General features: G+C 55.5%; 55 protein-coding genes, 2 tRNA genes and 1 pseudogene (1 of these 58 only partly in view). 24 read left to right on the plus strand and 34 right to left on the minus strand.

Annotation, left to right across the window (positions count from 1 at the left end; translation table 11 throughout):
* Positions 1 to 534: 534 nt before the first annotated feature.
* The 6 genes from GOW60_RS16090 to GOW60_RS16115 form a co-directional block, all read right to left on the minus strand.
* Positions 535 to 1,053: a GNAT family N-acetyltransferase gene (locus GOW60_RS16090; RefSeq protein WP_217355598.1), complete on the minus strand. Its 519-nt coding sequence runs from the start codon at positions 1,051 to 1,053 to the stop codon at positions 535 to 537.
* A gap of 14 nt (positions 1,054 to 1,067) precedes the next feature.
* Positions 1,068 to 2,189 carry a hypothetical protein gene (locus tag GOW60_RS16095; protein WP_171230062.1) on the minus strand — a complete coding sequence of 374 codons (1,122 nt, stop codon included), beginning with the start codon at positions 2,187 to 2,189 and terminating at the stop codon, positions 1,068 to 1,070.
* Between the two features lie 161 nt (positions 2,190 to 2,350).
* The gene (locus GOW60_RS16100) at positions 2,351 to 2,890 is read right to left on the minus strand and encodes an AAA family ATPase (protein WP_171230063.1); all 540 of its coding nucleotides are present in this window, start codon (positions 2,888 to 2,890) and stop codon (positions 2,351 to 2,353) included.
* Complete coding sequence (locus GOW60_RS16105; protein ID WP_171230064.1) at positions 2,887 to 4,431, minus strand: GNAT family N-acetyltransferase; 1,545 nt, start codon at positions 4,429 to 4,431, stop codon at positions 2,887 to 2,889. The genes GOW60_RS16100 and GOW60_RS16105 overlap by 4 nt, the downstream gene beginning before the upstream one ends.
* Positions 4,406 to 5,197: a helix-turn-helix domain-containing protein gene (locus GOW60_RS16110; RefSeq protein ID WP_171230065.1), complete on the minus strand. Its 792-nt coding sequence runs from the start codon at positions 5,195 to 5,197 to the stop codon at positions 4,406 to 4,408. The genes GOW60_RS16105 and GOW60_RS16110 overlap by 26 nt, the downstream gene beginning before the upstream one ends.
* Before the next feature lie 52 nt (positions 5,198 to 5,249).
* A complete protein-coding gene (locus GOW60_RS16115; RefSeq protein WP_171230066.1) occupies positions 5,250 to 6,425 on the minus strand; it encodes a site-specific integrase in 1,176 nt (391 codons plus the stop codon).
* A gap of 163 nt (positions 6,426 to 6,588) precedes the next feature.
* Here GOW60_RS16115 and GOW60_RS16120 point away from each other — a divergent pair.
* The 6 genes from GOW60_RS16120 to GOW60_RS16145 all read left to right on the plus strand — a co-directional run bounded on the left by GOW60_RS16120 (position 6,589) and on the right by GOW60_RS16145 (position 11,166).
* Positions 6,589 to 6,648 (plus strand) — tRNA-OTHER (locus tag GOW60_RS16120).
* A gap of 150 nt (positions 6,649 to 6,798) precedes the next feature.
* A complete protein-coding gene (locus GOW60_RS16125; protein WP_371813370.1) occupies positions 6,799 to 7,362 on the plus strand; it encodes a Panacea domain-containing protein in 564 nt (187 codons plus the stop codon).
* Positions 7,355 to 8,083, plus strand: coding sequence for a hypothetical protein (locus GOW60_RS16130; protein WP_217355599.1), 729 nt, complete (start codon positions 7,355 to 7,357; stop codon positions 8,081 to 8,083). Before GOW60_RS16125 ends, GOW60_RS16130 begins: the two co-directional genes overlap by 8 nt.
* Before the next feature lie 130 nt (positions 8,084 to 8,213).
* Entirely contained in the window at positions 8,214 to 9,482 is a 1,269-nt protein-coding gene (locus GOW60_RS16135) for a hypothetical protein (RefSeq protein WP_171230068.1), read from the plus strand.
* On the plus strand, positions 9,482 to 10,648 hold the full coding sequence (locus GOW60_RS16140; protein WP_171230069.1) for a hypothetical protein: 1,167 nt from the start codon (positions 9,482 to 9,484) through the stop codon (positions 10,646 to 10,648). The genes GOW60_RS16135 and GOW60_RS16140 overlap by 1 nt, the downstream gene beginning before the upstream one ends.
* Before the next feature lie 83 nt (positions 10,649 to 10,731).
* Positions 10,732 to 11,166 carry a hypothetical protein gene (locus GOW60_RS16145; protein WP_171230070.1) on the plus strand — a complete coding sequence of 145 codons (435 nt, stop codon included), beginning with the start codon at positions 10,732 to 10,734 and terminating at the stop codon, positions 11,164 to 11,166.
* Between the two features lies 1 nt (position 11,167).
* Here GOW60_RS16145 and GOW60_RS16150 read toward each other — a convergent pair whose 3' ends face one another.
* From GOW60_RS16150 to GOW60_RS16175, 6 genes are all read right to left on the minus strand, one after another.
* On the minus strand, positions 11,168 to 11,899 hold the full coding sequence (locus tag GOW60_RS16150) for a hypothetical protein (RefSeq protein ID WP_171230071.1): 732 nt from the start codon (positions 11,897 to 11,899) through the stop codon (positions 11,168 to 11,170).
* Positions 11,884 to 12,666 carry a terminase large subunit domain-containing protein gene (locus tag GOW60_RS16155; RefSeq protein WP_171230072.1) on the minus strand — a complete coding sequence of 261 codons (783 nt, stop codon included), beginning with the start codon at positions 12,664 to 12,666 and terminating at the stop codon, positions 11,884 to 11,886. The genes GOW60_RS16150 and GOW60_RS16155 overlap by 16 nt, the downstream gene beginning before the upstream one ends.
* Positions 12,656 to 13,246, minus strand: coding sequence for a helix-turn-helix domain-containing protein (locus tag GOW60_RS16160; RefSeq protein ID WP_171230073.1), 591 nt, complete (start codon positions 13,244 to 13,246; stop codon positions 12,656 to 12,658). The genes GOW60_RS16155 and GOW60_RS16160 overlap by 11 nt, the downstream gene beginning before the upstream one ends.
* 1 nt (position 13,247) lies before the next feature.
* The gene (locus GOW60_RS16165; protein WP_171230074.1) at positions 13,248 to 13,628 is read right to left on the minus strand and encodes a hypothetical protein; all 381 of its coding nucleotides are present in this window, start codon (positions 13,626 to 13,628) and stop codon (positions 13,248 to 13,250) included.
* Complete coding sequence (locus GOW60_RS16170; RefSeq protein WP_171230075.1) at positions 13,615 to 14,217, minus strand: hypothetical protein; 603 nt, start codon at positions 14,215 to 14,217, stop codon at positions 13,615 to 13,617. The genes GOW60_RS16165 and GOW60_RS16170 overlap by 14 nt, the downstream gene beginning before the upstream one ends.
* A gap of 519 nt (positions 14,218 to 14,736) precedes the next feature.
* The gene (locus GOW60_RS16175) at positions 14,737 to 15,018 is read right to left on the minus strand and encodes a hypothetical protein (RefSeq protein ID WP_171230076.1); all 282 of its coding nucleotides are present in this window, start codon (positions 15,016 to 15,018) and stop codon (positions 14,737 to 14,739) included.
* An 865-nt stretch (positions 15,019 to 15,883) separates the two neighbouring features.
* Here GOW60_RS16175 and GOW60_RS16180 point away from each other — a divergent pair.
* The 3 genes from GOW60_RS16180 (at position 15,884) to GOW60_RS16190 (ending at position 17,396) form a co-directional block, all read left to right on the plus strand.
* Complete coding sequence (locus GOW60_RS16180) at positions 15,884 to 16,159, plus strand: HU family DNA-binding protein (protein WP_171230223.1); 276 nt, start codon at positions 15,884 to 15,886, stop codon at positions 16,157 to 16,159.
* Between the two features lie 107 nt (positions 16,160 to 16,266).
* Entirely contained in the window at positions 16,267 to 16,554 is a 288-nt protein-coding gene (locus tag GOW60_RS16185; RefSeq protein WP_171127984.1) for a transposase, read from the plus strand.
* Positions 16,555 to 16,580: 26 nt separating this feature from the next.
* Positions 16,581 to 17,396: an IS3 family transposase gene (locus GOW60_RS16190; protein ID WP_371813374.1), complete on the plus strand. Its 816-nt coding sequence runs from the start codon at positions 16,581 to 16,583 to the stop codon at positions 17,394 to 17,396.
* A gap of 246 nt (positions 17,397 to 17,642) precedes the next feature.
* Here GOW60_RS16190 and GOW60_RS16195 read toward each other — a convergent pair whose 3' ends face one another.
* Positions 17,643 to 19,556, minus strand: a complete 1,914-nt coding sequence (locus GOW60_RS16195; RefSeq protein WP_171230077.1) for a DUF3604 domain-containing protein — start codon at positions 19,554 to 19,556, stop codon at positions 17,643 to 17,645.
* Positions 19,557 to 19,828: 272 nt separating this feature from the next.
* Here GOW60_RS16195 and GOW60_RS16200 point away from each other — a divergent pair, with 272 nt between their 5' ends.
* The gene (locus GOW60_RS16200) at positions 19,829 to 20,728 is read left to right on the plus strand and encodes a hypothetical protein (protein ID WP_254443993.1); all 900 of its coding nucleotides are present in this window, start codon (positions 19,829 to 19,831) and stop codon (positions 20,726 to 20,728) included.
* 199 nt (positions 20,729 to 20,927) lie between these two features.
* Here the strand turns inward: GOW60_RS16200 and GOW60_RS16205 are convergent, their stop codons facing one another.
* From GOW60_RS16205 to gntH, 3 genes are read right to left on the minus strand one after another with little or no spacing between them, the layout of a single operon-like run.
* Entirely contained in the window at positions 20,928 to 22,211 is a 1,284-nt protein-coding gene (locus GOW60_RS16205) for a HupE/UreJ family protein (RefSeq protein ID WP_171230078.1), read from the minus strand.
* Positions 22,204 to 23,970, minus strand: a complete 1,767-nt coding sequence (locus tag GOW60_RS16210) for a hypothetical protein (RefSeq protein ID WP_171230079.1) — start codon at positions 23,968 to 23,970, stop codon at positions 22,204 to 22,206. The genes GOW60_RS16205 and GOW60_RS16210 overlap by 8 nt, the downstream gene beginning before the upstream one ends.
* 54 nt (positions 23,971 to 24,024) lie before the next feature.
* The gene (gntH, locus tag GOW60_RS16215) at positions 24,025 to 25,218 is read right to left on the minus strand and encodes a guanitoxin biosynthesis MBL fold metallo-hydrolase GntH (protein WP_171230080.1); all 1,194 of its coding nucleotides are present in this window, start codon (positions 25,216 to 25,218) and stop codon (positions 24,025 to 24,027) included.
* Positions 25,219 to 25,402: 184 nt separating this feature from the next.
* Here gntH and GOW60_RS16220 point away from each other — a divergent pair, with 184 nt between their 5' ends.
* Positions 25,403 to 25,912 carry a TetR/AcrR family transcriptional regulator gene (locus GOW60_RS16220; RefSeq protein WP_171230081.1) on the plus strand — a complete coding sequence of 170 codons (510 nt, stop codon included), beginning with the start codon at positions 25,403 to 25,405 and terminating at the stop codon, positions 25,910 to 25,912.
* Positions 25,913 to 26,037: 125 nt separating this feature from the next.
* Positions 26,038 to 26,835, plus strand: a pseudogene (locus GOW60_RS16225) (IS5 family transposase).
* A 331-nt stretch (positions 26,836 to 27,166) separates the two neighbouring features.
* Here GOW60_RS16225 and GOW60_RS16230 read toward each other — a convergent pair.
* A tRNA-Arg gene (locus tag GOW60_RS16230) sits at positions 27,167 to 27,243 on the minus strand.
* A gap of 115 nt (positions 27,244 to 27,358) precedes the next feature.
* Here GOW60_RS16230 and GOW60_RS16235 point away from each other — a divergent pair.
* Complete coding sequence (locus GOW60_RS16235) at positions 27,359 to 28,384, plus strand: LacI family DNA-binding transcriptional regulator (protein WP_152459531.1); 1,026 nt, start codon at positions 27,359 to 27,361, stop codon at positions 28,382 to 28,384.
* Positions 28,381 to 29,601, plus strand: coding sequence for a winged helix-turn-helix domain-containing protein (locus GOW60_RS16240; RefSeq protein WP_171230082.1), 1,221 nt, complete (start codon positions 28,381 to 28,383; stop codon positions 29,599 to 29,601). Before GOW60_RS16235 ends, GOW60_RS16240 begins: the two co-directional genes overlap by 4 nt.
* A gap of 3 nt (positions 29,602 to 29,604) precedes the next feature.
* Here GOW60_RS16240 and GOW60_RS16245 read toward each other — a convergent pair whose 3' ends face one another.
* On the minus strand, positions 29,605 to 30,303 hold the full coding sequence (locus GOW60_RS16245) for a fumarylacetoacetate hydrolase family protein (RefSeq protein WP_171230225.1): 699 nt from the start codon (positions 30,301 to 30,303) through the stop codon (positions 29,605 to 29,607).
* A gap of 610 nt (positions 30,304 to 30,913) precedes the next feature.
* Entirely contained in the window at positions 30,914 to 31,348 is a 435-nt protein-coding gene (gene hpaR / locus GOW60_RS16250; RefSeq protein ID WP_170345758.1) for a homoprotocatechuate degradation operon regulator HpaR, read from the minus strand.
* Between the two features lie 232 nt (positions 31,349 to 31,580).
* Here hpaR and GOW60_RS16255 point away from each other — a divergent pair, with 232 nt between their 5' ends.
* Positions 31,581 to 32,351, plus strand: coding sequence for an aldolase/citrate lyase family protein (locus GOW60_RS16255; protein ID WP_171230083.1), 771 nt, complete (start codon positions 31,581 to 31,583; stop codon positions 32,349 to 32,351).
* 4 nt (positions 32,352 to 32,355) lie between these two features.
* Here GOW60_RS16255 and GOW60_RS16260 read toward each other — a convergent pair whose 3' ends face one another.
* Positions 32,356 to 33,498 (minus strand): DUF3095 domain-containing protein, encoded by a 1,143-nt coding sequence (locus GOW60_RS16260; RefSeq protein ID WP_171230084.1) that lies wholly within the window; start codon positions 33,496 to 33,498, stop codon positions 32,356 to 32,358.
* 141 nt (positions 33,499 to 33,639) lie between these two features.
* Here GOW60_RS16260 and GOW60_RS16265 point away from each other — a divergent pair, with 141 nt between their 5' ends.
* The 5 genes from GOW60_RS16265 (at position 33,640) to GOW60_RS16285 (ending at position 39,262) form a co-directional block, all read left to right on the plus strand.
* Positions 33,640 to 34,812 carry an MFS transporter gene (locus GOW60_RS16265; protein WP_171230085.1) on the plus strand — a complete coding sequence of 391 codons (1,173 nt, stop codon included), beginning with the start codon at positions 33,640 to 33,642 and terminating at the stop codon, positions 34,810 to 34,812.
* A complete protein-coding gene (locus GOW60_RS16270; protein ID WP_217355600.1) occupies positions 34,802 to 35,887 on the plus strand; it encodes a glycosyltransferase family 4 protein in 1,086 nt (361 codons plus the stop codon). The genes GOW60_RS16265 and GOW60_RS16270 overlap by 11 nt, the downstream gene beginning before the upstream one ends.
* A gap of 95 nt (positions 35,888 to 35,982) precedes the next feature.
* Positions 35,983 to 37,005 carry an aspartate-semialdehyde dehydrogenase gene (locus GOW60_RS16275; RefSeq protein ID WP_152459539.1) on the plus strand — a complete coding sequence of 341 codons (1,023 nt, stop codon included), beginning with the start codon at positions 35,983 to 35,985 and terminating at the stop codon, positions 37,003 to 37,005.
* Between the two features lie 148 nt (positions 37,006 to 37,153).
* Positions 37,154 to 38,080, plus strand: coding sequence for a DMT family transporter (locus GOW60_RS16280; protein WP_152459540.1), 927 nt, complete (start codon positions 37,154 to 37,156; stop codon positions 38,078 to 38,080).
* A 264-nt stretch (positions 38,081 to 38,344) separates the two neighbouring features.
* On the plus strand, positions 38,345 to 39,262 hold the full coding sequence (locus GOW60_RS16285) for an endonuclease/exonuclease/phosphatase family protein (RefSeq protein ID WP_171230086.1): 918 nt from the start codon (positions 38,345 to 38,347) through the stop codon (positions 39,260 to 39,262).
* Between the two features lie 47 nt (positions 39,263 to 39,309).
* Here GOW60_RS16285 and GOW60_RS16290 read toward each other — a convergent pair whose 3' ends face one another.
* Positions 39,310 to 39,846, minus strand: coding sequence for an SRPBCC family protein (locus GOW60_RS16290; RefSeq protein WP_171230087.1), 537 nt, complete (start codon positions 39,844 to 39,846; stop codon positions 39,310 to 39,312).
* Between the two features lie 98 nt (positions 39,847 to 39,944).
* Positions 39,945 to 40,595 carry a carbonic anhydrase gene (locus tag GOW60_RS16295; RefSeq protein ID WP_152459543.1) on the minus strand — a complete coding sequence of 217 codons (651 nt, stop codon included), beginning with the start codon at positions 40,593 to 40,595 and terminating at the stop codon, positions 39,945 to 39,947.
* A 144-nt stretch (positions 40,596 to 40,739) separates the two neighbouring features.
* Between GOW60_RS16295 and GOW60_RS16300 the strand changes: the two genes are divergently transcribed.
* From GOW60_RS16300 to GOW60_RS16310, 3 genes are all read left to right on the plus strand, one after another.
* The gene (locus tag GOW60_RS16300; RefSeq protein ID WP_171230088.1) at positions 40,740 to 41,129 is read left to right on the plus strand and encodes a hypothetical protein; all 390 of its coding nucleotides are present in this window, start codon (positions 40,740 to 40,742) and stop codon (positions 41,127 to 41,129) included.
* 63 nt (positions 41,130 to 41,192) lie between these two features.
* Positions 41,193 to 42,575: a M17 family metallopeptidase gene (locus tag GOW60_RS16305; RefSeq protein ID WP_171230089.1), complete on the plus strand. Its 1,383-nt coding sequence runs from the start codon at positions 41,193 to 41,195 to the stop codon at positions 42,573 to 42,575.
* Positions 42,572 to 43,309, plus strand: a complete 738-nt coding sequence (locus GOW60_RS16310) for an NlpC/P60 family protein (protein ID WP_171230090.1) — start codon at positions 42,572 to 42,574, stop codon at positions 43,307 to 43,309. The genes GOW60_RS16305 and GOW60_RS16310 overlap by 4 nt, the downstream gene beginning before the upstream one ends.
* Here GOW60_RS16310 and GOW60_RS16315 read toward each other — a convergent pair.
* The 10 genes from GOW60_RS16315 to GOW60_RS16360 all read right to left on the minus strand — a co-directional run bounded on the left by GOW60_RS16315 (position 43,306) and on the right by GOW60_RS16360 (position 54,252).
* Complete coding sequence (locus tag GOW60_RS16315; protein ID WP_117871396.1) at positions 43,306 to 43,656, minus strand: DUF2794 domain-containing protein; 351 nt, start codon at positions 43,654 to 43,656, stop codon at positions 43,306 to 43,308. The two genes, GOW60_RS16310 and GOW60_RS16315, sit on opposite strands and share 4 nt — an antisense overlap.
* 73 nt (positions 43,657 to 43,729) lie before the next feature.
* A complete protein-coding gene (locus GOW60_RS16320) occupies positions 43,730 to 45,394 on the minus strand; it encodes an iron ABC transporter permease (RefSeq protein WP_171230091.1) in 1,665 nt (554 codons plus the stop codon).
* Between the two features lie 122 nt (positions 45,395 to 45,516).
* Complete coding sequence (locus GOW60_RS16325) at positions 45,517 to 46,734, minus strand: phenylacetate--CoA ligase family protein (protein ID WP_171230092.1); 1,218 nt, start codon at positions 46,732 to 46,734, stop codon at positions 45,517 to 45,519.
* 19 nt (positions 46,735 to 46,753) lie between these two features.
* A complete protein-coding gene (locus tag GOW60_RS16330) occupies positions 46,754 to 47,587 on the minus strand; it encodes an ABC transporter ATP-binding protein (RefSeq protein WP_171171432.1) in 834 nt (277 codons plus the stop codon).
* A 109-nt stretch (positions 47,588 to 47,696) separates the two neighbouring features.
* Positions 47,697 to 48,980, minus strand: a complete 1,284-nt coding sequence (locus tag GOW60_RS16335) for an ABC transporter substrate-binding protein (RefSeq protein WP_171230093.1) — start codon at positions 48,978 to 48,980, stop codon at positions 47,697 to 47,699.
* Positions 48,981 to 49,054: 74 nt separating this feature from the next.
* On the minus strand, positions 49,055 to 50,131 hold the full coding sequence (locus GOW60_RS16340) for a branched-chain amino acid ABC transporter permease (RefSeq protein WP_171230094.1): 1,077 nt from the start codon (positions 50,129 to 50,131) through the stop codon (positions 49,055 to 49,057).
* A gap of 3 nt (positions 50,132 to 50,134) precedes the next feature.
* The gene (locus GOW60_RS16345) at positions 50,135 to 50,392 is read right to left on the minus strand and encodes a hypothetical protein (protein WP_171230095.1); all 258 of its coding nucleotides are present in this window, start codon (positions 50,390 to 50,392) and stop codon (positions 50,135 to 50,137) included.
* A gap of 3 nt (positions 50,393 to 50,395) precedes the next feature.
* A complete protein-coding gene (locus tag GOW60_RS16350) occupies positions 50,396 to 51,382 on the minus strand; it encodes a branched-chain amino acid ABC transporter permease (protein ID WP_152459553.1) in 987 nt (328 codons plus the stop codon).
* Between the two features lie 29 nt (positions 51,383 to 51,411).
* Entirely contained in the window at positions 51,412 to 52,230 is an 819-nt protein-coding gene (locus tag GOW60_RS16355) for an ABC transporter ATP-binding protein (RefSeq protein WP_171116793.1), read from the minus strand.
* Between the two features lie 78 nt (positions 52,231 to 52,308).
* Positions 52,309 to 54,252, minus strand: a complete 1,944-nt coding sequence (locus GOW60_RS16360) for an AMP-binding protein (RefSeq protein WP_171230227.1) — start codon at positions 54,250 to 54,252, stop codon at positions 52,309 to 52,311.
* A gap of 313 nt (positions 54,253 to 54,565) precedes the next feature.
* On the opposite strand from GOW60_RS16360, the gene GOW60_RS16365 reads away from it, so the two are divergent.
* A complete protein-coding gene (locus tag GOW60_RS16365; RefSeq protein ID WP_171230096.1) occupies positions 54,566 to 54,994 on the plus strand; it encodes a GFA family protein in 429 nt (142 codons plus the stop codon).
* A 24-nt stretch (positions 54,995 to 55,018) separates the two neighbouring features.
* On the opposite strand, the gene mutT is transcribed toward GOW60_RS16365, so the two are convergent.
* Positions 55,019 to 55,417 carry an 8-oxo-dGTP diphosphatase MutT gene (gene mutT, locus GOW60_RS16370; RefSeq protein ID WP_171230097.1) on the minus strand — a complete coding sequence of 133 codons (399 nt, stop codon included), beginning with the start codon at positions 55,415 to 55,417 and terminating at the stop codon, positions 55,019 to 55,021.
* Positions 55,414 to 56,532, minus strand: partial view of a bifunctional glutamate N-acetyltransferase/amino-acid acetyltransferase ArgJ gene (argJ, locus tag GOW60_RS16375; protein WP_171230098.1) — the 3' portion only. 108 nt of this gene lie beyond the right edge of the window; only the last 1,119 of its 1,227 coding nucleotides appear in the window; the start codon falls outside the window, past its right edge; it ends in the stop codon at positions 55,414 to 55,416. The genes mutT and argJ overlap by 4 nt, the downstream gene beginning before the upstream one ends.

Here is a 56,532-nt window from a genome sequence, read left to right on the forward strand (position 1 = left end):
TACCGCCCGCCAGCGCCCGAAACCATCATCCCGATGGATCACAGGCCGATGATGCACTAACAATCAACTTGGACCAGTCAGTTGAGGCTGCTCAAGAGCGCTTTGCGGACCTCCGCAAGCAAGATTGATTTTGCCAGCGCAGCACGTCGAGATCCGCAGAAACCGGACGCTGGATTTTCTAGGCAGGTAAGACCAAACCCCTCAGAGGAGTTCAGCGGCAGCTTCTCGTAGGGTGGCGTGCGCGGCTTCGCAAAGTCTGTTGCATGTGGAAGCGGCTGTGCTGAGCAACGCTCCAACGCGCACAGCATGGCTATTCCGCTATATTGTGTATGTTGGCGGCACTGACGCGTGGACTACGCGTCAGTGCTGTACTCTTCTTGCGCTAGGTACGATTTGTTAGCAGCGGATCAACGAGAGTGACTTGGGTAACGTTCCGCACTTAACAACGTCTAAGTTGCGTAAAGGAGCGATCAATCATTCGACGTAATTGTGTGCGGCAATCATGTAGAGAAAAGCTAATAATGCTCAGCCAGCTCAGGCTTGAAAGTGGGGTTGCTGCTCATTGAATCCTAGCTCAGAAACCCCTTTTCTATAAAGATCAGGTGTCACAGAAGTTTGCACAAATCCGTAGTGGTCAAACAGGCGTTGGAACAGCAACAGCTTTTTTTCGCTCACCGTCAACAAAGGTCTATCCACTTGCAACCAATTCAAAAGGTGATCAAAGACTCTCACACCTAAGCCGCGACCAAAGTATTCCGGGTGGACGCGAACGGTGCATATCTTTTTTTCACCATCTTCATCTTTGGCGATGCCCAGCGCTGCAAGGCGGCCGTCACGTTCAAATCGCACAATATGTCTAGTTCCCAAGAATTCACCTAGTACCACTTTGTCGGTGAACCAGCGTTCAATGTTTGGATAATCTTCTGACAAAGGCAGAAGGAAAGCGAGCGTCTTATGATGCTCCGCCGAGAAGTTCGAAGCCTCACCAAACATCGTCCTTGACGTTAGGGCTGACGATACATTGTCAAAAAAATCCTGAGAAATCATGGTCATTTTCTATGCTCCGCCTAATTTTCTTCCGCTTGGGGCGTTATTTCTTCTAACTCAGTGTCTTCGTCTTGGGAACTTAAATGAACCGAGCGTTGCGTTTCGATCCAACTAGCTGTCAGGTTCCCGAGTATACCAAACGCAAACGCGATTATCAGGTAAATTGTGACAGTACCGAGACCAGCGCGCCGTTGTTTTAGCTTCACAAATGCTGAAAAGTCGTTGATCGGCTTTTCACTTTCTTCAAGTTTTTTGGACTTTTTCCAATGATAGACAGCTACATCATCTGGAAGACCATTTTTGACATATTTATCCCAGATTTCACGTTCAAGAGTACGGCTCTTGTGCGAAGGTGTGCTCGATGAGGTCATGTCCGAAATTGCCGGCACGGCCGCGAGAAAGGCGATAAGACGAACTTTAGCGTTTGCCGGATTGCCAGTGCTTCTCAAAAAATTCTGCACAGCACTCGGCAATGTCCGCATTTCATTCAGTCTAAAGTTTATCAGCTCGATTCCCTCAAACCCACTTTGCAGCGCCCAGTCTGATGGTCTTATGCGTTGAACGAAAGGACTCTCAGATCTTTCTGGTAACCTCACACGTAGTCGGAAGTAGGTCTTTCCCTTATCTGAGATACCGTTCGCTGGCGCATCCACCGCGATTTGATTAATCTTCAGAAGTGTGCCGTGCTCTATATCCTTCAAGTCCAGATGATTTTCTGAGATAATCTCGCGAGACTTTTCAAACTCGTGTACTCGACAAAACGTGCTACCGTTTGTTTTCAGTTCAACATAAGCGCCGTTTTGCGCCGAAGGAATTTCAACAGAAATCTGTTCGTTAAAAATACCCTCGGCGATACTATCGTTCCTAAAGAGCGCCCCGCAATCTTCAATGTCCCGTCTTTCGATGGGAAAGGGAAGAAACATGCAGATCTCCCTCACCTGATGGGGGTGATCGAGAAGAATCCCGACCTCAATAAAATCTCTCTCATCTTTCCAACGACGGTCTTGGAACTTTCGCCGCCATCTTCGTTTTGGTAAGCGCCACAAGTTAAAATGAAGCTCGACCGACACTTCTTGTTGACCTGCCTTTGTGGGGCACCAGACGGCCACGCTGCGATTTTGGTGCAAGTACTGTCCTTCCAATCTTTTTTGGAGTTTGCGACAAGGTTGGGCGAGCGCCCTAAATGTATGATCCGTATAAGATAACTGCGCCCCGGAGAGGTCGCTTGCACAAGTCTTTAGATTTGTTCCGACCGTCAGGTTGTTGCACGAGCTTTAGCTTAATTCAAGATGCTCGAAACTCCTTAAAGTTGCACTATTTTAAAAAATGCTCTCGTTTGGTCGTGGGTCACCAGATGCATCGGAATGGCCAAGCTGAGCGCTATATCTGCCGCGGTCAAAATCGCTACCTGCTGGTGGTTTGCGATTTCTTGAATCGTTCTTTCGGGGCGAATCCGCGAAGTGTCATTGGCCCGTCGAGAAAGGATCGATCCGGGATCGTCCTGAAGGAAAAATATCGACTTCACTTCCATTTCATCAAAAACTGACGCAGGCAGTCTCTGTAGCCCTGATCCAGTGTCTACAACCGTGTGGCCATCCAGCACGACTAATTCTTCCTGTCCGGCGACATTTCGGTGGAAGGCCCTGAGGAGGAGTTCTTGGTTGTCCAAAACTGCGCCAGTTCGCAAATCTTCAGAAGATTGATTCTGAAATAGTCTCAATTTGAGCTCTTCCTTGATGAGCTTACTGGCTTCAAGATGCAGGAATGACGTTTTGCCCATTGCCGCCTTCAAAAAGGTTGATTTACCGACGCCGGAAAGTCCTACAAATGCTATAGTCTTCATAGTAGCTCAAACCCAAGATTCAGCTGCCGAAGGAGAGCCTCCATGGCGGCTCGGTTGATTTGAAATATCGCCTGACTTGGGTGCTTTTGCATCACGCCAAATCTCTGAAGGTCAACAAGTTTGACCGGTTCGTCGAAATATCCAGTAAGTAGGAAGTTGATGACCTTGACAGGTCTGTCATCTGTCGCTTCCCATTTTTGAATTTGCGCCTCACTGTAAACAGACCGCCTTTGGGCAAGCTGCATCAATTCTGTAGTGGAATGCGCAATTTCCATGTGCTCGAAAACTCCGACCGCTGTGATGGCTTGGGTTGGAGGGTTCTTGGACTTACCTTTGTAGAAGAAAAGCAGTGCTCCGGGCTGTTTCAAATTAAGTGCAGAACGACTGAGGTAAACTTTTCTGATTGTGTTTCCCGGTCGGCTGGGACCACCAGAGAGACCGACTTGCTCGAACATGTCTGCCTGCCTGACGTCCTTCAAGTCTGGAAATAATTCGTCATGATAATCTTCTTTTATTGGAACGCCGTACCCTCTCACAAACGGCTCCGCGGAAAACCTCGGATAGTTCGCTCTTTGAAACTCAAAAATTGCTTCGCCATTAGGGATGACCAGCTTGTCTGGCGAAAAGGCTTTCTCGTAGACCAGTTCGCCATCGGTGCGCTCGACCGTTTGCTTAAATCCATAGTATTCGAGTAGTTCGATTAGTGCGCCCTGTTTCGGATAGGTCGTCAAATATGCGACGTCGTAACTGTTGCTCTGAGCAAACCAGAGCACCTGCCTTAGCAGCAATTCACCAAGTTTGATGCCTCGATGTTCCGGTCGAACTTTAAAAGTGCAGATCTTGAGAACCTTGTCGCCACGCAGGGTCGCATCTGTATCTGGGCGGGTTTCATTTTTTCTTACCAGGATACCTGCGATGCTATCGCCTCCAGGTTTGGTTACGATCCAGCACCTCCGCAATTGCTCTACGCATTTTTTCCACCATGTATCAAATAATGGATAGTCCAGGCGCAGACTCTCGAATATCGGATCTTCTAATGGGATGGTGTGTGCCTCAACCTCCTCGATATATCGAATCGGCACATCGACCGGTTCGAAAGTTGATTTCAAAAGCGAGGTCGCGTCGGCTACAAATAGCAAGCGGTCAGACAGCTCAGAGGCATGTTTTCGCGCCCGTTCGTGAAGCTTTCGGTCTTCTGTCACCAAAAAATCTGTAACATTCAGACTGAGGGCATGTAGTAGCGTTGCGTCGACGACATCATTGGGCTTGCGCAATTCGCCAAATTTCGCTGAAAGATCAGCCGCTGTTAACCCACGTACTTTCGAAAGGGCTGTAAATTTCTCAAATTTGCTGAGGGAAACACGTCTGCGGGTCTCATCTGTGTCTCGGCTAATGTCATCTTTTGCAGCTTCGTGCACGAAGACTTTGGCACCGTGTTTCGAAGCAAGTTTTAGGAATTGCGAGAAATTCGGGTCAATTTCGCGATCATCTTCGAGGCCAATGAATACGTTGGTGTCAATTAGGTAGCGAGGATGACTCATGCTTTAAGGCTTCTCGCAACAATGGGTTTGCATATACAAATGACTGCGGAGGAGTGAATTCAAATCGGTTGCGTAACTCGTCTAGCCCGATAGCACGCGGCAGCTGGCGGACATGTTCGAGTTGAATAGCAATACCTTGATCTAAGCCCGAAAAATAGTCGTCGAAATCGCTACGTTTAATGCAAGCGACTGAAGAATATTTAGTCCACATTTCCTCTAGTGAAATTTTTTCGACCCCTGAAATATACGCTGTTCCAGTCAACGCGCGTGTCGGGCTGGTCGAGTAAATGTAAGCAAGCGTCCCTTTAGGTACTTTGACAGGAAAGCGGCGCCGCAATTCTACGGTTTTCACACCTTCCAATATTGGGGTCGAATACTGAGGTTTGATGCTTAAGACGACGTCGCGTCTAGTCCTAAAAGGCTCTTCTTCAAAAATTGGGAACAGTAGTTGATCGTCATCGGTTTGCTCAACGTCGAAGGCTTCACGAATTCTGAGCATTACGGGTGACGAGGCATCGAAACTTGCGTCGATCCGTAGCTTAGCGCCCATCCCACCGACTAACGCTTTGAGCATCGCAACACTAACGTCATCATGATTTTCTACACGTGATATCGCAGAACGACTGGTGCCGATCTGTCCCGCCAATTCGCTTTGCGTCATTCCCGCAAGCTCTCTCAGTTGCCGCAGTCTGCGCCCAAGCGAAACTTCAATTTCTCCCTCAGAAAAGGCTTTAGTTTCAATAATTTTCCCGGAAAGTTTTTTCACCACTCGCCTCTTTTCGTCAAGGGTAGCACCCCCAAGATGCAGCGAGCAAGCTTTATTCGATGCAGTCTGCTACACCGTTTCCGATAGCGTTTGCAGCTGCGAGTGCAGGCTGGTTGTCAACGTGCGCATACCGCGCAGTAGTTTGTGTTTGTGTATGGCCAAGAAGGCGTCCGATGACTGGGAGGGCGACACCCTTGCCCACTGCGATACTGGCTGCGGTGTGGCGTAGATCGTGTATCCTAACGTCGTTTAGTTCCGCGAACTCGCAGATCCTTTTCCAAGGCTTAGACAAGTTGACCAGTGGGTAGTTCTGCTTCTTGCCAGGGAACACATAAGTTGAAGCCGGGTCCCGCGTAGTCACCTTTTGTCTTTGCAAGACCTCGATCGCACTGTCTCCCAAGAATAGAGGTTTCGCTCCGGTTTTGCTGTCGGGCAGCATGATGACTTGCCGTTCCCAATCGATCCAACCCCATTCACAAGTGGCGATTTCATTTCTTCGGGCGCCCGTCAGCAACAGGAGCTTGATTAGGTTGGCAACGTCTGGCCAAATTGCGCCCTCGTCTACCAAATCGCGTAACGCTTTCCCGAGCCGTTCCAGTTCCGGGCTAGACAAGTACCGTTCTCGGGGTTGCTCTTCAAATTTCTTAACAAAGCGGCACGGATTGGTTCCTTGCTCTCGCCATTCCCATGCTTCGCATCTGTTCATCAACGATGACAGCAAGGCTAGCATTCGATTTGCCAGATATGGTGTATTACTCAGCGACTGATGTAAGCGGCTAACGTCTGATCGCGAAACATCTACAGCTTTGGTGCTGCCCAACCTTGGGGCAATGTGCCGCTCCCAACACGAGGTATAATCGCGGATGGTCGCGGGCTTCTTGTTGGCCAGCTCCTCGCGCTCGAATTTCTCCCATGCATCCACAAGTTTTGGCGCGTCTCGTATGGCCAGTTTTTCACCTTGGGGATCTTCACCGCGTTTCACGGCCGCCAAAATCTGCCGCGCATCCTCCTTTGCTTGCTCAAACGGGATTTGCCCATGTGTGCCAATCGTGAACCAACGTTGTTTCGCGCGGCGACCTCCGCCATAAGAGCGGTATTTGACGAAGTATCGTTTCGCACCTGAAGGCAACAGCTTGACGCCGAACCCAGTTAAATTGTCATCCCAAAGACAACGCGCTTTGTTCTCATCACATGCGGCATTGTCGATTTGTCGTTTGGTCAGTTTCATTAGTTCTGTTTCCTCAAAAACAGCCACGGCAACCACCTAGCGACCACCGGGCGTAGCACTTTGTGACAAACAGTATGAGGAGAGCGTGGGTGAATCTCAATAAAAACGCAGGTATTTCAAATGGTTATGAACCAATGTAGCGCAGCGTAGAAGCCCGTAGAAAAGCCGTTTGAACTAACTTTTAATCAGTGGGTCGCAGGTTCGAATCCTGCACGGCTCACCACTGAACCTCCAGAAAATAAAGAGAAAAATTTTGGAGACTCAATCGTAGAGTTGAGTTTTTGCAACGATTTTGCAACGCAGTTTTGGCCAGCTTGCCAGAGGCGAATAATTCTGCGATTCTGGAACAAAAAACGAACAAGAATACAGACGGGTGGCCAAGCAAATGACAGCGGGTTCATATGACGCCAGAGCGATTGCGAACCTCATGCTGGACGAGGCAGATCGAGAAGGTATCAAGGTAACAAATCTTGCGCTTCAGAAGTTGCTATATTTTGCACACGGCATTCGTTTAAGGCAGACAAAAACTCCCCTAGTCTCAGGTTATTTTGAAGCTTGGCAATATGGGCCGGTTCATCCGGCAGCGTACCGCGCGTTTAAATCCTGTGGTGCTACTCCGATTTCATTTCGGGCCGCTGGTAAGGACCCGTTGACTGGTCGGCCTCGCGAGTTGAAAACACCCGACGATGGATTGGTCGTGCAATTAGTTCGAGATGTAGTCCGATCATATGGGCGGCTCTCCCCGGGACGGCTTGTGGACCTATCGCACGCCAAAAACTCACCTTGGCACTACATAGTGGACAAAGCGAGAACAGATGTTGCTTTGGGTATGCGGATACCAGATAATGTAATCCAAGAACGATTCCATCATCATAAGGTGTCCGCGGGAGAGGCACCACGAGCAGGAGAACCTGAAGATGACACGCCTTTTGCCTGATATTGATCTGGCACGCATCGCACCGCTGCCCGATGCTGAAAAGCGCCATGAGCTTGAAAAGTTCAAATTGGGGAACCCAAGCATCAACTATAAGCCGCTGCGTTCCAATTTCTCAGATATCCTTAACGTTCGCCCCGAAATGTTCGACCGTATCGATCCGACAGAGCTTTCGGTGATCGAACGTAAAGTCAAACGTCAAGCCCGCTGGGACAAAGAAGAATTGGCGAATTTGCGTGTTGTACGCGGATTGCACGCATTGGCTCAGGAAAAGAAAGTCATCGGGCGTAGACAAGAATTCTACCCGTTTCAGATGCGTATGGGTTGGAAGGTGAGCTTGTGGTTGCCCACAATTCTGGCGATTGATGAAGCACCTTACGCCACGTTCATTGATCCCCGTGGAAACCGTGGACTGAACGACATCGCGCGACAATTTGCTTTCTCAATGATGCACGAGCGCATTCGTGTGGAAGATCCTGACTTCGAAGAGGTTCGTCTGAGCATTGTCAAGTTTGGACAACCGACTGAACGCCACGCAGGCGACAAGAAAAAGGGCTTTCGGCCCGCCCGGTTTTTTACTGACGAGGGTGTTGATCTGATCCCGCTAGATGAGCTTGAACGAATGGTCGCAACGACTTACGAAATTTGGCGAGAAGTCTCTGAAGGGCGGGAACAAGAGGCGCGTCGTCGCGCTGCCGGCGCAGGCCCGTTGTTCGGAGACTAATTGGCACTCGTCGCTCATTTTAGCTGTTGGTGTTACCCTGTTCGGTCGATGGGAGCGATTGCGGACTGATCTATTCAAGTTTAAGTGGAGTCAAATTACATAGGCTCCCGCTAAGGATTTCAAAAGGCACATGACAGGCAGCGCAGATAAAGAAACCAAAGGGGCATGGATTGTACACCACGCCCGAAAAATCTCGATGGATGTTGCGGCTCCCGCCGAGTATTCCATTTTGGACGAGTCGGGAAAAGCTGCCGAATTGCTTATGCGGCTTGGCGCAGCAGATGAAGACAATCTGACTAAAGCCGAGGTTGATGCAATCGCTAGGTCGGCAAACTTAAACGTCAGAACCGAGTTGCCTCACTACTTGAACTTGCTAAAGGGTCGCAGGTTAATCGACACTTCCGCGAATGAAGTGCAGGTCTTGGGTATCAATACCAGGAGCGTCCTCGGTCACGCGTCCGACATTTTCGATGATGCATCTCCGACGTCACGTGAAGTTGCGGCTGTGGAGATAGGTGAATTAGCATCTCAGTCTCCATTATTGCTCACCGAAGCTCAGGAGTACGTTGGCGACAAGTTCAAAATGAAATCAGCGGATGCTGCAGATTTCCTTACTAGAGCAAGTGAAATTGGCTTCGTGGATATCGAAGGAGACGATCCAACCAACACCCTGCTCTTCAACGGAAACCTTTTTAAACGCGATAGCGTCGCAAAATCAGCGACCGTACTTGGTTCTTTGAGCAGTGCTGAACAAGCAAAATTGGCGGAAGTTACGGAATCGCTAACATCATCCGGTTGCCTCCTAGCGTCCACGATTGAAGTTCGCCTCGGAACACCTCTTTTTGAGAAACTAAAGGCGGCCGGGGTTCTAGAAGTAAACACCGTTTCTAATGAAAACGGGGAACATGCTTTCGTAACGCTACCGGGAGCTTTTCATAAATTCGTAAACCCCCTCATCGACGATAGTTTTGACATGGCAAAGGCATTGGTCTCTGCGCTTTCCTACGGAATGAACCTTCGCCCATCGTCTCAGGGTCGAATTCTGAGTGTTGATTGGATACTTGGTGCCTTGATTTCCGGAAGAACAATCGGTCCCGCCACAGCTATTGGAAACGACTACAGAGTACTTGAACAAAACCGAGTGGTGAAATTGACACCTAGCGGTGGTGGGATGTACCGAATGAAATTGTTGAAGACCGAGATTGGGCAACTTGCCTTGGAGGTGCTGCAACGGGGCGATGCAAATGCAGAGACAATAAATGTTCCGCCAAGCGCGCCGATGTCTGGGTACGCGGCTCCAGAAAAAGCGCGGGAAGCGCTGCGTAGGCGTCAGTCTAAACCGAGTAAGCGGCAGACACAGGATATCCTCAGTGCGCTGCGCGGCGGGAGGGGTCTTTGATGAATGCAAAGAAAGGGCAAAAGGGCTACGAACTCGAAGAGCTGCTTAGGGCCTATTTCATTCGGGCGGGGGTATATGCAGTTCGAGGTGTGCCCCTAAGACTAGATGGCGACGACCTGACTGACGTCGACATTTGGCTTTATGAACGACCTACCGGATCATCTCGACGTCGGCAGATTGTCGACGCCAAGTCCAAGACTAAGCCAAAGGCAGTAGAGCGCCTTTTCTGGACAAAGGGTCTCTATGAACTGCTTGCGGTTGATGGGGCTTACATTGCCACTACTGACACGCGCCCGCTGTTAAAGGAAATGTCAAGACGCCTTGGGCTATCAGTCTTGGACGGTGCCGATATAAAAAGGATGGCCGATAGTGACAAAGTACTCCTGCCAAATAGAATATCTGAGGAGGACTTGCAGACCAAGATCAAAGCTCTCGACAGATCTAGGCGAAACAAAGAAGTGCAGAATTCATATGCTGATTTGAAAGCTGCATTAATCGATAACTTCGGTGGCGGAACTGTAAATCGCGCCCTTGAACATGTCGCAGATTTCTCTGATGCCCTGGTTTCATGCCACCCGCAGTCAAGCAGCGCGGAAATCAACTTGCGCCTGCTTTATATCGCCGCTTCATTTTCTGCAATTGCCCTTGATTACGCGCTGACAAAGGTCTCATTCAAGTCGTATGACGAGCGTAGAAAGACCATTTTAAACGTAATTCGGTATGGAGAGGAAGACGAAGACCGAGGCCTCGAAAAGGTGCGGATCGCCACCGCACTTATAGAACGTTATGCAACAAACGGACGAGCCGTTGCGCAGTCAGTCGCTCAGTCTATCAAGTCCGACTACTCTAAAATACCAGCTGAAATTGTCGCAGACCACATCCTCAAAAACCTAAAGTCCGACGGCTTGTTCCGTCTGGCTCGGTCGCTAGAGTTGCGTGCGTTCAGCCAAGAGCTTTTGGGCTTCGATGATCTTCCCAACGAGGAAAAATCCTTTATGGGTGTGCTCTTGGATTTCTCAGCAATTGATCGTTCAAGTGTCGCTGAGAGCTGGATCTCTTCGACGGCGGCGAAGCGCGCCACGGAAAAGATGGAAGATTCCGTCATAGAAGATATTGGCCCCTTGTTTGATCAACCAAAACCGGATGAGGATAAGGCGACAGAATAATTTCTTAAATTGCCCTGAACCAAACAGCAAAAAGTTCGCGCAGTATCTTCCCTCTTTAGTAGAGGTCTACCTAGCTAACCAATATGAATGATTGGCGAAAAGAACTAACCCCCGACGAGCAACGCGAGATTGAGCTTGAGGATCAGCAACTTTCCAAGCTGAGCAGCGCCCAAAGAAAACGGGCACAGGATGCGATGCGAATGGCGAGCAAGCGGGCAGGGAAAGCCATGCCCGAATGGCTGACGAAAGAGCAAAAAGCAGAAATGCTGTCCTTCTATCTGGCCGCTCAGAAGCTCAGCGAAGTTCGTGGCGAGAGATTTCAGGTTGATCACATTGTCCCACTACATTGTTGCCATTTGGACGAGGAGACCGGGGCAAACGTCCATTACCGTTGTGGCCTACATGTGCCCAAAAACCTTAGGGTGATTGCAGCGCGTCACAATCGCAGGCGCAGTGACGAACTGTTCACTGCTGACCCTCTCATTGTGCCCGACGACATTGATGAAATCCCCTTCTGACTTAAAACCAACCTTGCAGCGTCGAGACGACGATATGCTGACGATGCAGGTAGTGCGAAGCAAACGCGCCGACGATCAGCGAAATGCCTAGGTCACCGTGCCCCGCAGTCGACCTTGATTGCGTGATGATCTGATTGCCCGCAGCCGTTGTCGCGGTAGTGAATGATCCAAGGTCTTCTTCAATCTCCTGACGAAGCGGCAAGTCTTGGGCAAACTTGATGTCGCCCGAGGCGAACAGCACAGCGGTTGTCTCGACCATCAGAGTTTTGCCTGCATTGACATAGCGACCTTTCCGAGACCAATCCTGCCCTCCCGTCATCTGGATCGCATGGTGGTTCACATTCTGCTCCCAAAGCATGTCCGAGACCACTCGGCCAATGGACGTGCCGTCGATGCACAAGGCTGTCTTGCCGCCAAACGGCGGTGCGTTTTTCAATTGGATCAAGTGATCAACAACATCGACATAGGACACGCCGCGAAAGCGATCAGCGTAGACAACCGTTCTTTCGCGCGGACCCACAATGCAGTTGCCGTTGTCGATGATCGGCAATGCCTCGTCCTTGAGGACAACAACCGCCGAATAGTCGTTCGCCTGCCCAAGATCGGCGGCGAGCCAGTATCGCGAAAAACCAGTAACGCGTGGAATGGCGGGATCATTGCCCGTCTCGTTCATGACGCGCCCGTCTGGGTGGTAAACGAGGTTTAGTTTGGGTTCGGTTACAGTCGTGGACATATCGCCCTCTCCGTCTTGCTTGTAGCTTGTTCAATGATTGAAAGGTCGAAATACGCCTGCCCGTCAGCCAGCATTTCGACCAAGATTTCCTGTCGAAACTTCGTCGCGGATAGCGTGCGGCGCATCCGTTCGACCTTCTCGGCCAGCCTTGGAATGTCCGTCCCGCGCACGACGATGCGGTGGATGCCGTCGCCGGGTTTTGCGTCGAGGAACAGCCGCGCGAAGTAGTTGTTCTTACCTGCGGGTGTGCTGCTGAAATACACCTGCCCATCCTGCGTCAGCATCGGCAGCACAGACGAGATCAGGTCTTCGCCGCCGCCTTCACCTTGCAGGAAGGCGCATTCGTCAATGATCAGCAGCGACACCGACGGATACCCACGGATCGTATCTGACGTGGACGGCAGCGCGACAACGCGCGCGCCGTTCGACATCTCGAGTTCAGTCAGGGTCGATCTCGTGATGACCAAATCCGTGCGCCGAAGCTGCTGCCCTATTTCACGGGCGATGATCTTTGCCTGCCGCTCAGCCGGGGCAACGCAGATGGTTAGTGACTCAGGGACGTGCAATTCCTCGACGGCGCGCGCGGCCAGTACGGACGTCTTGCCCGCCTGCCGACCAACGCGCAGCGCAATCTCGGACGACTGCGTTGTGAATGCCTCGATCTGCCACGGGTCGGGGTCATGCCCGATCCAATGGGCGAGGCGCGCCGACGGGTTCAGATCGCGTTCGAGGCCAACGCACCAGTCATGTAGCGCGTCAAATGGCATCGCCGCTCTCCTGACTGACAGACAGAACATGGTGCCGCATTCGGCGTAGAAACGGTTCGCGTGCCTCGGGCACCTCGTCGCAGACATCTCGGATGATTTGCTTGAGCGTGACCCACTCAGGCGACTCCGAAAGCGTGACCGACACAGAAAGATCAGTTGCCATCTTGCCGTGCATGGTGGCGATGTCCCGCAGCACCTTGCGCAAACCTTCCATCGCGGCGAGCGCAAACCCGTCATCCTCGTTGTCTTCGGCCTTAGTGATGAGCCGTTCGACCCGCCGCGCCAGTGACTCGTAGGTTCGGGCAACGTCCATCCGTTCGTCATTCAGGATTTCGGTGTCGGCTTCGACCTTCTCGATCCGCGCATCGGCCAAGATCGCCCTCACCATTTCTTCGGTGATATGATCCTTTCGGTATCGGGTGATCGTTTCAGGCGACAAACCGATCCGACGCGCAACTGCCGCCTTCGACATGCCTCCGGGCATACCGTGTTCCCCGAGAACGATCTGCTTGATGATCGTCTTCTTCTCGGGGTGGATATTGATTGTGTTGGGGCGACCGCTGCCCTTGTTGCCAGCCATTTCAGGACTCACCTTGAACTTCGGTTGAGGCGGGCAACGGTTCGCCCGTATCGTCGCCATACCAACGGATGCGGGCGCGGAGCGCCGCCCATTCTTCAACGGAGACATCGACCAGATGATCATGAACGCGATTTGCGAACTGTTCCCGAACGCCCGACCGCAGGAGGTCGTTGCGCAACTCTCCAAACCCGACGCCCTCAAGGTGGAGTTTCATCATCTGGGCAAGCGTCGTGATAACGGCATCAAGCGGGTTGCTTGACGGGTCGAACCGGTCAATGGAATCCACCATGACGCACGCGCCATCCGGTGTGACGTAGGCATGATCCAAGCCGAGCGCGACATGGACCGCGTATTGCAGGCAGGCGCGATCAGTTGGCGTCATGAGATTTCTCCATCAGCGCAAACTTCGTCTGCATGTGCTGGGGCAATTCGTCCGGCTGATCCCATGAGACAGGCGTAAAACCGTCTTCACGCAGTTTCCGATACTGCGCCCCAAACTCGGATGACCCCATCACATCGCGGCGCACATAAGCGCGGCGCGTATCCTCGTCTTTGATAACCGTGGTGCGTGATGTTGCGGTGTCGGGGCGGCCACGGCGATGCGCATCTTCGGGCGTATCCGGGTCGATGATTTGCAGGGTCGCTCCCGCTTTCTCGGCAGCGGCCTTTGCCTCGCGGTACTTGTGCGGATCACGCGCCTCTGCGCGCGTCAGACTGTGGGTCGGGCGTGTTCCCTTGGGATACCAATTGCCGTCCGAACCCCGCTCTAAACCGAGCTTTTCCATCTCAGCGTCGGTCTTGCCATCAGGTCTGGTCGCGAGCTTGCGCTGAAGGTCTTTCTTTTCGTCTAAGATGCGGGTGTTGAAGTCGCGCAGGCCGTCGAGGCGTTTCGCCTGATCCGTCACCGTGGTGGTGAGAGTTTCGACCTGCTTGATGAGGGCTTGCAATGCAGCCGTGGTTTCGTCCGTCACGATCCCGTCCTTTCCAATAAATGAACGCGACGCTTTGGTGGGCGTCGCGCTCATCCGAATTGGATTAGACAGGAACGTCGCACACCGTTGCGTTCACGTTCGAATTTAATGGGGCTGCCTCAGATCGCCGACCGGCAGAATTAGGTGGAGCGGGTTGTTTGGGCGGGTTTTTTAGGTACCGCCAACGCGCGCGAATGTTCTCGACGGCCTGTGCGCCACGCTTGTGGGCAGCGGGCGTCCTATCAGTCGGCATTGGGAAGTCATCGCCCTCCATCATTGCACGAATCCGCTCCGCCAGTACGTCGCCATCCCAGCCAATGAGGCTGCATAGGTGGTTGCGATGCCGCGCGAGTGTACCTGTCCGATCCGTTAGGAATGACATGGCCTGATCTTGGTCGGCGCGTGCTGTAAAGGATGCGGTGGCACCTGTCCGAACGGTCATGAACAGGTCACGGTATGCCTGCATGATGATTGCCGTCACAAGGGCCGCTTCGGGCGTCTGTGGGCGGTCGCCAAGTATCATGCCCGGAGTTGTGCAACCACGTCGGTGATGCGCTGCCAGGGGATCATAAATGTCCCGTCTCCGACCTTCACGACGCAGCCGCGATCATTGGTCAGCACGGCGTAGGTGTCGCGGTAAACGTTGCCCTGTCCGACGTTCAGTGTCGCGGCGATGTCGTCAGCCAGATCGATGCCTTTGGGTACCTTGAGATCGAAGGTCGATGCGTTGTTGGTGCCTTCAATTGTAACGGTGTCGTATTTGTCGATTGTCGCGCGCAGTGTCAGGTAATGGGCAGGCATTCGGAACCTCTCTGTGTTGAGCGCGCACCCGGCAGGCAAGGCCGAAAGGAGGCAGCCCACTGGGTCACCGAGTGCGCGCGAGTGCGGCGCATTTTCATCGGCACGCCGCAAACCCAGCGATGATTGAATAACATCCGCTGTCGGGGCGATGTTCCGAAGAAAAAGGTGGAGGGCTGGGAGATTTAGGTGATGCTGGTTTCGGAGGTAAAAAGCCTCAATGCCATTTATTTGTCAAAACTGAATTTTTCTTGCTTTTCCGAAAATTTTTAAGCTTCCTATCTGGTATTACGCTTTGGAGAGAGTGATTTGTCATCTAAGCCTATTAAGGTCCCAGTGCGGCACACGGAGATAGTTGACCTTGACAAGGCTATGTATCACGTCTCCGATGCCGACTTCGATCGACTAATAAAGAACTTGTCGAAGGACCCCTATTTGGGTTCGAGCACCGATGGTACCAACCATGAGTACCTTTTCAGTTCACTAAGTGTTCACTACATTGTCTATCATGACCATGATGGAGTTAGCGTGTTGATCTCTGGCATACGGCCGCATGAAGCAGTATCTTGGAAGGGAAAAGCGCTAAAGGTTGGTCGAAAAACGATCGATTTAGTAAAGGAAATCAAAGGGCTATTCGACATTTTCGGTGGCGGGAAATGAGATGAAACGAAACTCCTTGACCTTAGAAAAGTACAAGCAACTGACCGATGAGGAACGTGAAGTACTACGGCAAGAAAAAGCAAATGCCTTTTTGCAACAACGCCTAGACGCTCTGAAAGAAAAAAAGAGCAAGCCTAAGTTGGTGCAGTCTGCTTCTACGCCAGCACGACGCTTCGTTAAAGGTCGTGTTCGCTCGTCTGCGAAACCAATGACCAAGACACAGCTTATTGCTGCCCTCGCTGAGGAAATGGGTACTGACACAAAATCCGCAGTTGTCGCACTGAATGCGATCACTGGTCTTATTACTAGGGAAGTCTCCGGTGGCGGCGCAGTAACTTTGCCCGGCGTTGGAAAAATTTATTGCCGCGAGCGTCCTGAACGCCAGGTTCGCAACCCTGCAACCGGGGAGCAATTTAAAAAAGAGGCCGAAAAGGTGGTCAAAATGACCATCGCAAAAGCATTGAAAGACGCTGTTGAAGGGTAATCCATTTTGCAACTTTGGACGGCTTAGTAAGTTGAACTATATGCATGACGCTTGTCTTTGCCCCGTAAAATTGGGCCACTACTTTGGCCGAGAGGGGGGAACAAGGGATGGCTCGGAAGCGATACTCGGACGAAGACATTCTGAAGCTGCTGCGTGAGATTGAACTGAAGCTGGCAGATGGCGATGATGTTCGGACAGCCTGTCGTGGTGTCGGTGTCAGCGATGCGACCTACTACAATTGGCGGCGTCGGTTCGGTGGCATGGGCAAGTCGCAACTGTCGGAGTTGCGCAGCCTGGAGAAAGAAAATGCTCGGCTGAAGAAGATCGTGGCCGAACTGGAACTGGACAAGCTGATCCTCAAAGAAAGTCTGAACTACCTAAAACCGAGGGCCTGACGACGAGCCAACTTCGTCAGGCCGTCATTCATGCTCGCCAGAAGCTCGGCACATCAGAGCGTCGCACCTGCAAGGTGGTCGGCCTTGCACGCAGCTCCATGCAATACCAGGCCGTAGAGAAGAACGATGATGCTCTTCGACTGGCCATGATCCGTCTGGCCAAGAGCTATGGCCGGTATGGCTACCGTAAGGTGGCGCAGCTACTTCGGGTCGAGGGCTGGCGTGTCAATCACAAGAAGGTAGAACGGCTGTGGCGGGAGGAAGGTCTGCAACTCCCGCAGCGGCACAAGAAGAAGCGTCGCCTGTACCACAAGGACAGCTCGATCATTCGACTCCGACCGACGCATCCCAACCATGTCTGGAGCGTCGATTTCGTTCACGACAAGCTGAGCAATGGGCGGAGCTACAAGATGCTCACGGTTTTGGATGAATACACCCGCCAGGCGCTTGCAGTGGAAGTTCGGACCCGCATGGGTTCTAAAGATGTGCTGGAGGTTCTCTACGGGCTGTTCCTGCGCCACGGAAAGCCTGATTTCGTTCGAAGCGATAACGGCCCAGAGTTCTCTTCACGAGCGACCCAGAGTTGGCTCGAGAAGGTCGGTGTGAACCCGATCCGGATCTACCCGGGCTCTCCCTGGGAGAACGGATACAACGAGAGGTTCAATGGAACGCTCCGCCGCGAGGTTCTCAATTCCGAATGGTTCACAACGACCAAGCAGGCACAGATCGTGATCAACTGCTGGCTCAGGCAATACAACCACACCCGACCGCATCAGGCCCTCAACATGCGCCCACCAGTCCCCGAAACTCTAGTCCGAAATGGCCCAGAACACGGGGGCTAGACACTGCGCTCCGCACAAACGACGGCAACGCGCAAAAAGTTGATTTTGCAAAGAACAGCGTGCGGCGACTGCCGGCGTTACCGGCGAGCAGGCGCGGTGGCATCAGAACGGGTTTAATTTGTACTGCAACAGAGCCAGAAGGCGTCCTCACGCTTTGGAGATTTTCGAGCCATTGGAACTGGTTGCCAACGTGTTCCGTGGGAATCGAAATTGATCAAGACCAGCTTTGTCGAAATACTAGCCTCACTATTCAGCGCTGAACCAGATCGGCGATGTGTAAGCACGGTCTTGGACTTCTGCGGGAACCGCCTCGGGCAGCGGTATATCGTAGAAAGCTGCGTCTATGGTCGTCCATCGCGGCTTTGGAATTTCGATCACTCTCACATAGTAAAACGCGTTGTTGTTCGGGTCAAAATCTGGGTCTTGCCAATAACCGGCGAGTTCCACGGAACCGATTGAGTTGCTGTATGTCGCGTTTTCAATGTCTACCGTCGAGCCTACTGGTTCGCGTGCACGACCATCCTCTCCAATCTCTCGGCCATCGGAGACGGCCACGTCGAAGATCCGCTCATGGGTTTCGCCACTCTCGTCGATCCAGCCTTTGATAATTTGGACTCGGTCGAGGTTCGCGCCATCTGGGTCGCGCAGCGCCCGGATCAGGAAGCTGGGAGAAACCCCATCCGGCGCGTTCCTAAGGTCTCCGCCCATCGGCACGCCGTTCTTATACCCGTTGGAAACAAAATCCGAGGCGTACAGATCATCGGCATCAAAATTCCAACCGCCAAAGACCCGGACTCGCATTCGCGGCCCGGTCGTAGCGTAGGCCTCTTTGCGCTTGATTGCTCCGTGGACTTCCTCGCGGGTGTTTTTGCGCGCCCAAACAGCGGTGAGGCCTGCAGCCGATTCTTGCGCCGTAATGATGCGCAATGCCGGGTCTTCGGCCGGGATTACATCAAAGTTGTGACGGTTCGCTGAAGGCTCTGTGTGTTGGTACTTACCAAAGTAGTTGTCTTCCCGCGTGGTCGGGAGCGCGGTGTGCGTGTCCGTCGTGCCGTAGAAGCCGAACTTGAATGGGTTAACGCCTGTCTCCCGCTGAACTTCGAGCCCGACCTTCAAGGCAGAGCGCCCATACTCGTAGCGCAACATTTCAGGGGTCTTTGCGACGGTGCCCGAGATATTCGCAACGTCCCAGGTTTCGAAATCCGCAAACTCATCATCAGGTGACAGGAATGGGTGCGTTTCCTCGTCCCCCTTGATCTGAGTTACCTCATGCATCGGCTCCCAACGAATGCGTTTGGCGGCGTATTCCGCGTCCATAGGTGTGCCGTCGAATTTCGTAGGCGCGAACATTATTCCATTGGATATATTTCCGTTATGGGGAACAGATACTGCGCTTCCACCCGTCTCTTCTTCGTACGCAGCCAGATAGTCCCACAACGGCTCAGGGTCTTCGCTTTCAAAATAGGTAAATGGGCGGGTTCGACCGGTCTTATCGGCGCCGTCTCCGAAGATCACCACCCGGTGGAGATTGTTACCTCTCGGAGTTGATGTCCACTCGTACCCAGCCAATGATGTGAAGACGCCGGGTTCGTAGTATTCGTCGACCGTTTCCACGATTTGTTGCCAAAGGTCACCGTCCAAATCCAATCCAGCGGTCGGGTCTCGCCCTTCGATTGATGCGATTTCGATGATATCAGCGAACGCCTCCATCCGACCTTCTTGCCCGGAATTGAACCTTTCGTAGGTCAAACGACCCCACTCGTCAGCCAAAAGCCGAGGGTCAGCTGCTCGAACGGCGGTCGCAAGTCCCAACATTTCCGCGTGTTCAGTAATCGCGAGGAAATCGAGGGGCCTAATGAGTTGAACAGGTTGTCCGGTGTTTGAGGTTATCCTCTCACCGCGGGCCACGCGGAAGGCGTCGTGGATGTTCAGAGAAGTCCCAACAAGCCCTGCGTCGAATGAGATTTCAGTATGGAAGTGAAGATCACCGAATAGAACCTGATCAGGATAAGATCGGTCAACAAACGGAGAGTAGGTCTGTGCAGGAACCACCTTATCTGGAGGTACTTCGCCTTCAAAGCCAACTGCTTGCGTTCCTAATGAAAGCGCCAAGGCGGTTGCAGCATGCAACATAATCGTGGGTTCAAAATGAGTTTTCATGACTGCCCCCCAGACAAAAAAACCAAAGCAAAAGTGTACGACAAAGCATGCATAAAATCAAATATTCAAGTTAGTGGGGTCCGCCGGCCCCCATCCGCGCGCGTGGACCTGTCCAAGACTCGATTTTATAGGTTTGCTTTAGGCTGATTGCGGCCCTGAGGAGCAAGAATGCAAATGGATGCAAAGTCCGCATAACAGACTTGAAAGCACTTGAACCGCTGGTCCAGGAGTGGCACCCCGAAAGGGAACCAGCGTCACTTAGGAAACGTCATATGAAAAACCTTATTCTAACGTGCTGCTTTGGAACTATTTCCCTATGTTTCACAGCGTTTCCGTTGACTGCACAGCCGCGGCTAGGTTGGGCGTATCAAGTTGATGGGCTTGCCGCTTTTCAAGGGGATGCGGATTTGAGCGGCGGTGGCGAATTCTCTGCAAGTCGAACATTTCTTCGTGCGACCGCACTATACAATCTGGACGGAGGAAATTCAGTTGGGCTTTCCACCAGCTTTGGCAAGCTGGATTATCGCTTCAGCCAATCGAACAACCAGCCATGGGAAAACATCCGTGACCTCCGCGTCGCTGTTCCTGTGCGGCTTCGAGTGAGTGATACAGCAACAGTTTTTGTGTCGCCACAGATCAGATGGGACTATCAAAGCGGGGCCTCCTCATCTGAAGGAAGAACCCATGGTATTTTTGCAGGAATTGCTTGGCAACTGAGCGAGCGCTTGACGATAGGTCCGGCCTTTGGCGCGTTTTCTCAATTTGACGAAAGCGGTACAGATTTTTTTCCAGCCCTGCTGATCGACTGGGACATAAACGATCGCTGGAACTTGAATACTGGCTCTGGTGTAGGAGCGACGCAAGGTCCTGGACTGACACTGAGTTACGCGTTGAATGACACCTTGGACATTTCGTTGACCGCGCGATCGGAAAGGATTCGATTCAGGTTGGATGGGGACGGCCTTGCCCCGAATGGTGTGGGTGAGGATAAAAGTATCCCTGTAGTCCTATCTGTTGGGTACAACCCGAACCCTGGGGTTTCATTAAGTGTCTTTGCTGGCGCAGAATTTGACGGCCGCCTGACGCTAGATGATGCGAATGGATTGGAAATTAATCGTCAGAGCTATGAAACAGCGCCATTGGTTGGGCTGGCGTTCAGAGTCAGGTTCTGACCACAGCATTGAGCCAGTTTGCCAGTTGTGTGCGGAGTTTTTCTCGCGGCTGAGTTCACGCGTCTAATTTGTCCACATAGGGGGCGTTCATCCCAAGTGCAGCGAACGACTGCAACGAGCCTAATCTGTCTTATGCTTCGGAACAGCCGAAGTCCGCATGTCTTAGGAGACCATCACGGCACGCGCCTTCGCAATGACCCTAAGCCAACGTGGAATAAACCTCGGCAACTCGCTGAACGGTCCAAAAGCAGGCGATAGCCGCACACCCACCGGCTAAGCCCACTCGTACGGACATCCACAAACTGGAGTTCACGCGCCGACACATTATCAAGGCGGGCCAGAGTGCAAGAATAATGGCAACTTGGCCAAGCTCGACGCCAAGATTGAAAGCAAGCAGGCTTTGCCAGATGTTTGGAGATGTGACCTGCAAGATCTTGTGCAACACAAAGCTAAACCCAAGCCCGTGCAAGAGGCCAATCAGCGTTGTCAGAAGCACCATCGTGACCTCAGAGCGCGCGCTGTCCTTAAAACTCATAAACGCTGCGACGGCTGCAAATATGATGGAAAGCGCGATCCCGGTTTCGACGGCAGGAACAAACCACGCGCCCGATGGCACAAACCCGAAGAACCCCAGCGACAAAGTTACGCTATGTCCAACGGTAAAACCGGTTGCACGCAGCAATAGTGCCCTGAGTGTCTGCGCTCCGATGACCAAACACACAACAAATAAGACATGATCCAACCCTTCGAGGATATGTCGTATGCCTTCCCAGACGAAACTGAGGAATCCTCCATACCCCTTCTTCTGAACCACCAATGGTTCAGTCATCAGGCCCCGAGATCGGAATATCTGAGGCGTGTCAGACGCGTAGTCGAGAATGAGGTTGGCCGTTTGGTGCTGATCCGGCAAGCCGGGGTCTAGCACGTTAGAAATGCTGTACGATTGGATCGGGCCGTCAGTCTCATAATACAGGACGAGATCGACAATCGTATCACCAACAAAAAGCGGTGGCGTTAAGGCCGTTTCGGTGTCCACCGCCTGTTGAGCTTCGGCCAAAGTTGCAAATCCGGGCTCATTTCCAACGCGATGCAAGCGAACGGACTTAACTGTTCCTCTCAAGCGCTGATTGTCGCCCAACAGATGCAACCCACCTTCCGCGAATTGCCCCAGCCCATTGGGATCGCTCATGACAGCCGGCAAGTCGACGAAGTGGACCACCTGACCATCGCTCATGGCATTGGTAGTGAATGGTGCAGCTTCCGGCAAGGCATCTCCATTCTGATCACCGACCTTGTCTGCAACCAGATAAGGCATGGGCGTACGCATGTAGACACGCAGACCGCCCTCGGAATGCTCGACATGCGAAATTCGAACGTTGAGGTTAAGCAAAAAATGCGCAGAGGCTGACAGCGTCAGTGATAAAAGCACACCGACAAACAGAGCGCCGAAAGTAAAAACCTTTGATCTTAAATACTTATGCATTTGGATCGCGAGCCTCGATTACAGTTAATCCATCCAGCTTCCATTGCCCTGACTCAGCTACGACCTCGGCTAGCACCCGAAACGTAACCGCGCGTATATGGGCGTGTCCCCAATGACCGCCTTGGGCTTTCACTGTCCATTTTGCCAGAGTGCTAAATCCACCCGGTTTGAGGGTCGGGTCAACGCGCTCTAATTTCAGGTCTCTAATATCAGTAACCGTGGCAAGACTGCCTCCTGGCGTTCGGATCACGAGACCACGCTCTACCTCTGTTGCGATGTCGCCCAGAGATGCCGCCGTTACAATGTGGGCCAGCTCTGCCTTTCTTGCTGCCGGCGAAGTTTCCAGGGTCACCGTGTTCAAGTTTTTGACCATCGAGCGCAGTATGTCTTCCGCAACCTGCTGCTCAGGGGGCTCGGGCTTGTTCCAAAGTAATTCCGGCAAATATCCCGAAAATACAAACGTTGCCGAAGCAGCGGCAATCATAGTCACGCAACTGGCACGCTTTGCGACTTTGTCCCTGGTTAGCAGGAGAAAACCGAGTGAAACGGCGCTGATAATCCCGGCGATCAACGCCATAGCCGGGTTCTGCCGTTTCTGCTGCTCAAATGGAATCTGAGTAACAGATGCTCTTTGGTATTGGAGCAGGTGGTTCTGCCAGTGAAACTGAGGGTCCGCAGGTGTCACAGCTCCAAAGAATGGCCCAGCGATATCGTTTGAAATGGTCGCAACGCGGGAAATTTCCTCGTTAAACATATCCCATGTGACTGTCACCTGATCGGGAAGTTCTACCGATGAGAAGGACAGGATAGCTCCGATAAACGCATTGTTCACGGACACATCCTTTCCAGGCTCGACAACCTGATAACCCTGCGATGTCAGTTCCAAGAGCTTTGCTGTAGCGTTCGACGGTTGCACTAATTTGCCATCAATTGTCACCGGGTTACGAGAAGCAAGGAAGGACGCCGCTTGGTTTACGATCATGGCGCTACGCTGTGGCGAAAGTGTTTGACCGACTTCGGTAGTTTCACCAATCCAAGGCGCCAGTTCACGCAAGCGGATCAGCGTCTCATGCCGAACTTCACGAGGTTCGATGTAGAGAAAGGTGGATGTCCCGTCCTGCGCTTTTCGATTTAGGCTTTCAGCAGAAAAACGGCTATCCCACGGATCAGGCCAGTGAATCTTTAACTCTGCCGGCTTTGACAAGAAGCTAAAATCGGTGACCGGAACCTCACGGTCAAAAACCTGCATCCCGATAGTCGCCAGTGGTTCACCATCCCGCGATGGAGGCATTATAGTCAGCTCGTTGGGAACTGTGTTTTGAAACGGAAAGAACACTCTGATGAACAGAACACGCGGATCTTTTGGCGGGCTGGGAACAATTTGACCCGAGAATGGATTCCGCTGACCTGCAAGTGGCGAGGCCCGGTCGATGCGTGTTCGGTATTCTAAATTTCTGATTTCAGCGTTTAGGGGCTGATTGTCTCTTCCAACAATCGATAGCGCCCGACTTTCGGCTTGGGCAAAACCTTGATTGGTCTCTTGTTTAGCCTCCGGCTTACTCTCGACGAAATCCGATGACCAACCGATTGGCAACATATCAGTAAACAACGGAATATCTTCGATATAGATCTCAAGGTCGACGTAGACCCCATCGTCTTTGATATGAAGGACAGCGATGTTGGGGGCGACTTCTGATCCGTTAGTCAGAACGACATCCGCCGAAACGGCGCGTGCACCTGAGGCCATCAGGCTCAGCATCAGACATAGTCGGCACAGATACTGCCAAATCGGAATTTTGTTCACCCCTGAACTTTAATTTTCCGGCATTGGCGGTGGCGTGTAACCATCCCATTTGCCCGCTTTGACTTTGTCGGACGGCTCTTTTTCTTTTGAACGCGGGGCATTGATATACTCGTCGCTCACAGCTGGTGGCAGTGCATAGTCATCAACACTCGCTTCCCGAACAACGATCTGGTCCTTGGTTACGTTGATCACCTGAAGATCTCGTGCGAGTGTGAGTGGACCATCGTAAGTCGAACGTACACCTTCCAAAATCGCCTGAAAATTCTCGGGTGAAAGAACAGAATGATACCCCAGCGCCATACGCGGTTCGACCGCAGACATCACTTTGCCAAACGCCGCAGGTTCGGTATGAACGCGCGTGGCTACATAGGTTGCCTGTTTCATGTCCCAGCCAAAGTATGGGGCCAAAGCGTCAGGTGGCAGAAAAGCCTCGTGAGAAGCGATATCCGCCCCTTTGGCATATTCTACGTACCATTTGTTTGGGTAAGTATCTCCGCCAAAGACGTATTTCAGCCCATTCCATTCCAGAGAATAACTCACCGAGCCATCTAAGCTGTGGATAGCAGGCCAGGACCGGATAGTTACGTCGTTCTCCTGATAAACGATCTCGTTTTCCTGCATGTAATCGAATTCGGTAACTTCAAGCTTGGCACCATCATCCGGCAGCGCCCCCGTACGTGTGGCCAGATCCCAAGCATAGGCTTTTGACATGCCTTCTACATAGGCTTTGGTGCCCAGTTCATCCTCTGATCCGGACGGGCCGAAGACGCGGAGCGGAGTATATCTGCCCGAAAGCCAACCCCCAACATGAAGACCCATGAAGTCTCCAACGTGGTCGACATGCAAATGACTGAAAAAGACCTTATCGACCTTCGCAAAATCCGGTCTCAATGAAAACAAGTTTCCAGTTGCACCCGTGCCCACGTCAAACAGGAAAACGTCTCCATTTCCTAGTTCAACATAAAATGAAATCGAAACGGCAGCTTTGGTTTGGTTTGGCATCCCTGTCCCCAATGCCGTGATACGCATCTCATCCGCGCCAAGGATTTCAGTGTTGGGAAAGTATGACGCGGGATAAACACCGTTTTCAATTGCAGAAGCAGTTCGACCAGTCGGCAGCGCGTTTTGCGCTGAAGCGGTGCCAGCCAACGACAAACCCAATGCCAATAGTGCGCCAGTCGTGGAATTCATAATGCTATTCATTGATCCCCCCTTTTCTGCATGGCGTTTGGGAGAGCACGATGTCGTGAACTCCCAGTCAACCATAGACTTCTCTACGGTAAGTCCATAGACTACTCTATGTCAAACAAAGAATGCTGTAATCTGAATGTCAGAAACTATCACCCGAGCCTCACCCAAAAACGCCGCGACCAAAGAAGACTGGATATTGCTGGCCTACAAAGTCCTGAACGAGGGCGGCGTTTCCGCGATAAAAGTCGTACCAATGGCAAAGCGACTGAACCTGACAAGCGGTAGCTTTTATTGGCATTTCAAAAACGTCCGTGAGCTTTTGGATGAGGTTCTCAGATATTGGGAGCAGGAACTGACTGACAAAGTGATCGCACAGGCAAAGACATTTGGCGGCCCCCCGGAAGACCGAATTCTTCTTCTTATGAAAAAGGTCATTGAAGAGGACGCCGCATTGCCAGATCACGCTGTCTCAGTCTGGGCGAATACCGATGAGAAGGTGAAAGAATCGTATCAAAGAACCATCGGCAAACGCTTCCAATTTGCCGCCTGGATGTTTGAACAGGCCGGTTTCTCGAATGAGGAAGCGAAAGCGCGTGGAAGACTCATGGTCACGTCGCTAATGGGAGACTCTTCGACTGGTCTGAAGGCGCAAGGCGATTGGGAAAAGGTCATCGAACGGGAACACGCAATTCTTGTCGGAAAGTAGAAAAAAGTCAGGATAATAGCCAGATTAGGATGCTTGCTGGAAACGGAACACTAGTTTTACCAGCCTCATGACCCATTGGGTTAAGTTATGCGGCGTGATTCACGGTTCGAAAACGAGCGATTAACATGTCTGATCACTTCTGACTAACGGACACGCAGATGGCGCGTCTTGAGCCTTTCTTCTCGCAGTCCCACGGGAAACCTCGCGTCGATGACAAGCGTGTTTTGAGTGGGATTATATTCATTAATCGTAACGGGTTAAGATGGCGTGATGCACCCAAGGAATACGAGCCACACAAGACCTTGTACAACTGTTGGAAGCGGTGGAGTGATAAGGGCATCTTCGCGGAAATGATGATGGGCCTGTCCGCCGATCACGGCGAAGAAAAGACCGTGGTGATTGATGCGACCTATCTGAAGGCGCACCGCATGGCATCCAGCCTCGGGGTCAAAAAAGGGGGCGATGACGACTGATACACTGCCTGGCAGGCGCATCTAAAGGATGCTGCCGAGAGGGGACGCACCAAAGGCGGCATGAACACGAAGCTAGATGCCATCTGTGACAGCCAGGGGCACCCGTTGAACTTCTTTATGACCGCCGGTCAGGTCAGTGATGATACCGGTGCAAAGGCCCTGCTAAACGGTCTGCCGGACGTGGATTGGCTGCCTGGAGATCGTGGATATGATGCCGATTGGTTCAGAGAAGCGTTACAAGACAAAGGGATAAAGGCCTGCACACCTGGTCGAAGACAGCGAAAGAAGCCCATCCGATACGACAAGCGACGCTACAAACGTCGCAACCGTATTGAGATCATGTTCGGCTGGTTGAGAGATTGGCGGTGAGTTGCAACACGATACGACCGCTTCCCGAAGGCTTTCCCGTTAGCAATCGCACTCGCGGCTATCGTCATATACTGCTTATGAGCCCTGAGCCTAGCGCTTGTAATTCCAACTCTCGAACCTTGCTAAGTTCCACGTCGCGCAACTTACGTGCCGTTGCTTTGTGCTAAACACCTCCAAGGCTTCTTGTGATGCTTCGACCAAAAAGTTTGCCCATCTCTGGATCAGTGGTGCCCATTAAAAATTTGGGCGTAGACATCCTAACCCGCCAAGCCGTACCGGGTCCGCTTGGTTGCTCAAGGTTCCTATCATTACTCATGGCCTGCTTTTCGTGTTTTAAATTCGTCGTTTAAGTCCACCACCCCCGTGACACCAGGCACGCCAAATGATCACTAAAATAAAGACTTACAAAAACTGGCGACCCCGGCAGGATTCGAACCTGCAACCTGCCCCTTAGGAGGGGGCTGCTCTATCCAGTTGAGCCACGGGGCCGCGCCCTGCCTTCTGTAACCGGGAATTTCCGTGTTGTCATCGCCTTTGCACAATTGTTGTACACACCGACCTGTTCGCGCTAGCATCGGACAAAACAACTACGCAGGTGCCTCCCGTGAACAGTGAAACTAAACGCCCGCTTACCCTTCGTGATGTGTCCGAGGCTTCCGGTGTCTCAGAGATGACGGTGAGCCGGGTTCTGCGTAACAGGGGGGATGTGTCCGACGCCACCCGCACCCGCGTTCTGGCGGCCGCGAAAGAGCTGGGATATGTCCCCAACAAGATCGCGGGCGCGCTGGCATCCAGCCGGGTCAACCTGGTCGCGGTAATCATCCCCTCGCTTTCGAACATGGTATTTCCCGAGGTGATGACCGGCATCAATCAGGTGCTGGAAGATACCGAACTGCAACCCGTGGTTGGCGTGACGGATTATCTGCCCGAGAAAGAGGAAAAAGTGCTGTACGAGATGCTCTCGTGGCGACCCTCGGGCGTGATCATTGCCGGGCTGGAACACACCGACGCGGCCCGCGCCATGCTGGATTCGGCGGGCATTCCGGTGGTCGAGATCATGGATACCGACGGCAAACCTGTCGACGCGATGGTGGGCATCTCGCATCGCCGCGCCGGGCGCGAGATGGCGCAGGCGATTCTGAAGGCCGGGTATCAACATATCGGCTTCATGGGCACCAAGATGCCATTGGATCACCGTGCCCGAAAACGCTTTGAAGGGTTTACCGAAGTGCTGGGCAAACACGGGATCGAGATCGAAGATCGCGAGTTCTATTCCGGTGGCTCTGCCCTGGCCAAGGGGCGCGAGATGACACAGGCCATGCTTGACCGGTCGCCCGATCTGGATTTCCTGTATTATTCCAACGACATGATCGGCGCCGGTGGTCTGTTGTACCTGCTGGAACAAGGCGTAGATATTCCGGGGCAGATCGGTCTGGCCGGGTTCAACAACGTGGAACTTTTGCAGGGTCTTCCGCGCAAATTGGCGACGATGGATGCCTGTCGTCTGGACATAGGACGTCAGGCCGCGCAGATCATCGCTGAACGCCTGAAGGACCCGGATTCCGAAATCGAGACACGGGTCACGCTGACCCCCAAGATCAGCTATGGCGATACCCTGAAACGACGATGAACGCCCCCCTGAAGCGGCTCGACAACCGGACGGCCCGCGCCATTTTTCTGGATCGCCATGCTTTGGCCGAACAGCCCGCGGGTGCGGCCAAGGGCGCCGGGCTTCTGGACCTTGTCCAGCGGTTGGGGTTCGTGCAGCTCGACAGCATCAACACGGTTGCCCGCGCTCATGACATGATCCTGTTTTCCCGACGGCCTGCCTATCGCAGCGCCAACCTGAAAAGGCTCTATGAAAGGGAAAAAGCGCTGTTCGAACACTGGACACATGATGCGGCCGTGATCCCGATGTCGTTCTATCGGCACTGGCATCTGCGCTTTCAGCGTGATGCGGATCTGTTGAAGGCCCGTTGGAAGAACTGGCGGCGGGATGGGTTCGAGCAACAATTCGAGACTGTCTTGCAACACATCCGCGACCACGGGCCCGTGTGTTCGTCAGACGTTGGCAAGGATGAAAAGAAAGGCTCGGGCGGTTGGTGGGACTGGCACCCGTCAAAAACCGCATTGGAGTTTCTGTGGCGCTCCGGGGCCCTGACCGTTGTGGGCCGCGACGGGTTTCAGAAACGGTATGATCTGACCGAACGTGTGATCGAAACCCACCTGTGCCCCGGGAACATGGCCTGTGATGCGACGGCGACCGTGGATTGGCTGTGCAACGCCGCGCTGGACCGGTTGGGGTTTGCCACTTCCGGAGAGCTGGCCGCGTTCTGGGGCACGGTCAGCGCCGCCGAAGCCAAAGACTGGTGTGCCACGGCGTTGGCTCAAGGAAATATCGAAGAAATAGAAATCACCTGCGCCGATGGACGCCTGCGCAAAACCTTTGCCCGCCCCGAGTTGAAGGATCGGGCAACCGACTTGCCGCAACCGCCCGGTCGGATCCGTGTGCTCAGCCCGTTTGATCCCATGCTTCGGGACAGAAACCGGGCCGAGCGGCTGTTTGGCTTTCACTATCGCATCGAAGTTTTCGTGCCCGAAGCCAGGCGCATATATGGGTATTACGTCTTCCCCTTGCTTGAAGGCGATCGATTGATCGGCCGGATCGACATGAAGGCGCATCGCGATCGCGACCTGCTGCATGTCAAAGCGCTCTGGCCCGAACGCTGGGTGCGCTGGTCTGACGCCCGCAGCCGACGCCTGAACGCCGAGCTGGACCGGGTGCGCCGACTGGCAGGCGTCACCCAAGTGGAATTTGCAAGGGGCTGGCTGAAAGACCCTAAATAGGGCCTATTCCCCGTCCGTCAGGGTCAGTTTGATCGGTTCCAGCCCGTCAATCTCTCCTGTTATGATGTCGCCGGCCACAACCGGGCCTACGCCGGCCGGGGTACCTGTCAGGATCAGATCGCATGGGCGCAGATGGTAGAAACCGGACAGATGGCTGACGATTTCATCGATCTTCCAGATGAGCTCTTCCAGGGTAGCGTCCTGCCGCAATTCGCCGTTCACGCTCAGCCGGATATGTTTGCCATCGTCCGGCGACCAGTCCGCGGCAGGGGTCAGCGGCGCGAAGACTGCTCCGTTTTCGACGTCCTTACCCAGATCCCAAGGCCGCTGTTTGTCCCGCTCGCGGAGTTGCAGATCGCGGCGTGTCATGTCGAGCGCACAGCCATAGGCATAAACCGCATCCCAGGCCTGCGCGCCGGAGGCACGAAACACCGGTTTTCCGATTGCCAGCGCCAGCTCCATCTCGTGATGGTAATTATTCGTCCCCGTCGGGTACGGAACCGTCGCGCCGGACAGGATCGCGTTTGGCGCGGATTTTGTGAAATAGAAGGGCGCTTCGCGATCCACCTCATTCCCCATCTCTGCTGCGTGCGCGGCATAGTTTCGCCCGACGCAGAAAATGCGTCCGACGGGATACCCGGCCGTCTCGCCAACAACAGGAATGGTTATGGGATCGGGAAGGGAAAACCGGTTGTCTGACATCGTGGTTCCTGAATTTTTCATCGCTGCCATCTTACGCCTGCCAGAGCCGCCAGCAAGCCGGGAATGCACGCTGGATTTCGCCAATATCCAAGAGTTGTTTCAGCGCGAACCTGCTCAATTCTGACCTGAACGCCCAGTGCCGTTCCAATGCTGTTTCACATCCGTCTTTATTGATGCACCGGAACTTGGGCAGATCGGAATTTAACTTGGCTCTGGCGCAAGTCGGGCTAGGTCTTAAATAGGAATTGCGGGGCGCATCTATCTTGAGGTGTGCGATGGCAGCAAATCACCGCACATGCGGGAACATTCGGCCAGAATGACGCCAAGTCATGCCTTGCGGACCAGGTTTTACTTCGGCAATTGCCCAAGACTGTTTCGGAGAGCAAAGGAGCACGGCCTTTCCCCCAAAAAGGCCAAAAGGCCCTAATCAGAGCCACATTTCCGGCTCGCCATATACTCCGATGCGCAGGCCGGACCGTCAGGCAAGGCGTGACGCAACCGGCCTCAGGCCAGGCCAAACCCAAATCCAAGTCTGGCCACCCCGTCGGAGATCGCCCCTAAAATCTCCGGCGGGGTCCTTGCAGATGACACCCATGTTCTGCCCCCGGCATCAGGTATCCAGGTCGTTCAACTCGTTAAGAAGATCCAGCAACAATTCGTGTTTTTCCGGCCCCAGGCGGGAACGAATGCGTTCCGCCTGCGCCATGCTGGCGGGCTGATTGGCGTGAATGATCTGAACGCCACGCTCGCCGATCTCGACAATCTGGCGACGCCGGTCAGCCGGGTGGCATCGTCGGGAGATCAGGCCGCGATGCTCCAGTTTTTGCAGTATCCGTGTCAGGCTTGGCAACAACAGACAGGCGCGTTCGGCAATATGCGTCGGTTCCTGCGGGCCTTCTTCGTTCAACACGCGCAACACGCGCCACTGCTGTTCGGTGACACCGGCGTCGGCCAGCATTGCTCGGATGGGTCCCATAACCTTTTCCCGCGCCCGCAAAAGCGCAATGGGCAAAGATCGCGACGTCAGTGGGAGGTCGTCGGTCATGCCAAAATTATCGCCGAAATCCGCGATTTACGCAAGGGAACCCTCGGTCTTCGGTTTGAAGCACAAGAACCGCCGGGACGCCGCCGCCCTTGCGTGACGCGCCTTTGCCGCCGTCAATCCGATGACGCCAAATTGCATTAAAACTGGACAATTTCGCGCCACGGAAGAAGATGTGGAAACGGCCGCTTTCGCGACCACGTGGCGCCGAAGGTTTTGCAACAAAGGAAACAGTATGGCTGCGCAGCAGAACGCGTTCAAACAGGCTCTGAAAAGGGGAGATATGCGGATCGGGTGCTGGATGAGCTTTGCGGAGCCCATAGCGGCCGAGATGATGGGAACCGCCGGTTTTGATTGGCTGGTAATCGATGGAGAGCATGCCGCAAACGATATCCGGTCGATCCGGGACCAGCTTCTGGCGCTTGCGGCAAGCGACTCTCATGCGGTTGTGCGGGTTCCCGTGGGTGAGACTTGGCTGATCAAGATGGTTCTGGATGCGGGTGCTCAGACCGTTCTGGTTCCGATCGTGGAAAGCGCCGAGCAGGCGCAAGAGCTGGTTCGGGCCTGCCGTTATCCCCCTGCCGGTGTCCGTGGCGTGGGCGCGATGGCATCGCGGGCGACGATGTACGGATCGGTCGGAGATTATATTCAGACCGCAGATCAGGAGATTTGCCTGTTGTTGCAGGTGGAAACCCGCGCCGGAATTGCTGCTCTGGACGACATTCTGGATGTTGAAGGCGTGGATGGCGTATTCATTGGCCCTGCCGATCTGTCGACCGATATGGGCCATCAGGGCAACAGCGCGGCACCCGAGGTGCGAGCGGTTATCCGGGATGCACTGGCCCGGATCAAGGCCGCAGGCAAAGCGCCGGGCATTCTGGCCACAAATGATGAGGCCCGTCAGGCATATCTGGATATGGGCGCACAGTTCTTGGCGGTTGGCATTGATGTAATGCTGTTGACGCAAACGGCACGTGATCTCGCCGCACGATGGAAAGCCGACTGAACGTTCAACGGGCCATGGCCGCTGCGGCCTGGGCGTATCCGCCCGAGGCACCGTCGACGAAATGCACATGATCGTCCCGTGTGGCCGACGGGACGAAACAGGTCATCATCGCCTCGTCCTGCACGTGCAGACCGTATCGGATTTTGCCGCGCCCGCGCGCTTCTTTAAGCAAGTGTTCGATCTGTCGCAAAGTGGCCGGGTCACAATCCAACGTCATCTTCAGGCCGTCATCGAACTTGCGAAAATCGGCATTGCTGCTGACCATCGTCCTGTAATGTTCGGGTTCGAACTGTCCCAGCTTCTTGCTTGTTTTGAACAATATCGCGATCAGCAGGTTCTGAAACAGAAGAACGAGCTTGTGCAGAAACAAATTTCGCCCGTCGCGCGAAACATGCGCATCAATGTCGAGGCCGGGGGGCGGCCAACTCATGGGCGGACCACTCATCGGCACCGGATGACCTGCGCGCTCCAGCTCTTCTGACGCGGACAGAACCGATTGCGCAAGGTCGGCAAAGTCGCGTTCAGTTGCCGACGCAGTGGGTTCAACGACCAGTGACACGATCTGACCGTGCCGCGCCGGGCTGTTGGACCATCTGCATGACAGGCCTGTCAGGTCTGGTTGCGCACCCGGTTCGGCAGGCGCGATCATATGATGACCCGCTTTCATCTCTGCCTCGGCCCAGGCCAAGCCTCCGCCAGAGAACATGGCATAATCCACCCCGGAAGAAGGCGCAAAACGAGCGACGCGCAAGTCCCTGCCGGCTTTTCGGATATCCGCCACCGACACCAGCGCCGCACGCAACGGCATGGAAAACTCTTCTTCCGCCCAGCGCCGCATGGCTGACAGAGTATCCCGCGCTGCTTCAACTTCGCTGGGGGGGATCGCAAACGCCGCCCCGTCGCCGCCAAAGACATAGGGAAACAACTTGCCGTCCATCGCGTTTATCATCGCCGAGATAACGGCAGCCCCCACGGTGTTGACGGTTTTGTATCGTCCCCGCGCGATCTCGCCGGTTGAATCGACAATGTCGGCGACCCCCAGAAACCAGTCGTCGGGCATCGGCGAAAACTGTGCCGGGTCCGCCAGACGGGTGAAATCCCTCAACAGGGGCAGGTTTTCGTAAAATGCGGAATGGAGGTCTTTCATTTTCCCCCTCGAAATCAAACTTCTGGCAATGATAGCCGGAATGCGGCCCGAGTCCTCGTTTTGAAACATAGTACACATGCTTGTGCGTTGCATCATTGCGTGCCAAGCATTCCTTTCGGATGAGCGGAAAAGAGGCGGGATATGCAGGCGGGTTTGGTGGTTTTGTGCCTGGGCTATGTGCTCAGCCAGTTTTTCCGTGCATTTCTGGCTGTGCTCAGCCTGGATCTTGAACGCGATATCGGTGCTACACCCGAAGATCTGGCTTTTGCATCCGGCCTTTGGTTTCTGGTGTTCGCTGCAATGCAAATCCCGGTCGGCTGGGCGCTGGACAAGGTTGGGCCCAGGCTGACCGCAGCCGCGCTTCTTCTGGTTGGCGGTGCAGGAGGATCCGCAATTTTTGCGGTCGCGACCTCACCGTTGCATGTCAGTGTTGCCATGGGCCTGATCGGGGTTGGGTGCTCTCCGGTTCTGATGGCTTCCTATTTCATCTTTGCCCGCGAATACCCGCCTGCGAAATTCGCGACGCTGGCCGCCGTCATGCTGGGTGTTGGGTCAGTGGGCAATCTCGTCGCCTCTTATCCGACTGCGCTTGCGGTCGAATGGATGGGATGGCGCGCCACCATGGTTGGGCTGGCCGTGATATCTGCTGCGATTGCTTTGGGTATTTGGCTGAGCCTGCGCGATCCAGCGAAGGTTGATACGGAACACAAGGGTTCACTTCTGGACCTGCTGAAAGAGCCTGCACTGTGGCTGATCATGCCTTTGATGCTGGTGGCCTATGCGCCTTCTGCCGCGCTGCGCGGGCTATGGGCCGGGCCGTATCTGAACGATGTCTTCGGGCTCAACACCACCCAGATCGGCACCGCGACTCTGGTCATGGGGTCTGCGATGATCGTCGGCACCTTTGTCTACGGACCGCTGGATCGCGTCTTCGGCACTCGGAAATGGGTTATCTTCACGGGCAACGCGCTGGGTGTCGTGGCACTGACCCTGCTTTGCGTTTGGATCGACCATGCCACATGGCTGTCCGTTCTGCTGTTGGCCATCATAGGGTTCACCGGGGCCAGTTTTCCGGTCATCATGGCCCATGGTCGGGCCTTCGTTCCCGCCCATCTGGTGGGCCGAGGCGTAACCCTGTTGAACCTTTTCGGAATCGGAGGGGTCGGCATCGCCCAATTCGTCACCGGGCGCATTCATGCCGCCACTACCCAGGCCGGAACGACCGCGCCCTACACCGCGATTTTCGGGTTTTTTGCCGTAACCCTTGCCTTCGGTTGCGTGATATATCTATTCAGCCGGGATAATGTGGATTGAAGCAATTGCGGAGCAAGCCGTGCAGGATATCGAGGTTATAGCGCCGAACCTGAAACACAGCCTCTCCGGCGTCACCACAACCGTCATCCGCCTGTTGCCGATTCAAAAGCATATGATCAGGATCGTCGCCACAGGACCCGGCTTGCCGGGCGATCTGCCCCATATCCGGTTGATCAAAATTCCGTTCCTTTCGAACAGAACGCTCCGGGTGTGGCATGCGCGGCGCAACACCGAAATGCTGATGGGTTTGTTTCTGAAACATGTGCTGCGACGCAATCTGAAACTTCTGTTCACCTCGGCTGCGCAACGAAATCATTCGGGGTTCACCAAATGGCTGATTTCCAAGATGGATGCGCTGATCGCCACAACGCCGCAAGCGGCGTCGTTTCTGGACCATCCCGCAACCGTCATCATGCACGGTGTGAACACCGAACTGTTTCACCCGGCAGAAAACAAAACCGCCCTGCGGCAGAAACTGGGGCTGCCAGAAGGGACCTTGATCGGGTGTTTCGGGCGCATTCGACCTCAGAAAGGTGTCGATCTTCTGGTGGATGCGGCGATCGAGGTTCTGCCGAACCATCCCGACGCCAGCATCGTGTTCACCGGGCGCGCCACCAAAGAATTTGAAGCGTTCCAACAGGAACAGGAGGCCAAGCTCAAAGCTGCCGGGCTGTCGGAACGGGTGCACTTCCTGGGCGAGCGTCCCTGGGAGGAAATCGTTGAAACCTACCGCGCTCTGGACCTGTTCGTGGCCCCGGCCCGTCACGAAGGGTTCGGCCTTACACCGCTTGAGGCGATGGCCTCCGGCGTGCCTGCAATCGCCTGCCACGGGGTCGGAGCCTTCAGCGCCCAGATCGAGGACGGGAAAACCGGCCGCTTGATCGAAAAGGACAACGCCGGGGCGCTGGCCGAAGCACTGGAACAGATGTTGAGCGATCCGGACAAGCTGGTGCAATCCGGTCAGGCCGCAAGACAGCGTGTCGAGCAGCATTTTCGAATCGAAGGTGAGGCCGAGGCCATCGTGCAGGTCTATCGGTCTTTGCTGAACACGGGTGAAAACGCGCATTCGGGTTAAAATCGACGTCAATTCGGCCAAATCACCCGTGATAGCCCTTTTTTCTTTGCTGCAACGCGGCTATGAACGCGCGTCCTTAACTTTGGAGACATGAAATGGGCTATCGCGTCGTTGTCGCCGGCGCCACGGGTAACGTGGGCCGCGAAATGCTGAACATTCTGGCGGAACGCCAGTTCCCCGTCGACGAACTTGCCGTGCTGGCAAGCCGTCGTTCGCTGGGTACGGAAGTAAGCTTTGGCGACAAGACACTGACCACCCAGGACATCGACACCTTCGATTTCACCGGCTGGGACATGGCCCTGTTTGCCATCGGCTCGGACGCAACCAAGACCTATGCCCCCAAAGCGGCTGCGGCTGGCTGTGTGGTGATCGACAACTCGTCGCTGTATCGCTATGACCCCGACATCCCTCTAATCGTGCCGGAATGTAATCCGCAGGCGATCCACGACTACAAGAACAAGAACATCATCGCCAACCCGAACTGTTCGACCGCGCAGATGGTGGTGGCACTTAAGCCGCTGCATGATCGCGCCAAGATCAAGCGCGTCGTGGTGTCGACCTATCAGTCGGTGTCGGGCGCGGGCAAGGAAGGCATGGATGAACTTTGGGATCAGACCAAGGCGGTTTACAACCCCACCACGGACGTGCCGCCGAAGAAATTCCAGAAGCAGATCGCCTTCAACGTCATCCCTCAGATCGACGTCTTCATGGATGACGGCTCGACCAAGGAAGAATGGAAGATGGTTGTCGAGACCAAGAAGATCGTCGACCCGTCGATCAAGGTCACCGCGACCTGTGTCCGCGTGCCGGTTTTCGTCGGCCATTCCGAGGCTGTGAACATCGAGTTCGAGGAATTCCTGGACGAAGACGAAGCCCGCGACATCCTGCGCGAAGCACCTGGCATCATGGTGATCGACAAGCGCGAAGCGGGTGGCTACGTCTCGCCGGTCGAATGCGCGGGTGATTTCGCCACGTTCATCAGCCGTATCCGCCAGGATTCGACCATTGAGAACGGTCTGAACCTGTGGTGCGTCAGCGACAACCTGCGCAAGGGCGCCGCCCTGAACGCGGTGCAGATCGCGGAACTTCTGGGCCGCGAGGTTCTGAAAAAGGGCTGACATCCCGATTTTCGTCAAAGCTTGAAAACCAGGAAACCCGCTGATTGTTCAGCGGGTTTTTTTGTTTTCCAATAGCCGGTTTACAGACGACGTGACGGTCGGTCAGGTTGCTGATGCCAACGGAAATACTGCATGGTAGGTGTCAAAGATGGGCCGGCCATCATCAAGCAAGCACGATCCAATACCCTACGCCCTTGCCGGGGCGGGAGTGTTCTTTGCATCCATCTGTTTTGGCTTTGTACCCTATTTCAGCCGAGGTCTCACTGACCAGGGACTCGCGCCCTACGCAGTTGCGTTTTATCGGTACATTTTGACGGCGATCCTATTGTTGCCCACCCTTTTTAAGCATCGTTCAAACCGGCGGGAATTAGTCTGGGGTATGGCTGCGGGGGCAGTCATGGGGCTTGGGTGGGTCGGATATGTTACCGCACTTGAAACAGTGCCGGCATCAACGGTGGGTGTTCTTTACATGACCTACCCGGTGTTTACGATCATCATCGCTTGGGCGATATTCGCCGATCCGCCGACGCGGCGCAGCCTTGTTGCGGCCGGTTTGATTGTTCTTGCGGCAGGCATTGCAGGGTCTCCGGCATCCGTACCGATTGACCAAATTCCAACGTTGCTTGTCTCTTTGGCTGCACCTTTCGGATTTGGCTTCGGCATATGCGTGCTTGTACACCGTCTTTCGCGAATTGCTCCTTTGGCCAGGATAGCGTCGGTTTCGTTGGGATCGGTCGTCGGGCTAACCCCTTTGATTATCTCTTCGGAAATTGACGAAGTCCTGCCAGCAGGCGGCAGTGACTGGTTTCTGATCGTCGGGATCGGTCTTATGACGGCACTGGTTCCCCAGCTGATTTACACCGTCTGTTCCCCTGTCATCGGGGCATCGCGCACGGCCGTTATCGGCAGCATTGAACTGCCGACAATGTTTGCCGTGGGCGTTTTTGCTTTCGGTGAAACAATCACAGGTGCGCAAGCAGTGGCCTGTGCCTTGGTTTTGAGCGCCATCGCACTTGCACAAAGTCGCGCAACACGAACCGTTACCACCGTGATCAGCAGTCAACGTCACAGGTGAGTCCGCGCCCGAGGTGGCCCGTCAATGCGCTCAGCAGAACCGGCTCGGATTACCTCTCCCACCAAACCGGCACCTTCCGGTCCATCACCTGCATCCATCATGGCTGCGCTATGAACCTCGGCTAGGGTACAGTCTTGCGCGCGGTGAAAATCGCCAACCTGTTGACAAAACCAGAGCCGCTTGCCACCTAAAACTGAACCTTGTTCGTGGCGGATGCCGGAAGTCCGAATAATAGTGTCTCGTGCAGGGAAAAAGAGGCAGGGCATGCACATTTCGACCAGACGCAGTATTGCCAGAACCCTGACCATCGGATGCACATGCATTCTGATGATACTGGTCGTCATTGGCTTTACGGGGCAGGTTTTTGCCGTAGGAGATTCAATCGCTCTGCTCCGGCCTCAGGCTGGTGTTTTGCTTCTCCTCTGCGCGGTAATTCTGCTTTTTATGCGCGCCAGATATCTTGCATTGGCCACCTTGGTCTTTTCCGGGGTGGCCATCGGATCCATCGCGGCCAGCGTTGCCGCGCCCTCGGACGATTGCGACGACTCCTGCCTGACGCTGTACCAGAAGAACCTCATGAGCAAAGCCTGGCCCCGGTATTCGCTGGCCGATGATATCCTTGAATCAGGCGCGCAGATCGTGACCTTGCAGGAAGTCTCCAGCCACAACCGCAAGTACATGAGCAATCTGTTCGAGCATTACCCCGAACAGGCGATCTGTGAATTCCGTCCTGAACAAAACGTCGCCATCCTGACGACCTTGCCGATCGTCGAGAATTCCGAGTTCTGTCTGCAAGGTTATGGGCTTGTGGGGTTACAGGTCAAAGCGCCCGGCGGTGACTTGGTCTGGGTTGTTTCAGTTCATCTGAACTGGCCATTTCCTTACGACCAGTCCAGACAAAGCCAGGTGATTGCCGACCGCATCAGCCAACTTGAAGGACCGGTTCTGATTGCCGGGGATTTCAATATGGTGCCCTGGGGCGAAAGCGTCAGACGGATCGGAGCGGCCGCAAACAACCAGAGCTTCGGAACCGTCCTGAACACCCACAACCTCGGCAGTTGGAAAATCCCATTGCCGATAGACAACCTGTTGTTCCCCAAAGGCACAACCGGAACGGTTGAGCTGCGCCCCTTCATGGGATCCGATCACCTGGGAAAGCTTGCCCGGTTTCGACTGGGCTAGGACTTCGGTCAAGCACGCCGACGCATGCTTCCATACAAACAAGCGGACTAGCTTTGGGTTTCAACCAGTGCTTTCAGATTGGTCAGACCACGGTCATAATCCTCGCCCACCCATCTATCCATCATCAAACCCATCCAGCGGGACATGGGGTTGAGACCCAGATCCGAGTCAAACCCCCAGGTCACTCTGGTTCCCGCCCCGTCAGGCTCAAGGATGAAGGACGCCGTGGCAGTACCCATCGGGCCGAAATCCAGCGCCGTTTTGACCCGTTGGTTTTCCACGCTTTCGACGATTTCCTGTGATCCCGTGCCGACCTGCGGGTGATCCGACGCCCAGTTCAGAGTGTTCCCGACCCCGGCGGCAGGGCCGGAATAAGTCAATTTGGTTTCGGGGTCCCGGTGGAGCCACGGAGACCACTTTTCGGTTTCCTGCATCGAATTCACGTAAGGAAAGATGGCGCTTGGCGGCGCGTCGATCGCGATGCTACGCGAAACTTCCGCTTTTCCCGGCAACAGATAGGAAACCGCGACCAAAACCAGAATACAAACGACCAATCCTGCGCAGATGCGCTTGATGACTTTCATGGCAGGCTCCGATCTTCAGGTGTAATGGGTGGAGTATACCAAAAACGGCCCTGAATCAGAGCCGCCATTGTTGTTTCGGATCTCCAGCTCTGCCGCTGTCAGACCGGGACGAACTTTTTTTGGTAAGGATCATAGCTTTCAAGCCCGCCTGCGCCGATATCCGTCCACAAGCCGTGCAAGCTCAGCGCGCCTTGATCAACGGCTGACGAGACGAAGGGGAAGGTCATCAGGTTTTCCAGCGAAGCGACAACCGATTGACGTTCGAACTGCCGGGCCTGTTCGACACCGTCCTCGATATCCGCGACCAGTTCGAATTTCGGCTTCAGAATATCCATCCAGCGGCCAACAAAGCTGTCCTTGGCATCCAGCTGCGGCGCCTGCCCCTTGCACATGTCGATACAGCCCTGCACGCCGCCGCATTGCGAATGCCCCAGCACGATCAAATGAGCGACCTTGAGCGCCGTAACAGCATATTCGATGGCGGCGCTGGTGCCGTGGTGGTCCCCGTCCGGCGCATAGGGCGGCACCAGGTTGGCGATATTGCGGTGAATAAAGAAGTCGCCCTGGTCAGCGCCGAACATGGACGTGACGTGAACCCGGCTGTCGCAGCAGGATATGACCATGGCGCGGGGGCGTTGCCCTTCATCGGCGAGACGGCGATACCAAACCTGGTTTTCCGAATATGTTGTGGCCTTCCATCCGTGATACCGTTTTACAAGGTAGCTCGGCAGAGGTTTGGCAAATTCCATTTCAATGTCCCCGTTCTTGTCGCTGACGGATGATCTAAACCGAATTCAAAGAAAATTCGAGCCATTATCCAGTTTCCCTGCAAGGTTTTGCAAAGGAATGTTCTGCCAGGATCAACACCGCGCCGTGGGGGCGTTTGAACCAGGGTGAATGTGGTGGAAAAGATTATCACGCTTGAACACAAGGAATCCGTCCGTCTGGACTCGGATCAATTAAGCGGGCTGTACCGGCAACTTGGCGACAAGAATGCGCTGGATGTTCTGTGTCGCACGGTCGAAGAGCTTGCCGTGCGCCTGTCAAACTGCGAACGCTACTGGCGTCAGCGCGAATGGGCGGACCTGCGCAAATGCGCCAGGTCACTGGTCGCTATATCCGAACAGATCGGGATGACGGCCCTGGCCCAGGTGGCGGGTGACGTGGCCCACACCGTCGATGCCGGTGACGCCGTTGCGGCGGGCGCGACGCTTGGGCGTTTGATCCGCGTGGGCGAACGATCGCTGACCGCCGTCTGGGACCAGCAGGACCTTTCCGTCTGACAGGGGTTGCGGGCAGATCATGCGCGGCTAGTCTGTGCGCAGAAACCATCAGCCGAGACGCCCATGACCCTGTCCTTCGCCCCATCCTCTGACCCGTCCATACCGCTTCATGTGATTGCGCAGCCGGATTTGGACAGTTGGTTGCAGGACCAGCCGGGTACCGTCCGGGCCTGGGTTGCCGCAAACGGGTTTACAGGTGCGATGGGGCAGACCCTGCTGGCGCCAGGCGCGCATGGTGCGGTTGATTTTGTGCTGGCCGGGTATGGAACAGAAGACAAGCGCGCGCGAAAAAGGTTCCCATTGGCCGCCGCAGCCATAGCATTGCCCGAAGGAACCTATCATATCGCGTCCGGCATTCCCGCTGATCGTCTGGAGATGGAGTGTTTGGGCTGGTTGATGACAGGCTACGCCTTCGACCGCTACGCGTCTCAATCCGCTGGAACTGCGGCGCTGGTTGCGCCCGAAGGTGTCGACGCCAACCGTATCGAAGCGATGGCCAATGCCGAAGTTCTGACCCGCGATCTGGTGAATACGCCAGCCTCGGATATGGGTCCTGAGCAGTTGCAGCAGGCGGCCGAGGCTCTGGCCGGCGAATTCGGTGCCGCGTGCAGCGTGATCAGCGGCGCGGCCTTGCTGGAACAGAATTTTCCCATGATCCACACCGTAGGGCGCGCCGCCGAACAGGCCCCCCGGCTGATCGAGCTGAATTGGGGCAGCAGCGGCCCCAAGCTGACTCTGGTCGGCAAGGGGGTGTGTTTCGATACGGGCGGACTGAACCTGAAACCGGGCGCATCCATGGGTCTCATGAAGAAAGACATGGGTGGCGCGGCCAATGTGTTGGGGTTGGCACGGATGATCATGCAGCTGGGTTTTCCCCTGCAATTGAGGGTCCTGATACCGGCGGTCGAAAACGCGCTTGCGGGAAATGCCTTCCGCCCAGGTGACATCCTGACCTCTCGCAAGGGGCTGACGGTCGAGATCAACAATACGGATGCCGAAGGGCGTCTGGTGCTTGCTGATGCGTTGGCGCTTGCTGAAGAAGGTGAACCCGATCTGGTGATCTCGATGGCGACGCTGACCGGGGCCGCCCGTGTGGCTGTGGGCCCCGATCTGGCACCGTTCTACACCGATGATCAGCGCTGCGCGTCTGCCCTGTCGCATGCCGCAGAGGCTTCGGCTGATCCGGTCTGGCGCATGCCGTTCCACACGCCCTATGAAGCGATGATTGAACCCGGCATCGCCGATCTGGACAACGCGCCGTCGGGCGGGTTTGCAGGGTCGATCACAGCCGCCCTGTTTCTGCGCAGGTTCGTGGGCGCATGCCGCTACATCCATTTCGACATCTATTCCTGGCAGCCCAGCAAAGAGCCGGGGCGCACCAAGGGCGGTTTGGGTCAGGGGCCTCGTGCCGTGCTGACGGCGTTGCCGGAGATATTGGGACTGTGACACGCCATCGAATTTCCGCACCCGTTGTCGATTTGCTGCGCAGCCCAGACGGACCGCGCGACCGGCAATTGTTGTTCGGTGATACGGTTCGGATCGAGGAAACAAAGAGCGGGTGGAACAGGGTCATCGCAGACAAAGACGGGTATACCGGCTGGTTGCGATCAGAGCAGCTGACGGCGGATGCGCCTGCGACGCATTGGATCACGGCGCCTGCAACGCATGCCTACCAGGAAGCGGATTTCAAAAGCCGCGATCTGGTGTCGCTGAGTTTCGGAAGCAAAATCCAAGCCAGGACCGAGACGGACCGGTTTGTTGAAACCGAACTGGGATATATCCCAATGGTACACACGGCGCCGATGACCGAAAAGCCTGACGACCCGGTCGAAGTGGCCAAGCTGTTTCTGGGCACACCCTATTTGTGGGGCGGCAACAGCCGGTTCGGCATCGATTGTTCCGGGTTGGTGCAGGCGGCGCTTTTGGCTTGTGGCCTGCCGTGCCCCGGCGACAGCGGCGATCAGGAACGCGCTTTGGGCAAAACCGTGATCGAAGGGACCCCTGCGCAACGGGGTGATCTGTTGTTCTGGAAAGGGCACGTGGCCTGGGTTTCGGGCCAAAACATGCTTTTGCATGCGAACGCCAGCCATATGGCCGTGGTTTTCGAACCAATGGATCAGGCGATCCACCGCATATTGGATCAGGGTGACGGGCCCGTCACGGCCCACAAAAGGCTCTAATCCGGGTTTACGGCCCGGATCAGCTTGCGTTCCAGCACCCGCAGGACTGCCCGCAGATCGTGGCCGCGTTTCAGGATGCGGCCATCCATACCTATGACGGAATACATTCCCTGCCGGGACCTCAGGCGCGGGTGTTTTTCGACGCGGTAGATCGGATGTTCTGCGGTGCGCCGAAAAATTGAGAACACCGCCATGTCGCGCAGGTTGGAAATACCGTAGTCGCGCCATTCTCCGGCGGCGACCATCCGACCATAAACGGATAGGATTTGAGACATCTCATGCCGGTCGAAAGCCACGGGCATCTGCGCTGCGCTTGCCGAGAACCGGCTGGGAGGCTGCATATTCATACCTCCAGCCTTGCCGGAAATCGTGTTTGAATCAAGCCTGATGCGCAGTTGTCCTACAATTGCGACACAAGTGTTACCGTCGGCCGACCTGACGGCAGATCAGGATTACAGGCAACAGACCTACCGCCAGAATGACCAGCGAAGGCACGGCGGCGCCCTCCAGCCTCTCGTCCGAGGCCAGCCGATACGCCTGCACCGCCAATGTGTCGAAATTGAATGGGCGCATGATCAGCGTGGCGGGAAGCTCTTTCATCACGTCTACGAACACGATCAGCAGGGCCGTCAGCAGAGAGGGGGTCAGAATCGGCAGGTGAACCCGTCGCAATGTTCCCAAAGGCGTCTGACCCAGTGAACGGGCTGCGGCATCCATATTCGCATGTACAGTGCTTTGCCCCCCCTCATAGGCGCTAAGCGCGGCAGCCAGGAAACGCACCATGTAAGCAGCGACCAGCAGCCAGATCGAACCTGTCACCAACAGCCCCGTGGACACGTCGAAGGTCTGTCGCATCCAGACGTCCAGCGCGTTGTCAAAACTCGCAAAGGGGACGATCAAACCAACTGCAATGACGCCACCGGGAACGGCATATCCCAGACGCGCCATATATGCGGTCGCAGACGAAGCGCGCCCGGGCCTCAGACGTTGAAAGAAACCGACACTGATCGCCGCAAAGACGGTGATGACCGCCGCCGTACCAGCAAGAATCAACGAGTTCTGGATGAAGCCGATATAACGCTGCGACAGCAGGTTCTGTTCGGAGTCCAGGCCCATCTCGACCAGAATGATAACAGGCAGCAAAAAACCGAAAAGAACGGGTATTGCACACAGCAGAAATGCCCCGCAGGCGCGCAGACCCGTCAGATTTGCCGCCGGTTGCGCCACATGCTGTTTCCCCGCCTGATAGTATTTTGCCTTGCCACGCTGGGTGCGCTCGGCCACGGCCATGATCAGGGCAAAGACCAGCAAGCACAGGGCCAGTTGCGCCGCTGCCGCACGATCGGCCATGGAAAACCAGCTTGTGTAGATCCCGGTGGCAAAGGTCTGCACACCGAAATACGACACGGTTCCGAAATCAGCGATGGTCTCCATGACGGCCAGCAGAACGCCGCCTGCAATGGCGGGTCGCGCCATCGGCAGTGACACGCGCCGAAAAGCCAGCCATGGATTGTTGCCCAGCGCCCGCGCCGCAAGAAACGCGGTTGCGCTTTGTTGCAGGAACGCAGCCCGCGCAAGCAGATAGACATAAGGATAAAGCACCAAGATCAACATGACCGCCGCACCCTCGGTCGAGCGGATTTCCGGGAACCAATAATCGCGCGGGCCCCACCCCGTTACATCACGCAGCGTGCTTTGAACGATGCCCGGGTGATCCAGAATGAAAGTGTAGGCATAGGCCAGAACATACGCCGGAAAGGCCAGCGGAAGGACCAGTGCGATCTCTAGAAACCGCACGCCGGGAAAACGGGTCATCGTTACCAGCCAGGCCGCCCCGGTGCCGATGCTGAACGTGCCGGCCGCGACCAGGACCACAAGAATCAGGGTCGTCGCGATATAGCCTGGCAGCACCGTCTCCATCAGGTGCGAGATCGTGTCCGTTCCCCCGGTTACAGCCGCCAGGACCACGGCGATCATCGGCAAAAGGCATGCGGCAGCCACGACATAGGCGATGCCCGCCAGCAGTCGGGTACCGCGTACACCGCGATTGCGCGATCCATTCTGTGAAAACTCGATTTCGGCCATCATCCCGGCTTGTGATTGGCAAAGGCGAAGGGTTCGCCTTTAATCGACCAAAAAGCTCGGAAACACCAGTGCATCGGTCAACAAATCTGCGGCACAAACTGCCGCAGATCTGAAAAACACCGCTATTCGTAGACGCGCTGATCCTCGATCACCACCCCGTCCTTGGGAAGGGATCCGGGTGCCACGACCTCGATCGCACCTTTCAGTTTCAACACTTCGGCCACTGACTTGGCGTATGCCGGGTCGTCACCGCGTGGGCTTTCGATCCGGACCGTCATCGTGTCCATCTCACCCTGGCGGGCTGCGATGACGCGGGCTTTGACAATTTCCTCATGCTTGTCGACCAGGGCCGCAACCTGTTCCGGGCGTACGAACATTCCCTTGATCTTAGTGGTCTGATCGGCGCGACCCATCCAGCCTTTGATCCGGGTGTTGGTCCGGCCACAGGGCGAGACACCCGGCATGACGGCAGAAAGATCCCCGGTCGCAAAGCGGATCAGCGGGTAATCCGGGTTGAGAGAGGTCACGACAACCTCGCCCACCTCGCCCGGCTCGACCGGGGTTCCGGTTCCGGGCGTCACGATTTCGACGATCACGTGTTCGTCGATGATCATCCCTTCCATCGCGGCGCTTTCATAGGCGATGTTACCCAGATCCGCCGTCGCATAGCATTGCAGGCACGAAATACCGCGATCCGCATATTCCTGACGCAGGGACGGGAACAGCGCGCCACCACCAACAGCGGCCTTGGAGAAATTCAGCGAAACGCCCATCTCGTCGGCCTTGTCCAGGATGACCTTTAGATAATCAGGAGTGCCCGCATAGGCGGTGCAGCCAACGTCACGCGCGGCTGTCACCTGCAGTTCGGTCTGCCCGGTTCCCGCCGGCAAAACGGCAGCACCAACTGCGCGGGCACCGTTTTCAAAGATCATGCCAGCCGGTGTCAGGTGATAGCCAAAGCAGTTCTGAACAATATCACCAGCTGCAACACCAGCGGCATGCAGGAACCGGCCCATACGCCACCAGTCGTGATCGGTACTGCCCGGTTCATAGATCGGCCCGGGGGACTGGAACACATGATGAAAGTGGCGCGCGGGCTTCACGGTGAACCCGCCAAATGGGGGGCGTTCCGCCTGCGCGCGGATCAGGTCCGACTTGCGCAGCACCGGCAACATCGGCAAATCATCTGCCGAAATCACTTTGTTAGTGTCTGAATCAGAAAAATGTGCAGCAAACCCGGGGGCCGATGCAGCACGCTTGATCTGCTCTACCAGAGCTGCAGCCTGATCCGAAGTTCGTTCGTCCGCCGAGCGTGTTTCGAGTGCGTCGAAATAGGTCATCGCGATATCCTCCATCCGCTCACAGCCACCTCTTGCGGCGACGATAGGACCGCACATCGCGAAAACTCTTGCGGCCTTCGTCAGACATGCCGAGGTAGAATTCTTTGACATCCGGATTCTCGCGCAGTTCTGCGGCCGGGCCATCCATCACAACGCGCCCGGATTCCAGAATGTATCCGTAATGCGCGAACCGAAGGGCGACATTTGTGTTCTGCTCGGCCAACAGGAACGATACGCCCTCTTTCTCGTTGAGATCTTTCACGATGCCGAAAATTTCTTCGACCAACTGCGGCGCCAGTCCCATCGAAGGTTCGTCCAGCAGGATTGTCTCGGGGCGCGACATCAGTGCCCGGCCCATGGCTACCATCTGCTGTTCACCACCCGACGTATAACCTGCCTGCGAGCGGCGGCGCTCTTTCAGGCGGGGAAAGTAATTGTAGACCAGCTCCAGATCCTGCTGGATCGCTGCGCTGCCGTCCTTGCGGGTATACGCGCCCGTCAGCAGGTTTTCTTCAACCGTCAGGTGTTCGAAACAGTGACGGCCTTCCATCACCTGAATCACGCCTTTTTCAACCAATACGGCGGGGTCGCTTTCGTGTACGCTTTGGCCACGATACTTGATCGTGCCTTTCGTGACCTCGCCGCGTTCTGAATGCAGCAGGTTAGAGACTGCTTTGAGCGTGGTCGTCTTGCCCGCGCCATTGCCCCCCAGCAAGGCCGTGATACCGCCCTTGGGCACAGTCAGGCTTACGCCCTTCAGCACGAGGATCACGTGGTTGTAGATCACCTCGATATTGTTGACCTCAAGCAGGGTTTCCGCCTGCACGTCAGTGGTTTGTGCCGCATCAAGCATCAGCGCGTGTCCTCATGCCTGTCCCCTTCGGGACTGTTCGTGAGGAGCGGCGGCAAACCGCCGCTCCGGTTGTCTGCACCGCCCCGGAATGTCCGGGGCGATCAGTTTATCATTCACAACGCGGAGAGATGTTGTTTTCAGCCGCATATGCGCCCGAGTCTTCTTCGATCAGCGCGCTGATCACCTCGACATCGGTCGGTTTGAAATCCTGAACCGGGTTCCAGGTTCCTGCTGCCGCGTCCCACTGAACGACGCCCACAAGACCGGGTCCGCCATGGTTTTCACAGCTTACCGCGAATTCGGGTCCAAAACCTGCCATGCCCAGACCTTCCATCTTGGCATTGGTGATTTCCAGCGCTTCCATTCCGTCACGCATCATCGATGCATCGATATCGGCGGTTCCGTGCATCTCCTGCGCGGTCTTCACGGCTTCGGCCGCCAGCATCGCGGCATAGAGACCACGGTTGTACTGAACCGTTCCCAGCTGATCACCCGCGCCAGCGGCTTTGCCCGCATCCACAACGTATTTCTTCAGATCGTCGTAGACCGGATAGTCCATACCCAGGCCGGTGAAGGTCAACGCTTTGTAGCCATTGGCTTTTTCGCCTGCCGGCTCAACGTCGAATTCCGCGCCCGACCACCAGACACCGATGAAATTTTCCATCGGGAAGCGGATGTTGGCGGCTTCCTGAACCGCAACCTGGTTCATGACGCCCCAGCCCCACATGATGACATAGTCCGGCTTTTCACGGCGGATCTGCAACCACTGCGATTTTTGCTCCTGACCGGGGTGGTCAACGGGCAGCAGGGTCAGTTCATAGCCATGCTTTTCGGCCAGGGTTTCAAGTGTGCGGATCGGTTCTTTGCCGTAGGCAGAATTGTGATAGACCAGCGCAATCTTCTTGCCGCTCAGATCTCCGCCATTTTCGTGCAGCAGATAATTGATCGCGCCGGACGCACCGTTCCAGTAGTTAGCCGGATAGTTGAACACATGGCTGAACACCTTGCCGTTGGCAGCCGAGGTCCGGCCATAGCCCATCGTGTGAAGCGGGATGCCGTCTGCCGTTACTTTCGGGATCAGCTGATAGGTGATGCCGGTCGACAGAGGTTGATAGACCAGAGCGCCTTCACCCTTGGTCGATTCATAGCATTCCACACCTTTTTCGGTGTTATAGCCGGTTTCGCACTCGATAACCTTGGCCGGAACGCCACCGATACCGCCATCGCGTTCGTTCAGCAGGGTGAAATAGTCCGCATAGCCATCCGCGAACGGAATGCCGCCCGCTGCGTATGGGCCAGTCCGGTAGCTGAGCGATGGGAACACCAGGTCGGCCATGACCGGACCTGCGGCCATCACGGCGCCCAGCGCCAGGGTTGCCAGTTTCTTGTTCATCGGGTGTGTCCTCCCTTGATTGATCCGATGTTGAGTTTCGGGCTTCGCACCCGTCTTTTCCTTGGGCCTGCCCCTTAGTGCGGGAACGGCCAGAGTCTGAGTTTCTCTTTCGCCACGCGCCACAGCTGCGCCAGCCCGTGTGGTTCGAGGATCAGGAACATGATGATCAGCGCACCCACGATCACCAGGTTAAGATGCGCGACGATGTCAGTGGGCCAGCCCAGCAAATCGACGCCAACAAGTTTAAGAACCACCGGCAGCAAAACCAGGAAAGCGGCCCCGGCAAAGGACCCGAAAATAGACCCTAGTCCGCCGATAATGACCATGAACAGAACCAGGAACGATTTCTGGATTCCGAACACCTCGCCGACCTCGACCGCGCCCAGATAGACCGCGAAAAACAGCGCGCCCGCGATGCCCACGAAGAACGAGCTTACGGCAAAGGCGGTCAGTTTCGCCTTGAGCGGGTTCACCCCGATGATCTCGGCGGCGATGTCCATGTCGCGGATCGCCATCCATGTCCGCCCTGTCGTACCACGTGTCAGGTTGCGCGCAACGATGGCGCAGACGGTCAGGAAAATCAGACAGAACAGATAGGTGGCCCAGGCCGATGCATTCGGACCGGTGATGATGATGCCGAACACATCCCGTTCCGGCGCGTTGATCTGCCCCGAAGCCGAGTAGTTGTAGAACCACGGCACCCGGTTGAATAGCCAGACCAGAAAGAACTGCGCCGCCAGCGTCGCCACTGCAAGATAAAACCCTTTGATCCGCAGTGACGGCAAGCCGAACAGCACGCCCACGATGGCAGTGATGCCACCGGCCAGGATCACGTGGATGAACATCGACACGTCTGGAAAGGCGGTCATCAGCTTGTAGCAGGCATAGGCCCCAACGGCCATGAACCCCCCGGTACCCAAGGAAACCTGCCCGCAATACCCCACAAGAATGTTCAGCCCAATGGCTGCGATCGCATAGATCAGGAAGGGCAGCAGAAGTGCATTGGCCCAGTAGTCGTTGATGATGAACGGAATGATCCCGAAGGCCACCGCCAGCACCACATAGTATCGATACCGATCGAACTTGATCGGGAAAGTCTGGCTGTCATCCACGTAGGAGGTTTTGAAATCTCCGGCCTCACGATAGAACATGTCTTACTTTCCCCATTGTTCCTGCGCCCGATTCCGGGCTGCGGCGTCCAATTGATTGGACCCTTTGGCATATCCGCTCGCCTCCGAGGCGCGCACCAGCTTCAAGTAGGCCAGAACCCCCATGATCAGCCCTGCAAAGGCCAGGATCGCTGCAATCGTCAGTTGGCCTTCGGTCAGATCGTCTGATGTGAGGGCGATGTAGCCAAAGGCCCAGAACCCCGCCCATGCGATCACGTTGATGATGGCGATCAGCTTGGTCATGCCCTACACCCTCTCGATGATCTTTTCTCCGAACAGGCCTTGCGGCCTGAACACAAGGAAGATCAGCGCCAGCACATAGGCAAACCAGTTCTCGGTTGCGCCACCGACCATCGGTCCGATTGCGAATTCGAACAGCTTTTCCCCCACGCCGATGATCAGACCGCCCACGATGGCACCGGGGATCGAGGTGAACCCGCCCAGCATCAGCACCGGCAGCGCCTTGAGTGCGATCAGCGACAGTGAAAACTGGACCCCCGATTTGGTGCCCCACATGATGCCCGCGACCAGAGCGACGAACCCGGCCACCGACCAGACCATGACCCAGATGAAGTTGAGCGATATGCCCACCGACAGCGCCGCCTGATGGTCATCCGCCACCGCGCGCATGGCCCGGCCCTGCTTGGTGTACTGGCTGAACGCCACCAGAGCGGCCACCAACAGCGCCGCAATGATCGTTGCCACGATGTCCAGATTGTCGATGAAGAAGCCGTAGTCGAAGATGTTATAGGTCGTCTCATCAATCCATAGGTTGATCCCTTGTGGCAGGCCCACATCCAGCGTCTTGATTTCAGACCCCCACATCAGGTCGGCCACGCCTTCAAGGAAATACGCCAGACCAATGGTCGCCATGAACAGAATGATCGGTTCCTGCCCCACCAGATGGCGCATGACGAACCGCTGCACGGCCCAGGCCAGCAATACCATCACACCCATCGTCAGAATGATCGCGAACAGCGCGGGCACATTCCACCCGAAATAATGGATATGGGTGCCGAAAGTCGCGTTGATCAGATGGGCAAACGGCACTTGCCCATTCATGATCCCGACCAATGTCATCGCCGCAAACAGGGCCATAACCCCTTGCGCATAATTGAAAATACCGGACGCCTTGTAGATCAGCACAAAGCCCAGCGCGACCAGCGCATAGAGCACCCCGGCCATCAGACCATTGAGGATGACCTCCATCGCGAAGATAAGTTGTTCAGGCATCCCAGCCCCTCCCCAATTCTGCCCAGAGCTTAATCATGGCTGACCCCCAGATAGGCGTCGATGACTTCCTGGTTGTTGCGCACCTCGTCGGGTGTGCCGTCGCCGATCTTTTTGCCGTAATCCATCACGACCACCCGGTCGCTCAGATCCATCACCACACCCATATCGTGCTCGATCAAAGCAATCGTGGTGCCGAATTCGTCATTCACGTCGAGGATAAAGCGGCTCATGTCCTCTTTCTCTTCGACATTCATCCCGGCCATCGGCTCATCCAGCAGCAACAGCTTGGGCTCCGCCGCTAGCGCTCGCGCCAGTTCGACACGTTTCTTCAACCCGTATGGCAGACGTGACACGGGCGTCTTGCGGATGTGCTGGATTTCAAGAAAGTCGATGATCTTCTCGACCGCCTCGCGGTTTTGCACCTCTTCCGCTTCGGCCTTGCCGCGCCAGATCGCCTGCTGGAGGATGTTGGTCTTCATGAAGTTCAGACGACCCGTCATCACGTTGTCCAGAACGCTCATACCCTCGAACAGGGCGATGTTCTGGAACGTCCGCGCGATTCCCTGCTGCGCCACCTCAAAGGGGCGCATGGGCGGGCGCCTGGACCCATGGAACCAGACCTCGCCTTCCTGCGGAACATAGAAGCCCGAGATCACGTTCAGCATCGAGGATTTCCCGGCGCCGTTCGGCCCGATGATGGCGCGGATCTCGCCCTCGCGGATATCGAACGAGATATCCTTGATCGCCACCACGCCGCCAAAACGCAGGGTGATGTTCTTCATTTCCATCACCACACCGCCGATCTTGCGACCGTCTTCGGTGACATATCCTTCGGAATTATCCAGCATCGGTCACTCCCTGACTTGCGCGAAAACGGGACGGCGGGCGGGGCGATGACCGCAGGTCGAGCGGCGCGCGTGCGGCCCTCATTCTGCGGCAACCTTGTGTTGGGCGACGGGAACAACCGGCGCATCGACAATTTCCAGCGTCGCCGAAATCGATCCCTTGCGACCATCCTCATAGGTCACCTCGGTCGTGGTCGAAACCGTCTTGGACCCGTCATAAAGCGCGGCAATGATGTCGCTGAACTTGTCCTCGACAAACCCACGCCGCACCTTGCGGGTCCGGGTCATCTCGCCATCATCGGCATCCAGTTCCTTGTGCAGCACCACAAAGCGGTGCACCTGACAGCCCGATAGCATCTCGTCAGCGGCGACCGACTTGTTCACCTCTTCCACATGGGCCTTGATCGTCTCTAGCACGCGCGGATGTCCCGCCAGTTCCTGATACGAGGCATAGGCCACGTTGTTGCGTTCGGCCCAGTTGCCGACCGCGGTCAGATCGATATTGATGAAGGCCACACAGCGATCCTTGCCATTGCCGAACAGCACCGCCTCCAGAATATCGGGATAGAACTTCAGCTTGTTCTCGACATATTTCGGCGCGAACATCGACCCGTCGGCCATCTTGCCCACGTCCTTGGCGCGGTCGATGATCCGCAGATGACCCGAGCTTTCCTCGATGAACCCCGCGTCGCCCGTGGCCACCCAGCCTTCAGGGTCCTTGGTCGATGCGGTCGAGTCCGGGTTCTTGAAATATTCGACGAACACGCCGGGCGAGCGGTAGTGTATCTCGCCCTTGTCGTCGATCCTGATCTCGACATCGGGGGCCGGGACGCCAACGGTGTCGGCGCGCACCTCGCCGTCGGGCTGGACGGTGATGAACACGGTCGCCTCGGTTTGGCCGTACAACTGTTTCAGGTTGATGCCTAAAGAGCGATAGAAATCAAAGATCTCCGGCCCGATCGCCTCACCCGCCGTATAGCCCACCCGAAAGCGCCCATATCCCAGCGTGTCTTTGAGCGGCCCGTAAACCAACAGATTGCCCAGCGCATATTTCAACCTGTCACCCAAGCTCACCGGCTTGCCATCCAGCAACCGGCCGCCGACCTTCTTGGCATGCGCCATGAAGTAGTGGAACATGCGCTGCTTGAGCTTGCTGGCATCCTCCATTCGGATCATCACATTGGTCAACTGGGTCTCGAAGACCCGCGGCGGCGCGAAGAAATAGGTCGGCCCGATCTCGCGCAGGTCAGTCATCATCGTGTCGGCGCTTTCAGGGCAGTTCACGCAGAAGCCGCACCAGTAGGCCTGACCGATGGAAAAGATGAAATCCCCGACCCAGGCCATCGGCAGATAGGACAGGATGTCCTCGTTGCGGGTCAGGTGGTCGAATTCGGCTGAGTTCTTTGCACTTTCGATCACGTTGCGGTTTGACAGCACCACGCCCTTGGGCTTGCCCGTGGTACCCGAGGTATAAAGCATCACGCAGGTGTCGTCATAGGTGATCTCGCCGATGCGCCTGTCCAGTTCGGCGTCGAAACGCGCATGACCGGCGCTGCCCTCGGCCTTGATGTCGTCAAGGGCATTCATCTGGCTGTGGTCGTATTTCCGCATACCGCGCTTGTCGGTATAGAGGATGTGTTTGACCTGATGCAGGTTTTCCTGAATCTCGATGACCTTGTCGACCTGCTCCTGATCGCCGCAGACGACATATTTCGCCCCGCAATGCTCCAGCACATAGGCCATCTCTTCGGCAACCGCGTCTTGATAGAGAGGGACCGGAATGGCACCGACCATCTGCGCCGCAACCATTGACCAATAATGTGCCGGACGGTTGCGCCCGATTACGGCGATGTGGTCACCTTTTTCAACGCCAAGTTCAAGAAATCCAAGCGCCAGCGCGCGGATTTCGGCGGCCGTTTCCGCCCAGGTCCAGCATTGCCAGATCCCGAATTCCTTTTCGCGGTAAGCCGGGGCATCCCCGAACTGCGTCGCATTGCGATGTAGCAGCGCCGGAAGGGAGTGCATCCCTTCGGCGCCCGACTGCGTCTGAGCCAATTCTATCTCTCCTCCCCATCCGGCCCCGGGTCGGGCCGGAACGGCGTCGCCGGGTCAGACCGGAACGCTGTTGCCCCGATTAAGGACAAGGAGGACGATCAGCGTCAACTTTTTCGTGATGTTTTCTCAATTCTTACGAATTGTAACAATGGAGGGGTGATCGTCTGATCCTGTTTCAAACCGCATATTCTAGTCGTGTTTTGTACTTTAACTGTCTGCTTTCAAACAGTCTTGGGCCAATGGGCGTGCCAATACAAATTGGCAAGTGAACAAGGAGCTTGACATGACAACGCGAGGCAATTGCCTGTGCAAAAATACGAAATGGGAGTTTATCGGGGATGTGACATGGGCGTGCTACTGCCATTGCGATGATTGCCGTCGAAACTGTGCCGCACCCATAGTTGCATGGTTGGGTGTTCCACTTCGGAACTTCAAATGGACTGCCCAAGCACCCAAAACACTGGAAAGCTCAAAAGGTGTATTCCGGCATTTCTGCCGCGATTGTGGTTCTCCAGTTGGTTTTGAAGCAGACCATTACCCTGGTGGGATGCATTTATATGCCGCTTCAATGGAACACCCAGAGGACTTTGTTCCGACCTTCCACGTCAACTACCAAAGCAAACTTCCATGGCTGCGTATCGAAGACGATCTGACGAAGTACGAGGGCACACTCCTTCACGCCCCAGAGGATTTGAGTGCTTATGACGATTAGGCCGATTCAGGGTCTAAGTAACGCTCAAAGCCAATCCCGCAAAATCGGAATCAGCGGCACATCGGCAGCCGGCATCGGATAGTTCCGCAGGTCATTCGCGCGCACCCATTTCAGCGCCTGACCCTCTTTCGACTGCGGGATGCCGTCCCATTTGCGGCAGGCAAACAGGGGCATCAGCAGGTGGAAATCATCATAGCTGTGGCTGGCAAAGGTCAGCGGTGCAAGACACGAGGCCCAGGTGTCGATGCCCAGTTCCTCGTGCAACTCGCGGATCAGGGCGGCCTCGGGGGTTTCGCCCGTCTCGATCTTGCCGCCGGGGAATTCCCACAGTCCGGCCATGGATTTGCCTTCGGGGCGTTGGGCCAGCAGCACGCGGCCCTCGATGTCGATCAGGGCGACAGCAGAGACTAACACGGTTTTCACGAGCGATAATCCGCGTTGATCTCGATATAGCCGTGGGTCAGATCACAGGTCCAGACGGTGGATTTCCCCTCGCCCAGCGCCAGATCGACCGCAATCACGAGGTCCTGACCTTTCATGTATTCGGCGGCGTCCTCTTCGCGGTAGTTGGGGCTGACCCAGCCGTTCTCGGCCACAAGAATATCACCGAAGGAAATGCTGAGCTTGTCGCGATCCGCCGCCGCGCCCGACTTGCCGATGGCCATGACGATACGGCCCCAGTTCGGATCCTCACCGGCAATGGCGGTTTTTACCAGAGGGGAGTTGGCGATGGCCAGACCGTGGATCTTGGCGTCAGCGTCCGAGGCGGCTCCGGTCACGCGGATTTCCACGAATTTGGTGGCGCCTTCCCCGTCACGCACCACTTGTTGCGCCAGATCCAGCATCACGCCTTCCAGCGCCTCGGCAAATGCAGCGTTGGTGGTGGCATCGACGCCCGAGGCCCCGGTGGCGCACAAAAGCAGCGTATCCGAGGTCGAGGTGTCGCTGTCCACAGTGATGCAGTTGAAGGTGCGATCTGTGTGGGCGCTCAGCATTTCCTGCAACGCCGATTGCTCAACCTGTGCGTCGGTGAAGATATAGACCAGCATCGTCGCCATGTCTGGCGCGATCATTCCGGAACCCTTCGCAATCCCTGCAATAGAGACTGTTTTGCCACCGATTTCGACCTGTGCGCTCGCCCCTTTCGGGAACGTGTCCGTCGTCATGATCGCCCGCGCGGCGTTTTCGATGGCATGGCGGCTGAGGCCGGATTTCAACGCCTCAAGCTGCGATATGATGCGATCATGCGGCAGCGGTTCACCGATGACACCGGTGGACGAGGTAAAGACCCGTTCGACCGGGACACCGGTCGATTTGGAAACGGCCTGCGTCACCTCGGCAACCGATGTCTGGCCATAATGCCCGGTAAAGGCGTTGGCGTTGCCCGAGTTCACAAGGATCGCCGCAGGTCCATCGCTGGGGCCGCCGATTTTCTTCTGACAATCCAGAACCGGTGCCGCGCGGGTGGCCGAGCGGGTGAAGACACCCGCCACCGACGTGCCCGGATCAAGAACAGCCAGCATGACATCCGTGCGACC

This window comes from Ruegeria sp. HKCCA4008, from assembly GCF_013033125.1.
Lineage (GTDB): Bacteria > Pseudomonadota > Alphaproteobacteria > Rhodobacterales > Rhodobacteraceae > Ruegeria.

What these genes read in the sequence shown, in the direction of transcription:
- GOW60_RS16090 (WP_217355598.1), bottom strand. Translation starts at nt 1,053, where the DNA reads ATGACCATGATTTCTCAGGATTTTTTTGACAATGTATCGTCAGCCCTA.
- GOW60_RS16100 (WP_171230063.1), bottom strand. Translation starts at nt 2,890, where the DNA reads ATGAAGACTATAGCATTTGTAGGACTTTCCGGCGTCGGTAAATCAACC.
- GOW60_RS16105 (WP_171230064.1), bottom strand. Translation starts at nt 4,431, where the DNA reads ATGAGTCATCCTCGCTACCTAATTGACACCAACGTATTCATTGGCCTC.
- GOW60_RS16115 (WP_171230066.1), bottom strand. Translation starts at nt 6,425, where the DNA reads ATGAAACTGACCAAACGACAAATCGACAATGCCGCATGTGATGAGAAC.
- GOW60_RS16135 (WP_171230068.1), top strand. Translation starts at nt 8,214, where the DNA reads ATGACAGGCAGCGCAGATAAAGAAACCAAAGGGGCATGGATTGTACAC.
- GOW60_RS16140 (WP_171230069.1), top strand. Translation starts at nt 9,482, where the DNA reads ATGAATGCAAAGAAAGGGCAAAAGGGCTACGAACTCGAAGAGCTGCTT.
- GOW60_RS16145 (WP_171230070.1), top strand. Translation starts at nt 10,732, where the DNA reads ATGAATGATTGGCGAAAAGAACTAACCCCCGACGAGCAACGCGAGATT.
- GOW60_RS16150 (WP_171230071.1), bottom strand. Translation starts at nt 11,899, where the DNA reads ATGTCCACGACTGTAACCGAACCCAAACTAAACCTCGTTTACCACCCA.
- GOW60_RS16155 (WP_171230072.1), bottom strand. Translation starts at nt 12,666, where the DNA reads ATGCCATTTGACGCGCTACATGACTGGTGCGTTGGCCTCGAACGCGAT.
- GOW60_RS16160 (WP_171230073.1), bottom strand. Translation starts at nt 13,246, where the DNA reads ATGGCTGGCAACAAGGGCAGCGGTCGCCCCAACACAATCAATATCCAC.
- GOW60_RS16165 (WP_171230074.1), bottom strand. Translation starts at nt 13,628, where the DNA reads ATGACGCCAACTGATCGCGCCTGCCTGCAATACGCGGTCCATGTCGCG.
- GOW60_RS16175 (WP_171230076.1), bottom strand. Translation starts at nt 15,018, where the DNA reads ATGCCTGCCCATTACCTGACACTGCGCGCGACAATCGACAAATACGAC.
- GOW60_RS16180 (WP_171230223.1), top strand. Translation starts at nt 15,884, where the DNA reads ATGACCAAGACACAGCTTATTGCTGCCCTCGCTGAGGAAATGGGTACT.
- GOW60_RS16185 (WP_171127984.1), top strand. Translation starts at nt 16,267, where the DNA reads ATGGCTCGGAAGCGATACTCGGACGAAGACATTCTGAAGCTGCTGCGT.
- GOW60_RS16195 (WP_171230077.1), bottom strand. Translation starts at nt 19,556, where the DNA reads ATGAAAACTCATTTTGAACCCACGATTATGTTGCATGCTGCAACCGCC.
- GOW60_RS16200 (WP_254443993.1), top strand. Translation starts at nt 19,829, where the DNA reads ATGAAAAACCTTATTCTAACGTGCTGCTTTGGAACTATTTCCCTATGT.
- GOW60_RS16205 (WP_171230078.1), bottom strand. Translation starts at nt 22,211, where the DNA reads ATGCATAAGTATTTAAGATCAAAGGTTTTTACTTTCGGCGCTCTGTTT.
- GOW60_RS16210 (WP_171230079.1), bottom strand. Translation starts at nt 23,970, where the DNA reads ATGCTGAGCCTGATGGCCTCAGGTGCACGCGCCGTTTCGGCGGATGTC.
- gntH (WP_171230080.1), bottom strand. Translation starts at nt 25,218, where the DNA reads ATGAATAGCATTATGAATTCCACGACTGGCGCACTATTGGCATTGGGT.
- GOW60_RS16240 (WP_171230082.1), top strand. Translation starts at nt 28,381, where the DNA reads ATGAACGCCCCCCTGAAGCGGCTCGACAACCGGACGGCCCGCGCCATT.
- GOW60_RS16245 (WP_171230225.1), bottom strand. Translation starts at nt 30,303, where the DNA reads ATGTCAGACAACCGGTTTTCCCTTCCCGATCCCATAACCATTCCTGTT.
- hpaR (WP_170345758.1), bottom strand. Translation starts at nt 31,348, where the DNA reads ATGACCGACGACCTCCCACTGACGTCGCGATCTTTGCCCATTGCGCTT.
- GOW60_RS16255 (WP_171230083.1), top strand. Translation starts at nt 31,581, where the DNA reads ATGGCTGCGCAGCAGAACGCGTTCAAACAGGCTCTGAAAAGGGGAGAT.
- GOW60_RS16260 (WP_171230084.1), bottom strand. Translation starts at nt 33,498, where the DNA reads ATGAAAGACCTCCATTCCGCATTTTACGAAAACCTGCCCCTGTTGAGG.
- GOW60_RS16265 (WP_171230085.1), top strand. Translation starts at nt 33,640, where the DNA reads ATGCAGGCGGGTTTGGTGGTTTTGTGCCTGGGCTATGTGCTCAGCCAG.
- GOW60_RS16270 (WP_217355600.1), top strand. Translation starts at nt 34,802, where the DNA reads ATGTGGATTGAAGCAATTGCGGAGCAAGCCGTGCAGGATATCGAGGTT.
- GOW60_RS16275 (WP_152459539.1), top strand. Translation starts at nt 35,983, where the DNA reads ATGGGCTATCGCGTCGTTGTCGCCGGCGCCACGGGTAACGTGGGCCGC.
- GOW60_RS16280 (WP_152459540.1), top strand. Translation starts at nt 37,154, where the DNA reads ATGGGCCGGCCATCATCAAGCAAGCACGATCCAATACCCTACGCCCTT.
- GOW60_RS16285 (WP_171230086.1), top strand. Translation starts at nt 38,345, where the DNA reads ATGCACATTTCGACCAGACGCAGTATTGCCAGAACCCTGACCATCGGA.
- GOW60_RS16290 (WP_171230087.1), bottom strand. Translation starts at nt 39,846, where the DNA reads ATGAAAGTCATCAAGCGCATCTGCGCAGGATTGGTCGTTTGTATTCTG.
- GOW60_RS16295 (WP_152459543.1), bottom strand. Translation starts at nt 40,595, where the DNA reads ATGGAATTTGCCAAACCTCTGCCGAGCTACCTTGTAAAACGGTATCAC.
- GOW60_RS16305 (WP_171230089.1), top strand. Translation starts at nt 41,193, where the DNA reads ATGACCCTGTCCTTCGCCCCATCCTCTGACCCGTCCATACCGCTTCAT.
- GOW60_RS16315 (WP_117871396.1), bottom strand. Translation starts at nt 43,656, where the DNA reads ATGAATATGCAGCCTCCCAGCCGGTTCTCGGCAAGCGCAGCGCAGATG.
- GOW60_RS16320 (WP_171230091.1), bottom strand. Translation starts at nt 45,394, where the DNA reads ATGGCCGAAATCGAGTTTTCACAGAATGGATCGCGCAATCGCGGTGTA.
- GOW60_RS16325 (WP_171230092.1), bottom strand. Translation starts at nt 46,734, where the DNA reads ATGACCTATTTCGACGCACTCGAAACACGCTCGGCGGACGAACGAACT.
- GOW60_RS16330 (WP_171171432.1), bottom strand. Translation starts at nt 47,587, where the DNA reads ATGCTTGATGCGGCACAAACCACTGACGTGCAGGCGGAAACCCTGCTT.
- GOW60_RS16335 (WP_171230093.1), bottom strand. Translation starts at nt 48,980, where the DNA reads ATGAACAAGAAACTGGCAACCCTGGCGCTGGGCGCCGTGATGGCCGCA.
- GOW60_RS16340 (WP_171230094.1), bottom strand. Translation starts at nt 50,131, where the DNA reads ATGTTCTATCGTGAGGCCGGAGATTTCAAAACCTCCTACGTGGATGAC.
- GOW60_RS16345 (WP_171230095.1), bottom strand. Translation starts at nt 50,392, where the DNA reads ATGACCAAGCTGATCGCCATCATCAACGTGATCGCATGGGCGGGGTTC.
- GOW60_RS16350 (WP_152459553.1), bottom strand. Translation starts at nt 51,382, where the DNA reads ATGCCTGAACAACTTATCTTCGCGATGGAGGTCATCCTCAATGGTCTG.
- GOW60_RS16355 (WP_171116793.1), bottom strand. Translation starts at nt 52,230, where the DNA reads ATGCTGGATAATTCCGAAGGATATGTCACCGAAGACGGTCGCAAGATC.
- GOW60_RS16360 (WP_171230227.1), bottom strand. Translation starts at nt 54,252, where the DNA reads ATGCACTCCCTTCCGGCGCTGCTACATCGCAATGCGACGCAGTTCGGG.
- GOW60_RS16365 (WP_171230096.1), top strand. Translation starts at nt 54,566, where the DNA reads ATGACAACGCGAGGCAATTGCCTGTGCAAAAATACGAAATGGGAGTTT.